Source organism: Roseomonas sp. GC11 (assembly GCF_024437745.1).
GTDB lineage: Bacteria > Pseudomonadota > Alphaproteobacteria > Acetobacterales > Acetobacteraceae > Pseudoroseomonas.
In genome coordinates this window covers 1-44,241 of the sequence record NZ_JANFNY010000039.1, presented here as the reverse complement: position 1 = coordinate 44,241, position 44,241 = coordinate 1, and the positions used below count along the sequence as shown (strand labels likewise).

Below are 44,241 nucleotides of genomic sequence, written 5' to 3'. Positions count from 1 at the left end.
GGGTGAGGCCGCGCGCCGCGGCCTCGGCGGCGGCGGGGTCGCGCGGGTCGGCCCCGGCATCCAGCACGCGGCGCCCGGTGGCGCGGTAGAGCAGCCCGGTATCCAGATAGGGCAGCCCGAGCGTGGCGGCGATGCGCCGCGCCAGGGTGCCCTTGCCCGCCGCCGCCGGCCCGTCGACCGCGATGACGACGCCGGCGAGGTCGCGCCGCGGCGCATCGGCCTGGGCGGCGGGCAGGGCGCTCATTCCGCCGGGGCCGTGTTCAGGCGGCGCAGCACGTCGCCCCCGGCCACGCGGTTGATGAGCTCCGCGAAGCCCGGGAAGGAGGTGTCGATGAAGCTGGAATCATCCACCGCCACCGGCTGCTCCGTCGCCAGGCCGAGGATCAGCGCGCTCATGGCGATGCGGTGGTCCATGTGGGTGACGACGGTGCCGCCGCCGGGCGGGCGGCCGCCGCAGCCCTGCACCAGCAGGTCATCGCCCTCGATCTCCACCTTCACCCCGTTGGCCTGGAGCAGGGCGGCGGTCGCGGCGACGCGGTCGCTCTCCTTCACCCGCAGCTCGGCGAGGCCGCGGAAGCGGCTGGTGCCGGTGGCGCAGGCGGCGGCCACGGCCAGGATGGGGTATTCATCGACCATCGAGGGCACGCGCCCGGCCGGCACATCCACCGCGCGCAGGGCGCCGAAGCGGGCCGTCAGGTCGCCCACCGGCTCGCCGCCCTCGGTGCGGGCATTCTCCACCGTGAGGTCCGCGCCCATCTCGCGCAGCGTGGTGAAGAGGCCGGTGCGCAGCGGGTTCAGCCCGACATGCTCCACCGTCAGCACCGAATCGGGCACCAGCAGCGCCGCCACCAGCGGGAAGGCGGCGGAGGAGGGGTCGCCCGGCACGGCCACCGGGGCGGCCACGAGTTCCGGCTGCCCGTCCAGTTCGATGACGCGGCGCGGGCCATCCTCGGCCACGCGCACCGTGGCGCCGAAATGGCGCAGCATGTTTTCCGTGTGGTCGCGCGTCGCCTCCGGCTCCACCACGCGGGTGGTGCCGCGGGCGCAGAGCCCGGCCAGCAGCACGGCGGACTTCACCTGCGCCGAGGCCATGGGCAGGGTGTAGTCCAGCGGCGCCGGCTCGGCCGCGCCCTGCACGGCCAGCGGCAGGCGCCCGCCGGCGCGGCTGGAGAAGCGCGCCCCGCTGGCGGAGAGCGGGTCCGTCACCCGCTTCATCGGCCGCTTGCGCAGCGAGCCGTCGCCGGTCAGCACCGCGAAGATCGGGTGGCCGGCGAGCAGCCCGCAGATCAGCCGCGCGGCGGTGCCGGAATTGCCCATGTCGAGCACATCCTCCGGCTCCACCAGGCCGCCGACGCCGCGGCCCGAGACCTGCCAGCGCCCTTCGCCCAGCCGCTCCACCGTGGCGCCCAGGGCGCGCATGGCGGCGGCGGTGCGCAGCACGTCCTCACCCTCCAGCAGCCCGGTGATGTCGGTGCGCCCGACCGCCAGCGCGCCGAACATCAGCGCGCGGTGGCTGATCGACTTGTCGCCGGCGACCGTCAGGCGGCCGGCGAGGCCCTGATGCGGCCTGACGGCGCGCAACGGCCTGCTCTTCATTCCGTGTCCCACGACGGGGGGTTTGACATGGGGGCGGGGTGCGTGGCAATGCGCCCGATGTTTCTCGGCCGGCCCGTGCCTGGCCCGCCTTTCCCGGGATATTCACGCTGATGGCCAAGCCCGAACTGGGTCTGAAACGCACTTGCGTCGCCTGCGGCGCCAAGTTCTATGACCTCACCCGCCAGCCTGCCGTCTGCCCGAAGTGTGGCACCGAGCAGCCGGCGGAACAGCCCCGCCTCCGCCGTGCCGCCGCGCCGGTTGAGGAGAAGCTGAAGAAGCGCGTCATCGCCCCCGAGGCCGACACGGATGATGTCGAACTGGAGGATGTCGATGCCGATGACGCGCTGGAAGACGCCGAGGACCTCGACGATGCCGAGGATGACCTCGACGCCGAGATCGAGGTCGAGACCGACCGCGAGGAAGAGAGCTAATCTTCCCGCTGCCGGTCAGCAGCAGCAAACCTGACAAAAAAAGCCCCGGAGCCATCCGGGGCTTTTTTTATGCCCGCACGGCGGAGAAAGCTGCTGCGGAGAAAGCTTGAGAGGGGCTTCACCCCTCTCAAACTCTCCCAACCAAAGGCCTGAGGCCTTTGGAAACCCATTCGTGGTTCCCCCTGATGGTGGGTGCAGGGGACCCTGTCCCCTGCTGGGGGAGTTTGAGGGGGCAAAGCCCCCTCAATGTCAGGCCGAGCGGATGATCCGCGCCAGGGCGCCGACATGCTCGGGCGGCGTCGGCGGCACGATGCCGTGGCCCAGGTTGAACACGAAGGGCCGCCCGCGCATCGCCGCCAGGATGGAGCGCGCCTCCGCTTCCAGCGCCGGGCCGCCGGCCACCAGCGCCTGCGGGTCCAGGTTGCCCTGGAGCGCCACCCCCGCCGGCACCTGGGCGGCCGCCCAGCGCGGATCCATGCCCGTGTCCATCGCCACCGTGTTCACCGCCGTGCGCTGCGCGTATTCGGTGATCAGCGGCCCCGCCAGCCTCGGGAAGCCAATGATGGGGATATCCGGCCGCGCCTTGCGGATGGCGCGCACGATCGCCTGTGTCGGCTCGATCGACCAGCGGCGGAACTGCGCGGGGGAGAGCAGCCCGGCCCAGCTGTCGAACAGCATCAGCGCCTCGGCCCCGGCATAGGCCTGGGCCAGCAGATAATCCACAGTACTATCCACAAGCAGGCGGATCAGCTTGCCGAAGAGCAGCGGGTCGGCATAGGCCATGCGCCGGGCATGGGCGAATTCCCCGCCACCGCGGCCCTCCACCATGTAGCAGGCCACGGTGAAGGGGCTGCCGGCGAAACCGATCAGCGCCGCCTTCGGCGCCTCCCGCGCCAGCCCCTCCCGTACGCGGGCCACGGTTTCCAGGATCGGGGCGATCCGGCCCGCCATTTCCTCGGGTTTCAGGGCCGCGAGGCCCGCCGCATCGCGGATCGGCTCCAGAAGAGGGCCTTCTCCCTCTGCATATCTCAGCCCCTGACCCATGGCCCAGGGCAACATCAGGATGTCGCTGAACAGGATGGCCCCATCCATCCCGTAGCGCCGCAGGGGCTGGAGCGTCACCTCGGACGCCAGCTCCGGCGTTGTGCACAGGCTTATGAAGTCGCCGGCTTGTGCCCGCAATTCCCGATATTCGGGGAGATACCGCCCGGCCTGGCGCATCAGCCAGAAGGGAGGAGGCCAGAGCGCTTCCCCCGACAGGGCGCGCAGCAAGGGCTTCGACGCGTTTTCCATGGCGCCCCTTTCTATGAAAAAGAGTCTTTAAGAAAGATGGGGGGCTTATTGGGCCTGTGGATAAGGTGGACGCAATCCCATCCCACGCTTTCCACAAAGTTCTCCACAGCCCCGAATCGGGCGCAAAGCCAGCTTAAAGGCCGCTTTGGTGAGTTTTCCACCGAGTCGTGCGAAGCGATGTGCCCAAGGCTCCCCAGGGCACCCAATTTGCGGATTCCATCCCCGATTCCCGCAGGGGGGGCTGGAGGTGGCCGATGTTTTCCCCAATCTCCACACCAATCCCCGCTATTCTCCACCGCCGAAACCGACCCTTTTTGACGCGCCGGAGCCGATGCCAAGCCGCACCCTCAACCTGCATCTCGTCTCCGACAGCACCGGCGAGACGCTGAACTCCATCGCCCGCGCCACCCTGGCGCGCTTTCCGGACCCGCATGTGGTGCATCACCGCTGGTCGCTGGTCCGTTCCCATCTCCAGCTCGAACAGGTGCTGGAGGGCATCAAGGCCGAGCCGGGGCCGGTGATGTTCACCCTGGTGGACCGCTCCCTGCGCCACGCGCTGGAGGAACTGTGCCAGCGCATCGGCGTGCCCTGCCTCTCGGTGCTGGACCCGGTGATGGACCTGCTGCAGAGCCAGATCGGCCAGCAGGCGCGGGAGAAGCGCGCCGCGCAATACGTGCTGGACGCCGATTATTTCCGCCGCATCGACGCCATGCACTACGTGCTGGCCCATGATGACGGCCAGGGCGTGGCCGGGATCGAGGAGGCGGATTGCGTCCTCGTCGGCGTCTCCCGCAGCAGCAAGACGCCCACCTGCTTCTACCTGGCCAACCGGGGCATCAAGGCGGCCAATGTGCCGATCGTCCCCACCTCGCCCCTGCCGCCGGAGCTGGAAAACCCGCCCTGCCCGGTGATCGGCCTGACCATCGACACCTCGGCGCTGATCGATATCCGCCGCCACCGCCTGAAGCTGATCGGCGCCGGCGGGGTGCGGCAGGACACCAACGACTATGTGGATTTCGACGCGGTGAAGACCGAGATCCAGGCCGCCCGCCGCCTCTGCACCAGCCGCGGCTGGCCGGTGATCGACGTCACCAAGCGCTCGATCGAGGAAACCGCGGCCACCGTGCTGCAACTGATGGAGGCCTGGCACGCCCGCCGCAGCCAGGGCGCCAGCCAGGGGCCGAAGCCGGGGCTGATCGGCGCATGACGTTGCCGCTGATCCTCGCCTCCTCCTCCGCCACGCGCGCGGCGCTGCTGCGCGGCGCCGGGCTGGCCTTCGAGGCGCGCCCGGCGGCGGTGGACGAGGCGGCGCTGAAGGAGGCCGCCCAGGCCGAGGCCATCCCCCCCGCCGAGACCGCCATCCTGCTCGCCGAGGCCAAGGCCCAGCGCATCGGCCGGCGCGAGACCCAGGCGGTGGTGATCGGCGCGGACCAGCTCCTGGTCTGCGAAGGCCGCTGGTATGACAAGCCGGAGGACCTCGCCGCCGCCCGCGCCCAGCTCCAGGCGCTGCGCGGGCGGACCCATACGCTCTACACCGCCATGGTGCTGTGGCGCGGCGGGCAGCGCATCTGGCACCACGTCGCCACCCCGCGCCTGACCATGCGCGACTTCTCCGAGACCTTCCTGGACCGCTACCTGGCGGCGGAGGGCGAGGCCGTCACCCACTCCGTCGGCGCCTACCGGCTGGAAGGGCTGGGGGTGCAGCTCTTCCGCGACGTGCAGGGGGAGCACAGTGCCATTCTCGGCCTGCCGCTCCTGCCGCTGCTCGGATTCCTGCGCCAGCACGGGGTTTTGCCGGAGTGATTCCTTTGGGGAGGCTCCGCCTCCCCAGACCCCTCCGCCGGGGTGGCAGGGCCACCCCGGACCCCGCCAACTGTTGGGAAGTGCAGAAACCTCAGGTTTCTGCTGGGGGTCCAGGGGGCAAAGCCCCCTGGCTCACCCGAGCAACTGCCCGATCACCCGCGCGGTATAGTCCACCACCGGGATGACGCGGCCATAATTGATCCGCGTCGGCCCGATCACCCCGATCGCGCCGACGATATGCTGCTGCCCGTCGCGGAAGGGCGCCACCACCATCGACAGCCCGGCGCTGCTGAACAGCCCGGACTCGGCGCCGATGAAAATCTGCACCCCCTGGCCGCGCTGTGCCAGTTCCAGCAGGCGCAGCATGGTCTCCTGCGCCTCCAGCCGCTCGAACAGCGCCTGGATTTCCTGCACGCGGGCGATCTGGTCCACATTCTCCAGCAGCTTCGACTGGCCGCGCAGGATCAGCGAGCCGCCCCCGCCGCCGGACCAGGTGGCCAGCCCCTGCTCCACCATCTGCTGCGTCAGCGTGTCCAGCGCGGTGCGGTTGGCCTGGATCTCCTCCGCCACCAGCCCGCGCGTCTCCTCCAGCGTGCGGCCGGACAGCCGCGCGTTCAGGAAGTTGCTGGCCTGGGAGAAGGCGCTGGGCGGCAGCCCCGCCGGCACCTCGATGACGCGGTTCTCCACCTGCCCATGCGCGTTCACCAGCACCACCAGCGCCCGGCCGGGGGAGAGCGCCACGAATTCGATATGCCGGACCGCGGCTTCCGTCTTCGGCGCCACCACCAGCCCGGCGGCGCCGGCGAGGCCGGAGAGCATCTGCCCCGCCTCGGACAGCGTCTCCTCCATGCTGCGCCCGGCGGCGGCGCAGCGCAGCGCGATGGATTCGCGGTCCTCCTCCGACAGGTCGCCGAATTCCAGCAGCCCGTCGACGAACAGCCGCAGCCCCTGCTCGGTGGGCAGCCGCCCGGCCGAGGTGTGCGGGGCATAGAGCAGCCCGGCCTCCTCCAGATCCGCCATCGCGTTGCGGATGGTGGCCGGGGAGAGCGAGAGCGGCAGCCGCCGCGACAGGGTGCGCGACCCCACCGGCTCCCCCGTCTCGACATACATCTCGACCACCTGGCGGAGGATGGCCGCGCCCCGGCTGTCCAGCCCGGGCAGGGCAGCACGTCCGGCCGGGCGGCCGAACAGGGGAGGCGGTCCCATGCCTTTGGCCAAGTCTCGCTGTTCCTTTCTGTCATTCCGCTTGGCACGCCGCTTGGCCTGCCGCGCCGCTTTTCCCCTGCTGTCTCAAGCAGGCGTGAAGGGCTGGCGGCAAGTCGGTCGGCAAGTCGGGCGCAATCTTGTCACGACTTGACACATCCTGGCCATGAACGCGTTGCACGACTGCTGGCATGGTGTGCCACAGGGCGCAGGAACGCGCGGAGGGGCTCATGCGAGAGAAATCCGGATCCCGGCTCTGGCCGCTGGCGCTGATGGGGTGGCTGGCCGCCTATCCGCCGGCCGACCAGGACAATGCCCTCTCCGCCATCCCGGCGGTGGAGGACCAGGATGGGGACCACCTCGTCACCCGCCTGGGGGAGGGGCAGCGCACCGCCTGGCTGCGCGCCGCCCGCGCCCGCTACGCCGCCCTGCCGGTGGAGGAACGCCGCCGCCTGCGCGCGGAGCGCCGCGCATGAGCCCGACCGTGCTCGGCTTCCTCACCGTGCTGATGATCTTCGCCCTGGGCGCCACGGCCGCCGGGCTGCTGCTGGACCGCGCCGCCCGCCGCCCCGGCGCCGCCGCCGGCATCCTGGTGGTCGCCGTGCTGTTCCTCTCCTGGGGCGGCGTCCTCCTCTGGGGCGAATGATTCTTTCAGGCTGCCGCCGTCTTTCTGCAAAGTGGGACGCCGCACTGCCAATGCGGGAGACCCTGAAAGGTTCCTTTGCCGGGCTTCCCCTGAAGGCGGGTGCAGGGGACCCTGTCCCCTGCTGGGGGTGAGGGGGCAAAGCCCCCTCAAACCGCCTCTCAGCGGTTGGCGCGGGCGAAGAGGATGCCGCAGCTCAGGTGGTAGAGGCTGCTGGCGGGGGCGGGCTCCTCGCTCAGGCGGCCATCGGCCAGGCGCCGCTCATGCCACAGGCCATCGGCGCGCAGATAGGGGGTGAGGGCGGCCAGCGCCTCCGGCCATTCCGCGCCGCGCAGCAGGGTGGCGGATTTCAGGCGCTCCGCCTGCGGCCAGAGCCGCGCCTCATGCGAGGTGGGCGCGCCATCCGGCGCCACGCCATCGCGCAGCGCGCCATTGGGCAGGCGGCCGAAGCGCGCCACGAAACCCGCCAGCCGCGCCGCCTCCGGCGGCACCGGGCCCCCGGTGAGGCGGGCATGCCAGTGCAGCAGCCAGATCCATTCGCAGTGATGCCCCGGCTCCACCGCGCCGGGCAGCGGGCGGAGATCGTCATCGAGGAATTCCACCAGCGTGCCGGTGCCGCGGTCCAGGAAGCGGGCGCGGAACAGCGCCAGCAGCCGGGTGGCCCCCTCCAGGAAGCGCGGCTCGCCAAAGGCCTCCGCCGCTGCGAGGCGCGCTTCCAGCAGGTGCATATGCGGGTTCTGCCGGCGGGGCAGGGCGGGGGGCAGGCTTTCCAGATAGCCGCCCGCCGCGTGGGCCATGCGCTGCTCGATGAAATCATCCAGCGCCAGGGCCATGGCGCGCAGCGGCGCCTGCGGCAGCACCGCCGTGGCGGCGGAGAGGGCGAGCAGCACGAAGGCGTGGTCGTAGAGATCGCGCCGGTTGTCCAGCACCCGGCCATCCAGCCCGAAGCGCCAGGCATAGCCGCCATCGGGCTGGCGGGCGCGGCGGCGGAGGAATTCGATGCCCAGCTCCACCGCTTCCCCCGCGCGCGGCACCCCGTGCCGGTGCGCCTCGGAGAAGCTGTAGATCTGCCGGGTGAGCACGCGCAGGCGGCGGAACTTCGCCGTGCAGCGGGCGCCTTCGAGCGTCAGGTGCTCGTGGAAGGCGCGGGCCTGCCAGTCGATGCCGTGGGCGAGCCAGAAGGGCCAGGCCCGCCCGCGCAGCCAGTCCCAGAGATCGTCGATATCCACGCCGGCTCTTTACCGGAAGCCCTGCCGGGCCGCCACCGGCGCCCGCCCCTGAAAGAAAAAGATGAGGGAGGTGCAGGAGGGAGAATTCCTTCTCCCTCCTGCTTTTTCTTTCTTTTCCTTTATCTTTCCTGACGCTCCCGTCAGCTTTCCAGCACCCCCTGGAGCGCGATATCCCCCCGCCGGCAGGCCGCGAGATGCCCCGGCGCGACTTCCCGCAGCGGCGGCACCTCCTGCGCGCAGGCGGCCTCGGCGAAGCGGCAGCGCGTGCGGAAGGCACAGCCCGAGGGCGGGTTGAGCGGGCTCGGGATATCCCCCTCCAGCAGGATGCGCCCGCGCCGCAGCGTCGGGTCCGGCACCGGGGCGGCGGAGAACAGCGCCTCGGTATAGGGATGGCGCGGGGTGCGGAACAGCGCCGCCGTCTCGGCGATCTCGACGATGCGGCCGAGATACATCACCGCGATGCGGTCCGAGATATGCCCCACCACCGCCAGGTCATGCGCGATGAACAGGATGGTGAGGCCGAGTTTTTCCTTCAGCTCCAGCAGCAGGTTGACGACCTGCGCCTGGATCGAGACATCCAGCGCCGAGACCGGCTCATCCGCCACCAGGAAGCTCGGGTTCATGATCAGCGCGCGGGCGATGCCGACGCGCTGGCGCTGCCCGCCCGAAAGCTCGTGCGGGTGGCGCTCCGCATGGTGCGGCTGCAGCCCGACGAGGCGCAGCATCTCCGCCACCCGCTCGCGCCGCTCCGCCCGGCTGAAACCGCCCTGGATGATCAGCGGCGTGGCCACGATGCGCTCCACCGTCATGCGCGGGTTCAGCGAGGCGAAGGGGTCCTGGAAGACCAGCTGCATCCGCCGCCGCATCGGCCGCAGCGCGCGGCGCGAGAGATGCGTGATGTCCTGGCCCTCGAAGCGGATGGCGCCGTCCGTGGGCTCCGTCAGGCGCAGCACGGTGCGGCCGAGCGTCGTCTTGCCGGAGCCGGATTCGCCGACCACGGAGAGGATCTCGCCGGGGCGGACACTGAAGGAGACGCCGTCCAGGGCCTTCACCTGGCGGCGGTTGCGGCCGAACAGGTTGCCGCCGACGGGGAACCATTTGCGGAGATTCTGGATATCGAGGATCGGGGTCATGCCAGGGGCTCCGCCCCTGGACCCCGCTGGGGAGGCAGGGCCTCCCCAGACCCCGCCATCAGCAGGGAATCCTGCCAGCGCAGGCAGCGGACTTCACGGCCATCGGGGGTTTTGTCCAGGGTGGGGGGCGTGGCGTCGCAGCGCGATGGTTGGAAAAAGTCGCAGCGGGGGTGGAAGGCACAGCCAGCGGGCGGGCGGCGGGGGTCGGGCACATTGCCGCGGATGGCCGGCAGGGGGCCGGCGCGCCGCCCGGCGAGGTCGAGGCGCGGGACGGAACGCAGCAGCCCCTGGGTGTAGGGCATCAGCGGCGTGCGGAAGAGCGGGACGACATCGGCCTGCTCCACCACCCGGCCGGAATACATCACCATCACCCGGTCCGCGATCTCCGCCACCACGCCGAGATTGTGGGTGATGAAGATCACCGCCATGCCGGTGCGCTGCTGGAGGTTGCGCAGCAGGTCGAGGATCTGCGCCTGGATCGTCACATCCAGCGCCGTCGTCGGCTCGTCGGCGATCAGCACGGAAGGCTCGCAGGACAGCGCCATGGCGATCATCGCGCGCTGGCGCATGCCGCCGGACAATTGGTGCGGATAGGCGGAAAGCCGCTGGCGCGGCGAGGGAATGCCCACCAGATCCAGCAGCCGCGCCGCCTCCTCCTCCGCCGCGCGCGGCGGCATGGGGCGGTGCAGGCGGATGGTCTCGGTGATCTGCGCGCCGATGGTCCTCACCGGGTTCAGCGAGGTCATCGGCTCCTGGAACACCATGGCGAGATTGTTGCCGCGCACGGTGCGCATCGCCTCCTCCGGCAGGTCCAGCACGTCGAGCAACGCGCCATCCTTGCCGCGCAGGCGGATGCGGCCGCTGACGTGGCAGCGCGGCGGCTTGGGCAGCAGGCGCATCAGCGCCAGCGAGGTGACGCTCTTGCCCGAGCCGGATTCGCCCACCACCGCCAGCGTCTCCCCGCGCTTCAGGCTGAAGGAGACATCGCTGACCGCGGCGGCCTCCCCCTGCGCCGTGCGGAAGCGGATGGCGAGATTCTCGACCTCCAGCAGCGTGTCCATCAGGGCTGATCCATGCGCGGGTCCAGCGCGTCGCGCAGGCCGTCGCCTAGGAAGTTGAAGCTGGTGACGGCGAGCGTGATGAACAGCCCGGGCATGACCGCCAGCCAGGGCGCGCTCGTCAGGTAGATCTGCGCGTTGTTCAGCATGTTGCCCCAGCTCGCCACCGGCGGCTGGATGCCGTAGCCGAGGAAGCTCACATAGCTCTCCAGCAGGATCGCCTTGGCGACATTCAGCGTCGCGCTGACGACGATGGGCGCGATGGCGTTCGGCACCAGCTCGCGGAAGACGATGTAGCGGTCGGAGGCGCCGAGCACCTCGGCCGCCACGGCGAAGTCGCGCTCGCGCAGGGCGCGGATCTGCCCCTCGACGATGCGGGCGACCTCCATCCAGGCGGTGGCGGCGATCAGCAGCGTGATGGAGCCGAGCCCCGGCTGCACCAGCGCCGCCAGCGCCAGCAGCAGGAAGATGGTGGGGAAGCACAGCACCGCATCGACGAGGCGCATCAGCGCCGCGCCCACCACCCCGCCATAATAGCCGGCGATGGCGCCGACGCTGATGCCGATCACCATGCTGATCGCCATGGCGGTGAAGGCGACGGCGAGCGAGATGCGCCCGCCCATCATCAGCCGCGCCAGCATGTCGCGGCCCAGCTCATCGGTGCCCAGCACATGCGGGCCGGCGAAGGGCGGGGCGAAGCGGTGCAGGATGTCGATATAGGTTTCGTCATAGGGAATGACGAAGGGGCCGAGCACGCTGCCCAGCACCAGCACCGCGATGACGGCGGCGCCGAGCATGGCCAGGCGGTGGCGGCGGAAGCGGCGCCAGGCGGTGTTGCGCGGCGGCGCGGCCTCTTCCGGGGTGAAGGGGAGGCTCTCGGTCGTGCTGCTCATGGCCCTGCCCTCAGCCCAGGCGGATGCGCGGGTCGGCCACCGCGTAGAGCATGTCGGCCAGGAGATTGCCGATCAGCACGAGGCTGGCCGAGAACATCAGGATGCCCATCACCACCGGGTAGTCGCGATACTCGATGGAATCGAGGAAGAGCCGCCCCATGCCCGGCCAGGTGAAGACCGTCTCCGTCACCAGCGCGCCGCCGAGCAGCGTCGGCAGCTGCAGCCCCGCCACGGTGATCATCGGCAGCAGCGCGTTGCGGAAGGCATGGCCGGAGAGCACGCGCCATTCCGGCAGGCCCTTCGCCCGCGCCGTGCGGATATAGTCCTGCCCCACCACGTCGAGCATGGAGGAGCGCATGAAGCGGCTCCAGATCGCCGTCTCCACCAGCGCCAGCACCAGGGCGGGCGCGATCAGGTGGTGGAGCAGGTCGGGCAGCGAGCCATCGCCGATCGTCTCCCGGTTGCCGGCCGGCAGCCAGCCGAGTTCCACCGAGAAGACGAAGATGGCGACAAGGCCGAACCAGAAGGTGGGCACCGAGAGCGCCACCATCGCGCCGATCGTCGCCAGATAGTCGAACACCGAGTAGCGCCGGATGGCACCCAGGATGCCGATCCAGCAGCCGAGCAGCATGGCCGCCAGCGTCGCCGTCAGCATCAGTTCCAGCGTGGCGCCGAGATGCGCGCCGATGATGTGCAGCACCGGCTGCCCGTCGCGGTAGGAGGTGCCCCAGTTGCCGCCGAGCATGCGCAGGAACCAGTCCGCGTATTGCACCGGCAGGGGCCGGTCGAGGCCGAGCTGGGCCGCGATGCGGTCCAGATCCTCCTGCGACATGTTGCCATGCATGGCGTATTGCGCCAGCGGCCCGCCCGGGGCGAGGTGCAGGATGGCGAAGCCGATCATCGACACCACCACCAGCAGCAGCGCCGCCTGCCCCAGGCGCCGCAGGAAGTAGGACCCCATCTCAGCCCCGGCTCACGCCCAATACCTCACGCCCAGGGCCTCATGCCCAGTACCATTCGCGCAGGTTCCAGCAATTGGACCAGGTGTTGCTGTTGGCGCGGAAGCCGTGCAGGTTGTCCTTCAGCCCCTCGACGATCACGGACTGGAAGATCGGCAGGATCGCCAGCTCCTCGCGGATGATCGTCTGGATGCGGGCATAGATCGCCTTGCGCTGCGCCTGGCTGAAGGCGGTGGCGCCGCGCAGCAGCAGCGTGTCCATCTCGGCATTCTGGAACTGCATGTTGTTCTGGCCGCGCCCGCCCTTGGCCGGGATCGCCTTGCTGTCGAAGCGCGGCGTCACATCGGGGTCGCTGCCCAGGCGGTAATTCACCGCCACCATCACCGACTGGAACTTCGACATCTGCCAGAACTCGCCCCAGATCACCGCGGCGGGCATGTTCTGGATGCGCAGGGCGGCGCCGATCGCCTTCCAGTCCTGCATCAGCAATTGCTGCGCCTGCTCGCGCACCGGGTTGCCGGAGGTGGTGGAATTGGCGAATTCCAGCCGCACCCCGTCCTTGGCGCGGATGCCATCCGCCCCGCGCTTCCACCCCGCCTCGTCCAGCAGCGCATTGGCCTTGGCCGGGTTGTAGTCCTGCGCCGGCAGGCTGGGGTTGTAGGCCCAGCTCTCGGAGGGCAGGAAGGACTCTGTGGCCTTCGGCAGGCCGTAATAGATGGCGTCCACCAGGGCCTTCTTGTTCATGCCCATGTAGAGCGCCTGGCGCACCGCCTTGTCCGCCAGCGGGCCATATTCCAGGTTGGGCGCGATGCTCTCCACCGAGCCGGTGGAACTGACGAACACCTTGCGCCCGCGCAGGCCCTGCGCCTCCCGCGCGAAGGGCGCGCTGATGCCGGAAATGCCGGTGTAATCCACCTGCCCGCTGCGGAACTGGGTGTAGAGCACCGTCATGTCCGGCACGTATTTGAAGACCACGCGCTCCAGATACGGCCCCTTGCCATGGTAGTTCGGGTTGGCGGCCAGCTGGATATTGTCGCCCGGCTGGCGGCTCACCCAGCGGAAGGGGCCGGTGCCCACGGGCGCGTTGTTGAACGGCGTCGCATTCGGGTCCGCCGCCCCCTCCAGCACATGCTTCGGCACGATGAAGGTCATCGAGAGGATGGAGAGATAGGGCGCATAGGCCGATTCCATCCGCCACTCGATCTCGGTGGGGGAGAGGACGCGGATATCCTTCACCAGGCCGTGGCCCACCCGGTTCCGCACGCGGAAATTCGGGTTGTTGATGAGGTCCAGCGTGAACTTCACATCCTCGGCGCTGAAGCGGCGGCCATCATGCCAGGAGACATCGCCGCGCAGCTTCACCCGCCAGGTGAGGCCATCCTCCGAGATGCCGCCATTCTCCTGCGTCGGCACCTCGGCCGCGAGGTCCGCCACCGGCGTGCCATCCGGCTCCAGGTACCAGAGCGCGCTGAACAGGTTCCACCAGACGCCCTGGTCCACCTCGATGCCCGGCATCAGCGGGTGGAACACCGTCGGCTCCTGCGACAGGCCCACCACCACCTGCCCGCGCGGCTTCTCCGGCGGGCGGGGCTGGGCGCGGGCCGGGCCGGCCGCCAGCGCCGCGGCCGCGCCGCCGCCAATCGCGAAAAGCCCGCGCCGGGTCGGCGCCAGAATATCGCGCCGGGTCGGCGCCAGGATATGCTGCCAACGCCCGGAGGTTGCGTCACCCGTCATGGAACCTGTCTCCCGCTCAGCCCGGCGCGCTGCGGGGGACAAAGCCCCACATCGCCCCAACCGCCGCACCGGCCATCCCTGCCCTGGCTTTTCACCAGGATCAAAATTCTTGGTGATATGTTCACGCTCGTGAAATGCTGCTGTCAACCGCCTTGTGCGTTGGACGGCAAGCTGACACAGCGGCGCACCGGTCCCATCTGGCCGGTGGCAGGAGAGGTGGCAGGAGAACAGGGATGACGGATCAGGCAGGCACCACGGCGGCACCCGGGCTTCCCGCGCTGGATGACAGCGCCAGCGACCGCCGCCTGGGCGAATGCGTGCGCCTGCTGCGCCAGCGCATGGGCCTGTCCATCCAGGAACTCGGCCGCCGCACCGGCCTGTCCATCGGCATGATCAGCCAGATGGAGCGCGGCCTGGCCACCCCCTCGCTGCGCACCCTCCGCCTGCTCGGCCTGGCGCTCCAGGTGCCCATCTCCGTCTTTTTCGAGGAAAGGCCGGAAGGCCCGCTGCCGCGCTACATCATCCGCCGCGCCCAGCGCCGCCTGCTGCGGCTGACGCCCTCCGGCGTGCTCAAGGAATCCCTCGCGCCCGATGCGCCGGGGCAGATGGAGATGTTCGAGCTGACCCTCAGCCCCGGCGGCTCCTCGGGCGCGGATTTCGTCCGGCACCAGGGGGAAAAGGCGGGCTACGTCCTCGCCGGCACGCTCCGCCTCTGGCTCGACCATGAGGCGCATCTGCTGGAGGAAGGCGACAGCTTCCGCTTCCCCAGCACCGTGCCGCATATGTTCGACAATCCGACGGATGCGCCCACGCGCATCGTCTGGATCACGGCGCCCAATGCCGGGGCAGAGCAGTAAAAATATAAAAAAAGGCCAGGGGAATGAATTCCCCTGGACCCCTTCTTTTTTCTGTCAGGCTGCCGCCCTCCTGTTCAGAGGCGGGCCGCTACCCTGGGCCGGAGTGACCCGGCGCAGGAGAGCGGCCGTCGTCTGAGCCATGACCGGCAGCTGGAAAAAACTACCCTGGGCCGGAGTGATCCGGCGCAGGAGAGCGGCCGCCGTCTGAGCCATGACCGGCAGCTGGAAAAAATCAGGCGGCTTCGGACTCGGCGCGGCGGGCGTGCTTCTTGCGCTCATGCGGGTCCAGGTAGCGCTTGCGCAGGCGCACGGCGGAAGGCGTCACCTCCACCAGCTCGTCATCCTCGATATAGGCAATGGCCTGCTCGAGCGACATCTTGCGGGGCGGGATCAGCAGCAGCGCGTCATCCTTGCCGGCGGCGCGGACGTTGGTCAGCTTCTTTTCCTTGATCGGGTTCACTTCCAGGTCGTTATCCCGGGAGTGCTCGCCAAGGATCATGCCGGTGTAGACCTTCACGCCCGGGTCCACGAACAGCGTGCCACGCTCCTGCAGGTAGAACAGCGCGTACTGCACCGCCTCGCCATCGGAGTTGGAGATCAGCGAACCGTTGCGGCGGCCCTCGATCGGCCCGGCCCAGGGCTGATAGCCCAGGAACAGGCGGTTCATCATGCCCGTGCCGCGCGTATCCGTCAGGAACTCGCCATGGTAGCCGATCAGGCCACGGCTCGGGATGTGGAAGGTCAGGCGCACCTTGCCACCGCCAGAGGGCCGCATGTCCTGCATCATGCCCTTGCGGATCGACATCTTCTCGACGACGACGCCGGAGAATTCCTCGTCCACATCGACCAGGGCTTCCTCGAACGGCTCCTCGCGCTCGCCCGTCTCCGGGTTCTCGCGGGTCAGCACGCGCGGGCGGCCGATGGTCAGCTCGAAGCCCTCGCGGCGCATCTGCTCGATCAGCACGCCAAGCTGAAGCTCGCCACGGCCGGCGACCTCGAAGCTGTCCGCCTCCTCGCTGTCACGGACGCGGATGGCGACATTGCCCTCCGTCTCCTTGAACAGGCGGTCGCGGATCTGGCGGGAGGTGACCTTCTTGCCCTCGCGGCCACCCAGCGGGCCGTCATTGATGCGGAAGGTCATCGACAGGGTCGGCGGATCGACCGGGATGGCCGGCAGCGGCTCGGCCACTTCCAGCGCGGCGATGGTGTCCGGGATGGTGGCGTTGGACAGGCCGGCAATGGCGATGATGTCGCCCGCCTGCACCTCATCCACCGGCACGCGGTCCAGGCCGGAGAAGGTCATCAGCTTGGTCAGGCGGCCGGTCTCGACCACCGTGCCATCCTGGCGCAGCACGCGCACCGGCATGTTGACCTTGGCCACGCCCTGCTCGACGCGCCCGGTCAGGATGCGGCCCAGGAAGTTGTCGCTCTCCAGGATCGTCGCGTTCATCGCGAAGGGCTTGTCGAGATCGACCTTCGGCGCCGGCACATGCGACAGGATCAGGTCGAACAGCGGCGCGAGGTCCTTGCGCGGCCCGTCCATCGACAGGTCGGCCCAGCCCTGGCGGCCCGAGGCGAACATGGTGTGGAAGTCGAGCTGCTCATCCGTCGCGCCCAGCGCGGCGAAGAGGTCGAACACCTCGTTATGGACCTCGTCGGCGCGGGCGTCCTGGCGGTCCACCTTGTTGATGACGACGATCGGCTTCAGCCCGCGGGCCAGCGCCTTGGTCAGCACGAACTTGGTCTGCGGCAGCGGGCCCTCGGCGGCGTCGCACAGCACGATGGCGCCATCGACCATCGACAGGATGCGCTCCACCTCGCCACCGAAATCGGCGTGGCCCGGCGTGTCGACGATGTTGATCTTGACGCCCTTCCACTCGACGGCGGTGGACTTGGCGAGGATGGTGATGCCACGCTCCCGCTCCAGGTCGTTGCGGTCGAGCGCGCGCTCGGCCACGGCCTGGTTGGCGCGGAAGGCACCCGCCTGCTTCAGCAGGTTGTCGACGAGCGTGGTCTTGCCGTGGTCGACGTGGGCGATGATGGCGACGTTGCGCAGTTCCATAAGGCGGGCAGTCCCGGGGCTGCGCCGCCTGCGAACACAGCCCGGCACCGCCGCCGCTGAGGCGCGGCGGGGTCGGGCAGGGCTGGCCTGGCGGCTTGTTGCGGCGCACAGATAGGATGATCTCGCGCAAAAAGCGAGCCTTTCCGCTGGCGACGCGGCGCAGGTCTGCCCCGCCGAATCGGAAGCGGAAGGAAAACCCCGCCGGCCCTGCCCTGCTGGACCTGTGCCGCCGGGGCGAGGCGGAAGAGGCGCGGCTAGAGCCGGTGGACGGCCCGCGCCGCGCCCCCCAGCGGCCGGCTGGGGGAGAAGCGGTCCACCACGCAGAGATGCAGGGCCTGGTGCATGGCGAAGGCCGGGGCGGGCGGGGCCGGGGCAGGGCTGGGCGTGGCCTTGCCCTCCACCGTCTGCTTGCCGGACACCGGCTGCCACCCCACCAGCCGGGGCATGGCGGAGCGGAAGAGCGGCGCGCTCTCCGCGCATCCAGGCGCATCGGCGAGGCCCTGGCTGAGGGCGACCCGGTGCAGGACCTGGCCGGAAACGGCCAGGGAAACGGGTGGGGAAACAGCCATGGGGGAGGCCGCGGGGTGCGCCAGGGCAAGCTGCGCCAGGGCAAACAGCCCCGGCGCCACCCCGGCAACGGCCGCGACCATGAGGGGGGTCAGGTATCGGCGCATGATGGTCCAACCTGGGAATGAACGTATCGTTGCCGACCCAGGTTATGATTGACTTAACAAGAAAGTTTTGAAGGCTCCGGGCGCGAAAGTTTTTCAGCAACCCCGGGCTGGCGCCGGCTCTTCGCCTTGCCGTAGCCTGGACCGAAAGGAGGACGGCCACCATGAGCGACACCCCGCGCGACGAGGATGAGGACAGCGAGCTGGACCTGGGCATCAGCCTGGAGGCCGTCGCCACCGTCGTGGACCATATCCGCGCCATCCAGGACGATGAGGCCAACGAGGCCATCGACGAGGAGGACGAGGATGAGGATGACGACAGCGATGAGGATTTCGACGAGGAAACCCTGGCCGCCTTCATCGAGGAAATGAACGAGGACGAGCAGGCCGCCCTCGTCGCCCTGGCCTGGGTCGGGCGGGGGGACTATGAGCCGGAAGAGTGGGAGGAAGCCCTGCGCCTGGCCCGCGAACGCGGCGCCGCCGGGGGAGATACCTCCACCTACCTGCTCGGCATGGAGATGGCCGGCGACCTGCTGGCCGAGGGGCTCGCCGCCTTCGGCATCGCCGTCGAGGAGGTGGAGCGGTAAGGGCGGAGAGGAAGAAATAAAAACGAAAAGAAAAAAGTTCTTTTTGGGAAAAAGAACCAAAAACCTTTTTTTTCAGTGGCGTCCCGCTCAAAGGCCGGGCGGGATCGCCAGGTCAGCCATACATCACCACGGGGCCGGAAAGGCCGGCGATCTCACGGATCAGCTTGCGCCGCACCGCCTGGCCAAAGGCCTCGAAATCCTGTGCCACCACCAGGAAGGCGCCCGGGCCGCCAATGACCGATTCCGCGTAATACTGGTCCAGGGTCAGGCTGCCACGCCGGCCGAAGCTGGGCTGGTCGTTCAGGATGGGCAGGCCGTTGATCACCACGCCCTCGGCCACCGCGCGGTCCCGCACCGGCTCCACCGGCGGGCCGGAATTGTTCACCCCATCGCCCGAGACATCGATCACCTTGCGCGTGCCCTCGAAGGGCGCATCGGCCATCACCTTCAGGCTGAAGTCGATGCCGCCGGAAATCGAGGTCCAGGAGAGCGAGGCGCGCGGCGCCTCCGCCAGGGCGGAAGACCAGGCCTCCGCCTCCACCTGGCTGCCGATGCGCATCCAGGGCAGCACCTGCCGCTGATACTCAATGCCCGCCCACTCGACATAGGTGACGCCAATGGCGCCCACCGAGCCACCCCGGATGGCCTCCACCACCCGCGGGTCGGACAGCGCGCCGCGATAGCCCTCCCGCTGGAGCTTCGCCTCATCCTCGTCGATGGAACGTGAGACATCGACGGCCAGGACGAGGAGGACATCCACCGCCTCCTCCGCCCGGAGCCGCCTGGGCCACATGGCGGCGCCCGCCGCCAGGGAACCCGCCGCCAGCAAGGAACGTCGCCGCATCGTTGCCTCCTGCCTGTCCGATGATCAGCAAAGCCGATCCGGGGCGGAGGCTGTCTTGTTTCCTTCACACAACGCTGTGCGCCGGGTGCTATGCCGGGCCTTGCGCTGGTGGTCCTCCGCGTCCAGGCCTGGAGCCTAGGCGGCGGAACGACACGAAAGCGTAAAGATGGCCGTTAGCTGTTCAAATGTTCATGCAGGATGGCGGTGCCGAGCAGGATGAGGGCGATGCCGCCCAGGGCCTCGGCGGCGCGCCCCAGCCGGGTGCCGAGCAGCCGCCCGGCCAGCATGCCGCCGGTGGCCATGCAGAAGGTGGCCGCGCCGGTGGCCAGGGCGATCACCCAGATCTCGGCATCGAGGAAGGCCAGCGAAACCCCCACCGCCATGGCGTCCAGGCTGGTGCCGAGGGCGGTGGCCAGCAGCATCCAGGCTGAGCGCGCGGGCGCCGGGGCTTCTGGCGCGCGGCGCAGCGCCTCGGCCAGCATGCGCCCGCCCACCAGCCCGAGCAGGCCGAAGGCGATCCAGTGATCCACCGCCTGCACCGCGCCGGCGGCCATGACCCCGGCGGCCCAGCCGAGGACGGGCGTCAGCGCCTCCACCACGCCAAAGACCAGCCCCGTGCGCAGGGCATCGCCCAGCCGCACGCGCCGGGCCCCGGCACCACGCCCCAGGGCCGCCGCGAAGGCATCCACCGACATGCCAAGGGCCAGCACGGCGATCGAGACAGGAGACATGGCGGCGCCCTTCCAAAACCGCCGCCGCGATACCCCGCGTGGCGCGTCGTCGTCAATTTCCCTTTTTAAATCAGATATTTGTAACCAATGCCCTGTCTTGTACCCCAGGCTACACCCTGCACGGAACGCGGGGTCCGGGGTGGCCGTGCCACCCCGGCGGAGGGGTTTGGGGAGGCGGAGCCTCCCCAAGGAACAGCAGCTTCGTTTGGGGAGGCGGCGCCTCCCCAAGGAACAGCAGCTTGGTTTGGGGAGGCGGCGCCTCCCCAAGGAACAGCAGCTTGGTTTGGGGAGGCGGAGCCTCCCCAGGCGTCACGGCAATTCCTGCAACCGCCGCTCGACCAGCCCGCGCCACGGCGCATCGGCGGGCGCATCGGCCAGCAGGCTTCTCCAGCTGGCCCGCGCCTCCTCGCTGCGCCCGCCCCGGGCCTGGACCAGCCCGCGCAGGTAGCGCAGGCGCGGCTCCGCCGGGTCGATCTCCATCGCCCGCCGGACGAGGTTTTCCGCATCTTCCAGCCGGCCGCGCTCGATCTGCATCTCCGCCAGTTCGGCGGCCAGAGGTCCCTCGAAGCGGGTATCGAGCGCGCGCTGCCAGGCCTCGGCCGCGCGCTCCAGATGGCCGCGGCCGCGCTCCGCATTGCCGAGCAGCACCCAGCCCTGGCGCGTCACCTCGCTGTCCTGCGGACCCTGCGAGAGGCGTTCGCGCAGGCGGGTGAGCAGCGCCTCGTCCCGCGCGGCGGCGGCGGCGCGCTCGGCATAGGGGGCGGCGGGGATGTCCGGCTCGCCATGCCACAGATACAGCCCCACGCCGAAGGCCGGCAGCAGGAAGAGCAGCGCCCCGAGCACCGCCGCCCCGCGCCCCGGCGGGCGCCCCGGAAGGGCGGCGGTGGCGCCCTCCGGCATGGCCAGCAGGCGGCGCTGCACCTCCAGCACGGCGGCGCGGTGGGCCTCCGGCTCCAGCCGCCCGGCCTCGCGCTCGCGCTCCAGCTCCGCCAGCTGGGCGCGGTAGAGGGCAAGATCAGCCTCGCGCCGCCCGGTCAGCCGGGGCGGGCGCAGCAGGGACCAGCCGAGCGGCGCCAGGGCCAGCACGGCAAGCGCCAGGAAAAGCAGCCAGATCATCGCGGAGCCTGTTCCTCCAGCGCGGCGAGGCGCGCCTGTTCCTCGGCCGAGAGCGGCGGCGGCGGTGGCGGCGCGCCGCGCCGGCGCAGCAGCAGGATGGCCAGCAGCCCGCCCCCCAGCGCCAGCACCGGCATGCCCCAGAGCAGCAGCGTGGCCGCGTTCAGCGGCGGCCGCAGCAGCACGAAATCGCCATAGCGGGCATGGACATAGTCGATGACCTGGGCGTCGTTTTCCCCGGCCGCCACGCGCTCGCGCACGATGCGGCGGAGGTCGCGCGCCAGATCCGCCTCGCTGTCCTCGATGGACTGGTTCTGGCAGACGAGGCAGCGCAATTCCCGCCCGATGGCGCGGGCGCGCTGCTCCTGCGCCGGGTCGGCCAGCAACTCGGAAGGCAGGCCGACGGCATGGGCCGTGGCCAGCAGCGGGGCGCCCAGCAGCAGGGCCAGAAGAAGCCGGCGCATCAGGCGTGGCGCTTCAGCAGGGGGCGGATATCCTGGTCCAGGACCTCCGGTGTCACCGGGCCGGGCCAGCGCCAGCGGATGATGCCGGCGCGGTCCAGCAGATAAGTCTCCGGCACGCCATAGACGCCCCAATCGATGGCCACACGCCCCGGCTCGTCCTGGCCCAGGCGCTGGAAGGGGTTGCCGTGGCGCGTCAGGAACTGCGCCGCATCCGCCGCCTTGTCCTTGTAGTTGATGCCGAGGATCGGCACCCCCTCGCGCGACAGGCGCATCAGCTGCGGGTGCTCGACAATGCAGGGCACGCACCAGCTCGCCCAGAAATTCACCAGCACCGGGCCGGGGAGGTTGCGCAGATCGGCATCGCCAAAGGCCGGGGCAGGGGCGCCCGGCAGGGCGGGCAGGGTGAAGGCCGGGGCCGGCTTGCCCACCAGCGCCGAAGGCACGCCGCGCGGGTCATAGCTGCCGCTGCCCAGGCCGCGCAGCATGGCATAGAAGCCGGCTCCCCCCGCCACCGCCACGCCCAGCGGGGCCAGCATCAGGGCGCGGCGCGTGGTCAGGGGCATGGTGGGAAACCTTTTTGCGAGACGTGAGGCAGGAGAAAAAATCTGAGAAAAAAGCCGAGAAAAATTCTGGGGGAATGAATTCCCCCAGACCCCCTTCTTCTTTCTGTCAGGCTGCCGCCGTCTCCCGGCACAGCGGGGCGCGGCCATGACCAGCAGCGGACAAGACAGTTAAGTGGGGCGGCTGACGTCTGGGCCATGGCCGGCAGCGGACAGGACAGAGCGCGGGGCAGGGGCGGCGACGCGGATGCGGCGGTCCGTCAGGGAAAGCGCACCGCCCAACGCCATCACCAGCGCGCCCAGCCAGATCCAGGGGGCGAGGATATTGTGGTGGACGCGCAGCACGGCGCGGTCCCCCTGCTCCTCGCCCAGGACAGCGTAGAGATCGCCCGTCAGGCTGGTGTGGATGGCGGCCTCGGTGGTGGTCATGCCGGCGGCCACGGGGAAGCTGCGGCGCTCCGGCGTCAGCACGGTCACCACGGCGCCATCGCGCAGCACGGTCACGGTGGCGCGGCGGGCGGTCCAGTTGGGGCCGGCCACGTCCTCCAGCCGCTCCAGGCGCCATTGATAGCCGGCGTGGTTCAGGGTGGCGCCGGGGCGCAGCGCGGCCAGGGTATCGGTGGCAAGGCCCATCCCGGCCATGCCGAGCAGCGAAAGGCCCAGCCCGCCATGCGCCAGCGCGGCGCCCCAGGCGGCGCGCGGCAGGCCACGGGCGCGGCTCCAGGCGGCGGCCGGGCGGCGGAACAGGGCGATGCGGTCCGTGAGGTCGGCCAGGGCGCCGCCGATCAGCCAGAGCGCGGCGGCGAAGCCCAGCGCCGGGCCGGTGCGCCAGCCGGCGAAGGCCAGCATCACCGCCACCGCCCCCGCGGCGAGCAGCGCCGCCCACCACAGGCGTTGCAGCACCGGCCAGAGGCGGGCGCGCTTCCACGGCAGCAGCGGCCCGGCCGCCATGGCCAGCAGCAGCGGCGCCACCAGCGGCAGGATGGCGGTGTTGAAGAAGGGCGGGCCGACGGAAATCTTCTGGTCCAGCAGCAGGTCGGCGAACATCGGCCAGAGCGTGCCGGCCAGCACCACCGCCGCCATGGCGCAGAGCAGCAGGTTGTTCAGCACCAGCGCCCCCTCCCGCGAGAGCGGGGCGAAGAGGCCGGTGGGCGCCATGGCCGGCGCCCGCCAGGCGAAGAGGGCGAGGCTGCCCGCCACATAGATGCCGAGCAGGGCGAGGATGAAGGTGCCGCGCGAGGGATCGCTGGCGAAGGCATGCACCGAGTTCAGCACGCCCGAGCGCACCAGGAAGGTGCCCAGCAGCGAGAAGCCGAAGGCCAGCAGCGCCAGCAGCAGGGTCCAGATCTTCAGCGCCTCGCGCTTCTCCACCACGATGGCGGAATGCAGCAGCGCGCTGCCAGCCAGCCAGGGGAGGAGGGAGGCATTCTCCACCGGGTCCCAGAACCAGTAGCCGCCCCAGCCGAGTTCATAATAGGCCCACCAGGAGCCGAGCGCGATGCCGAGGGTGAGGAAGGACCACGCCGCCAGCGCCCAGGGGCGCACCCAGCGGCCCCAGGCGGCATCCACCCGCCCCTCCAGCAGGGCCGCGACGGCGAAGGCGAAGGTGACGGCATAGCCGACATAGCCGAGGTAGAGCAGCGGCGGGTGAAAGGCGAGGCCAGGGTCCTGCAACACCGGGTTCAGCCCCTGGCCATCCGGCGCGGGGGGCCAGACCCGGCCAAAGGGGTTGGAGGTGGCCAGCACGAAGGCCAGGAAGCCCAGCGCCACCAGCCCGAGCACCGCCAGCACCCGCGCCCGCAGCACGCCCGGCAGATCCCGCCCGAAACCCGCCACCGCCCCGCCGCACAGCGCCAGGATGAGCACCCAGAGGAGCATCGAGCCCTCATGATTGCCCCAGGCGCCGGCGAATTTGTACAGCATCGGCTTGGCCGAGTGGCTGTTCTGCACGACGTTGATGACGCTGGTGTCGTTCACCGCGAAGGCGGTGAGCAGCGCGCCGAAGGCGGCGGCGCAGGCCAGCAGCTGCCCGAGGGCCAGGGGGGCGGCGGCGCCCATCAGCCGGGCATCGCCCCGCGCCACGCCCCAGAGCGGCAGCACCGTCTGGGCCAGCGCCAGGGCGAAGGCCAGCGCCAGGGCGAAATGCCCGAATTCCGCGATCATCCGCCCTGCTTCTCCGGCTTCGGCGCCAGGGTGTTCCAGGTGGCGGCCGGGGGCGGGGCGCCCTTGGCCGGGTCCCAGTGGCCGCTGCGCTTCAGGGCATCGGCCACCTCGGGGGGCATGTAGGTCTCGTCATGGCGGGCCAGCACCTCGCTGGCGCGGAACTGGCCATCGCGCCCGAGCTTGCCCAGCGCCACCACGCCCTGCCCCTCACGGAACAGGTCCGGCAGCACGCCGACATAGGTGACGGGGATGGTGACGGGGCCATCGGTGACGCGGAAGCGCGCCTCGGGCTTGCCCTCCGGCGTCTCGCCGCGCGCCAGGCTGCCGGATTCCACCAGCCCGCCGAGGCGGAAGGCGCGCTCCGGGCCGGGGTTCCTGCTGGCGATGTCGCTCGGCGCCAGGAAGAAGACGAGATTGTCCTGGAAGGCCGTGAGCGTCAGCGCCGTGGCGGTGCCGAGGCCGAGGCCGGCCAGCAGCACGATCCAGATGCGGCGCTGTTTGCGCGTCAGACTCACCCCTGCCTCCTCTCGCGGGGGCCGAGCAGGGCCATGCGCCGCTTTGCCGCCGCATGCCGCCGCGCGGCCATCCAGGCCATGCCGCCAAAGCCCAGCGCCGCCAGCGCCCAGGCGATGGCCACGTGCCACCAGTGTTGCGTCATGCCCCGCAGCCTCCTGCCACCGCCTTGATATGGCGCAATACGGGCTGGATGGAATTGCCGATCCGGCGTTTTCCTGTGCCCCCGCGCTCACGCCACCCCACGCCCCGCGCCGGGAGCCCCGCCCCAGAGCCCCACCTGGAACCCCTGGAGCGGCAGCCCGGAAAAGAGCCCCACCTGGAACCCCGGGAGCGGCAGCCCGAAAAAGAGTCCCGCCTGGAAACCCGGGAGCGGCAGCCCGAAAAAGAGTCCCGCCTGGAAACCCGGGAGCGGCAGCCCGAAAAAGAATCCCGACTGGAAGCCGGGGAGCGGCAGCCTGAAAAAGAATCAGGCATGGGGGCGGGTGTCGTGGCTGCGGGCCTGGGCGAGCTGGAGCTGGCGCAGGCGCTTTTCCATCACCGCGGCGCGGGTGCGCGCCACCACCAGGGCGGCGAAGGCCAGGGTGAAGCCGATGGCGCAGGTGAGCAGCGGGTAGAGGATGTCCACATGCATCCCCGGCGCCGCCGCGCGGGTGACGGAGGCGGATTGGTGCAGGGTGTTGAACCAGTCCACGCTCCACTTGATGACCGGCAGGTTCACCGCGCCGATCAGCGCCAGGATGGCGCCGGCGCGGGCGCCGCGCTCCTCATCGTCGAAGGCGCGGACGAGGGCGGCATGGCCGACCCAGAGGAAGAAGAGGATCAGCACGGAGGTCATCCGCGCATCCCAGGCCCACCAGGTGCCCCACATCGGCCGGCCCCAGAGGCTGCCAGTGGCGAGGCAGAGCGCGGTGACCATGGCGCCCACCGGGGAGAGTTCCCGCGCCGCGAGATCGGCCAGCGGGTGGCGCCAGATCAGCCCCATCAGCGAGGTGATGGCGAGGCCGGCATAGCCGCCCATGGCCAGCCAGGCCATCGGCACATGGACATACATGATTCGCACCGTCTCCCCCTGCTGCCAGTCGGGCGGGGAGAAGGCCAGCGCCCAGGCGGCGCCCGCGGCCAGGACGAGGCCGGCGAGGCCCCAGAGCCAGGGCAGCAGCCGCTCCGTCAGGCGCAGGAACTGGCCCGGATTGGCGAAGCGGTGGAGGCCGCCGGCGGCAGGGCGCGGCGTGCGGGGCGCGGGGGCAGGGCGGATCGGGGTGCTCACGCCGCGCAACCTAGGCGTTGATGGCGCCGGATTGAAGCCATCCCCGCACCCGGTTACGTCATGGCGGGAGCGGCGCCGCCCCGGCAGCCGACCAGGAGGGATTCCCCGATGCTGTTCGCCATTCTCTGCGAGGACAAGCCGGCCGCGCTGGAACTGCGCCTCGCCACCCGCCCGACCCATCTGGACTACCTGGACAGCAAGGTGGAGGCGCTGGTCCAGGCTGGCCCGATCCTGGATGCCGAGGGCAAGCCCTGCGGCAGCGTGCTGCTGGTGGATCTGCCGGACCAGGCGGCGGCCGAGGCCTTCGCGGCGGAGGACCCCTATGCCAAGGCCGGGCTCTTCGCCAAGGTGACGGTGCGGCCCTTCCGGCAGGTCTATGCCGGCGGCAAGCGGCTCGGCTGATGGCTTTCTGGCTGGTCAAGAGCGAGCCGGACGCCTTCTCCTGGCAGCAGCAGGTGGCGAATGGCGTCGAGCCCTGGACCGGTGTGCGCAACGCGCAGGCGGCGAAGAACCTGCGCGCCATGCGGCTGGGTGACCGCGCCTTCTTCTACCACTCCAACATCGGCAAGGAGATTGTCGGCGTGGTGGAGGTGGCGCGGGAGTCCTATCCCGACCCGACGGAGGAGAGTGGCCGCTGGGCCTGCGTGGATATGCGCGCCCTGGCCCCGATGCCGCGGCCGGTGACGCTGGCCGAGATCAAGGCCACGCCGGAGCTGTCGGAGATCGGGTTGATCCGCCAGTCCCGCCTCTCGGTGATGCCGGTTTCCGCGGAGCACTGGGCCTTGCTGTGCCGCATGGGCGGCCTGGCGGAATAGTCTTTTCCGGCGGCGTCCCGCCTGTGGCTCTGGGCGGGACGCCAAACCGGCAGAGTCTTTTTGCTTCTTTTTCTTCAGAAAAAGAAGATTCTCCGATTACCTTCTGTTCCGTTCCTTATCGCCGAACCAGGGCGTGTTGTTGCGCATCTGCGGTTCCGGCATGGGCGGTGGCGGGTTGGCGAGAAGCTGGCTGGGGTCGACGTAGAGTTGCACGCCGGGCGGCCGGTAAGGCGGCGGGTAGGGGTAGGGCTGGGCCTGCTGGCGCGGGTCGCGCGGGATATCCTCGCGCCCCAGATAGCGCCCTTCGGCATCGTAGCGGCGCAGGACGGTGCCGCTGCCGGAGCGTTCCGAGGAGCCCTGATAGCGCCCATAGGCATCGAAATGGCGCTGCATGTCGCCATTCTGCTCGGTGCGGCCCATGTAGCGGCCATAGGCGTCGTATTCCGGCATGACCTGCGCCCGCGCGGCGCCCGCCATCACCACCGCCACCCCGAGCATCATCAGGCCCGGCAGGGTTGCCCGAAGCCGCATCTGTGTTCTTCCTTCCCGCGGGCTGTTCGCTGGGCCCGTGTTCGCTGGGCCCGTGTTCGCTGGGCCCGTGTTCACCCCCCCATGCTGGCGCCAAGGGATGGTTAAAGCGTTAACCAGACACCAGCATCAGCGCCTGGGACGGTGCCGCCAGCAGGGCCAGGAGAAGGGGGCTTGCACGCCGCGTCTCCTTCAGGCGATGCCGGGTCCATCACAGATGCCACCACACAGGCGCCGCGCGGCGGAAGCGTGGCGGTGCCGGACAGGATCCTGCCGCATGAGCGATGAACGGCCGCTGTGCCACCGCGACGATATCCCCGACGGCCAGTCCCGCGGCTTCCCCGGCGTGCCGGGCAGCTTCATCGGCCTTTTCGCCGTCCGGCAAGGGGAGGCGGTGCAGGTCTATGTCAATTCCTGCCCCCATGTCGGCGTGCCGCTGGAGATCGTGCCGGACCGCTTTCTGGACGGACCGGGCCGGCACATCGTCTGCGCTGTCCATGGCGCGCGCTTCCGCATCGAAGATGGGTTCTGCCTCTCCGGCCCCTGCGCCGGGGATGCGCTGGAGGCTGTGCCGGCGCGCATCGATGCAGCGGGCATGGTCTGGGTTCCCGCCGATGCGGGTTCTTGAAATTTTATTTCAAGAAAGCCTTCTTTTCTGAAGAAAAGAAGCAAAAGACTTTTTTCCAGGCTGCCGCTGTCTCCCGGCATAGCGGGACGCCTGACTGAAAAAAGTTTTTTGGTTCTTTTTTCCAAAAAAGAACTCTCTCCCCCTCCCCGCGCCTGGATGACCGCAAAGAGAACCGCTTACCCCCTCGCAGCACTTGACGAGGATCAAGGCGAATTGTCCCAATAGGCGGGAAACACGCAAGCGCCGCCTCAACCGGCGGCTGCCATCGCGGGGAGGAATGAACGATGCCCGATGACGCGCTGATCGCGGTGAAGCCCGAACTGGCCCAGGGCGCCCGCGTGGATGCCGCACACCACCGCACCATGAGCGCCGAGGCGCTGCGCGACCCGGAAGCCTTCTGGCGCGACGAATCCCGCCGCATCGCCTGGATGACGTCGCCGACGAAAATCAAGAACACCAGCTTCTCCGGCGATGTCTCCATCAAGTGGTTCGAGGACGGGGTGCTGAACGCCTCCGTCTCCTGCCTGGACCGCCACCTGGCGGCGCGCGGCGACCAGACCGCCATCATCTGGGAAGGCGACGACCCGAACAGCGACGCCAAGGTCACCTATCGCGACCTCTATGAGCGCGTCTGCCGCATGGCCAACGCCATGAAGGCCCTGGGCGTGCGGAAGGGCGACCGCGTCAGCATCTACCTGCCGATGATCGTCGAGGCGGCGGTGGCCATGCTGGCCTGCGCCCGCATCGGCGCGGTGCATTCCATCGTCTTCGGCGGCTTCAGCCCGGACAGCCTGGCCAGCCGCGTGCAGGACTGCGACAGCACCCTGGTCATCACCGCCGATGAGGGCCGCCGCGGCGGCCGCAAGGTGCCGCTCAAGACCAATGCGGACGAGGCGCTGAAGACCTGCCCGACGGTGCGGAACGTCATCGTCGTGAAGAACACCGGCGGCGAGGTGCCGATGCAGCCGGGGCGCGACCACTGGTACCACGAGCTGGTCGCCGCCGCCGCGCCGGAATGCCCGCCGGAGCCGATGAACGCGGAGGACCCGCTCTTCATCCTCTACACCTCCGGCTCCACCGGCAAGCCGAAGGGCGTGCTGCACACCACCGGCGGCTACATGGTCTGGGCCAGCTTCACGCATGAGCTAGTCTTCGACTACCGCCCGGGCGAGATCTATTGGTGCACGGCGGATGTCGGCTGGGTCACCGGCCACACCTACATCGTCTATGGCCCGCTGGCGAACGGCGCCACCACGCTGATGTTCGAGGGCGTGCCCAACTGGCCGGGCGTGGACCGCTGCTGGCAGGTGGTGGACAAGCATCAGGTCAACATCTTCTACACCGCCCCCACCGCCATCCGCAGCCTGATGCGCGAGGGCGAGGCGCCGGTGAAGAAGTGGTCCCGCCAGTCGCTCCGCGTCCTCGGCAGTGTGGGCGAGCCGATCAACCCGGAAGCCTGGCTCTGGTACTACCGCGTGGTGGGGGATGAGCGCTGCCCCATCGTCGACACCTGGTGGCAGACGGAGACGGGCGGCATCCTCATCTCCCCCCTGCCGGGCGCGGTGGCGCAGAAGCCCGGTTCGGCCACCCTGCCGCTGCCGGGCGTGCAGCCCGCCCTGGTGGACAATGACGGCACCATCCTGGAGGGCGCGACGGAAGGCAACCTCGTCATCCTCGACAGCTGGCCGGGGCAGATGCGCACCGTCTTCCGCGACCATGAGCGCTTCATCCAGACCTATTTCTCGACCTTCCCGGGCAAGTACTTCTCCGGCGACGGCGCCCGGCGGGACGAGGATGGCTATTACTGGATCACCGGCCGCGTCGATGACGTGCTGAACGTCTCCGGCCACCGCATGGGCACGGCCGAGATCGAAAGCGCCCTGGTCGCCCACCCCAAGGTGGCGGAAGCCGCCGTGGTCGGCATGCCGCATGAGCTGAAGGGGCAGGGCATCTACTGCTACGTCACCCTCAAGACGGGCGAGGACCCCACCGACGCCCTGAAGAAGGAACTGGTGGCCTGGGTGCGCAAGGAAATCGGCCCGATCGCCAGCCCGGACGCCATCCAGTGGGCCCCCGGCCTGCCCAAGACCCGCTCCGGCAAGATCATGCGCCGCATCCTGCGCAAAATCGCCGCCAATGAAACGGATAGCCTGGGAGATACCTCGACCCTGGCCGACCCCACCGTGGTGCAGGAACTGATTGAAAATCGGGTGGGGTGAAAAAAACCTGGGGGAATGAATTCCCCCAGGCCCCCTTCTTTTTTCTGTCAGGCTGCCGCGCCCCGCCGGCACAGCGGGCCGCGGCACTTTGGGCGGCTTCCCCCGGTTCAGTCGGGCGGCCCGCTTTCACACAAGGGCGCGGCAGCCTGAAAAAAAGGGGGGTTGTGGTGCCGGGGGGGCGGCATGATATGATGCCCCCGGAAGGTCAGTGGCGGACAGGCGCCTTGCCAACCCGGTCAGGTCCGGAAGGAAGCAGCCGCAGCGAGTTCCCGTCTGGGTCGTTCCGCTGATCTTCCACCGATGTCCTGGCCCGCGCGGGCCGTGCCGGATCCGCCGCGAGCATGCCCAGCGATATCTTCCCCGATCCGCTCGACCAGCCGCCGCCGCCCGAAGGCCCCGGCCTCTTTGGCGATCCGCCACCCCCCGAGGGGCCCGGCCTCTTCGGCGAGGAGGCCGCGCCTGTGGCCGCCGCCCCGGCCCCGGTGCCAGCCCCGGACGCACCGGCCACGCCCTACCGCGTCCTCGCCCGCAAATACCGCCCGCAGAGCTTCGCCGACCTGATCGGCCAGGACGCGCTGGTGCGGACACTGAGAAACGCTTTCGCGCAGAACCGCGTGGCCCATGCCTTCATGCTCACCGGCGTGCGCGGCGTGGGCAAGACCACCACGGCCCGCATCATCGCCCGCGCGCTCAACTGCGTCGGGCCGGATGGCCAGGGCGGCCCCACCGCCGACCCCTGCGGCGTCTGCGCCGAATGCCAGGCCATCCTGGCCGACCGCCACCCGGATGTGCTGGAACTCGACGCCGCCTCGAACAACGGCGTGGACAATATCCGTGAACTGCGCGAGGCCGTGCGCTACCGCCCGGCGCGGGCGCGTTTCAAGGTCTATATCCTCGACGAAGTGCACATGCTCTCCACGGCGGCCTTCAACGCGCTGCTGAAGACGCTGGAAGAGCCGCCGCCGCAGGTGAAGTTCCTCTTCGCCACCACCGAGATCCGCCGGGTCCCGGCCACCATCCTCTCCCGCTGCCAGCGCTTCGACCTCAAGCGCGTGCCGCAGGAGGTGCTGCGCGCCCATTTCACCCGCATCGCGGAGCAGGAAGGCGTGGCCGCCTCCGAGGCCGCCCTGGCCATGATCGCCCGCGCGGCGGATGGCTCGGTGCGCGACGGGCTCTCCCTGCTCGATCAGGCCATCGCCCAGGCCGCCGGCAGCCCGGAGGGGGTGCAGGCCACCCTGGTGCGGGACATGCTCGGCCTCGCCGACCGCTCCCTGCTCTTCGACCTGCTGGAAGCCGCCTTCCGCGGCGATATCCCGGCGGTGCTGGCCGCCATGGATGCCGGGCATGAGCGCGGCGCGGACCCCGGCGTGGTGCTGGCGGACCTGCTGGAACTCACCCACACCCTGACGCGCCTGCGCGCCGTGCCCGCCCTGCGCCAGGACCCCTCCCTGCCGGAACAGGAGCGGGTGCGCGGCGTCGCCCTGGCGGAGAAGCTCAGCATCCCCGTGCTCGGCCGCGCCTGGCAGGTGCTGCTGAAGGGCATTTCCGAGGTGGCCGAGGCGCCGGACCGCCGCGCGGCGGCCGAGATGGTGCTGATCCGCCTCGCCCACCTGGCCGAGCTGCCGACGCCGGGCGACCTCGTGAAGCGCCTGACCGAGGGCGGCGCCAGCCTGCCCCAGCCCGCCGCGCCCGCTCCCCAGGGGGGGGGTGGTGGCGCGGGCGGCGGCGGCGCCGGCTTCCGCAGCGCCATGGGCGGCGGCGGCGCGGTGATGGCCGCGCCCGCCCCGGCCGCCCTGCCGCAGCCGCGCAGTTTCCGCGAGGTCGTGGCCCTGGCCTCCGGCCGCGCCCCCATGCTGCACGCGCATCTGCTGCACAGCGTGCATCTGGTGGCCTTCGCCCCCGGCCGCATCGAGTTCCGCCAGACGGCGCATGCGCCGCGCGACCTCGCCGGGCAGCTTTCCACCCTGCTGGCCGAGCAGACCGGCAGCCGCTGGACCATCAGCCTCTCCAATGCCGAGGGCGAGCCGACCCTGGCCCAGCAGCGCAGCCATATCGCCAGCGAGCGGCTGGAAATCGCCAGGGCCCACCCGATGGTGCAGGCCATCCTGCTCGCCTTCCCCGGCGCCCAGGTGGAGGCGCTGCGGGACGAGACGCTGGATGATTACGGCCTGCCCCCGGTGCCCGAGCCGGAAGACGGCTTCGACGGCCCCGAATTCGCCCCGCCCGATGCGGAGCCGGCGGATCTGGACGATTTCTGAGGCCGTGGCGCCCGCCGCGGTCCTCCCTGTTTCCATGAGCCTTTTGGGGGAGAACCCATGAAGAATCTCGGCGCGATGATGAAGCAGGCCCAGCAGATGCAGGCCAAGATGCAGGAGATGCAGGCCAAGCTGGACAGCCTGACCGTCGAGGGCGCCGCCGGCGCCGGCATGGTCAAGGTGACGCTCTCCGGCAAGGGCGACCTCAAGCGCCTCGCCATCGACCCCAGCCTGATGGCCGCCGATGAGCGCGAGGTCCTGGAGGACCTGATCATCGCCGCCCATGCCGACGCCAAGGCGAAGGTGGAGGCGATGATGGCCGAGGAGATGCAGAAGGCCACCTCCGGCCTGAACATCCCCGGCCTGGGCGGTGGCCTCGGCGGCTTCAAGCTGCCCTTCTGAGCCGATGAGCCTGCGCGGCCCGGACCAGGTGGAGCGCCTGGTGGCCCTTCTGGCGCGCCTGCCCGGCCTCGGCCGGCGCAGCGCCCGCCGGGCCGCGCTCAAGCTGTTGCAGGACCCGGGCGGGCTGATGCTGCCCCTCGCCCAGGCCCTGCACGAGACGGCCGAGGCCGTCCGCCCCTGCCGCCTCTGCGGCAATCTCGACACGCAGGACCCCTGCCGCCTCTGCACCGACCCTGCGCGGGATCAGGAGGTGGTCTGCGTGGTCGAGGGTGTGTCCGACCTCTGGGCGCTGGAGCGCGCCCATGTGCATCGCGGCCTCTACCATGTGCTGGGCGGTGTGCTCTCCGCCCTGGCCGGGGTGGGGCCGGAGGATCTGCGCGTCGCCGGGCTGCTGGAGCGGGTCGCCGCCGGGGAGATCCGCGAGGTGATCCTGGCCCTGCCCGCCACGGTCGATGGCGCCACCACGGCGCATTACCTGACGGACAGGCTGCGCCCCTCCGGCGTCACCGTCACCCGCCTCGCCCAGGGCGTGCCCATGGGCGGCGCGCTGGATGTGATGGATGACGGCACCCTGGCGGCGGCGCTCAAGGCACGCCGGCCTGTTTAAGGCATCGGAATAAAAAATTTTTATCAGATAGAAAATCTTCTTTTTCTGAAGAAAAAGAAGCAAAAAGACTTTTCCAGGCTGCCGCCGTCTCCCGGCACAGCGGGACGCTGATACCTCAGGCCACGGCGCTCTTGCCGCTACGGCCCGGCGGTCGGCCTCTGCCCCTTGGTGGCGGCGAAGGATGATCGGATTGAGTCGATGCGGTGGCCTGGGGAGTTTTTGCTTCCAGTTCTAGTACCCGGCGGATCAGATCGGACGGCAAGCCTTTGATCTCACCTGTCAAAACATAATCGCAAGTCACGGCGTAGTGCTGGCATATCCTTGCCAGTGCGACGCCCTTAATCTCTGATTGCCCAGTCTCCATGCGGCTGTAGGCGCTTGCTGTCATGCCGGCCGCTCTTGCCGCATCGACAGATTTCGGTGTCAGATATTCCCTGAGGATACGGAGCCGTCTGGCTTGCGCCAAGCGGAGGGCGTTATCCTCTGGCTGATCGTTGCTGCGTTTGGCCATGACAGGATCATGCCTCAGCTTGTGGCGCATGAACGGATAAAAGTTTTTTGGTTCTTTTTTTCAAAAAAGAACTCTTAAAAATTCCCCTTACGCCGCATGCCGCTCCCGCGCCTCCAGGATGCCATAAGCGGCGCGGACGGCGTCTTCGCCATACTGCCGTTCCAGCCGGCGGATGGTGAAATGCGCGCGGCCGACGCCCCGGAAATGCTCCAGGAAGGCGAGGTTGATGGCCGCCCCCGCCGCCGCGCCGATCAGCGGCGCCGCCTGGGCGCCCAGCTTCACCGTCAGCGGTGCCACGAAACGCGCGGCGATGGCGCTGATGAAGCCCGGCAGCAGCGAGGCCCCCATGGTCGGCAGCAGCTGCGCCAGGGCGAGGCGGGTGGCGAAATAGCCGGTTTCCGTCGCGTCATCCGCCGCCCCCGGGCCACCCAGGGCAAAGACCTTCAGGCACTCCGCCCCGGTTTCGGGCAGGCTGGTATCCTCCCCCTGGGCGGCGGCCTCGGCGGCGATCTGGCGCAGCAGCAGCGCGGTGGAGATGGGCAACTCCACCAGCGTCCCCGCCAGGCCGAAGGCGCCGCCCGCCGCGCCGCTCGCCGCCGCCAGCCCGCGATGCAGCCAGTGGGTGGAAATCCCCGGCAGGCTGCGCGCCGGCTCGCTGCGCATGGCGGCGTTGAGCGCGGCGGTCAGCGCCTTGCGCGTGGCGGCGTCGATCATGCCCTGGGCGGCGGCCGGCAGGCGGCGGCGCAGCGCCTCCACCGGCGTGCCCGCCATCGCCGCCAGCTTGGCCGCCAGCGAAGGGTCCTCCAGCACGCGCCGCGCCGCGGCCAGTTCGGCCTCCGCTTCGGCGGGCAAGGGAAGCAGCGCGGGGAGGGTGGCGGGCAGGGCCTCGGGCATGGCGGCGGGCTCCCTTACAGGATGAAGCGGCTGAGGTCGGTGCTGGCGGCCAGCGGGGCCACCTTCTCCTTCACATAGGCCGCATCGACCCGCACCGTTTCACCCTGCCGGTCGCTGGCGCTGAAAGAAACCTCCTCCAGCAGCTTTTCCAGCACGGTCGCCAGGCGGCGGGCGCCGATATTCTCGACCCGCGCATTGATATCCGCGGCGAGGTCGGCGATTGCCTCGATGGCGTCATCCGTCAGCTCCAGCGTCACCCCCTCGGTCGAGAGCAGGGCGACATACTGCTTCGCCAGGGAGTGCTCCGGCTCGGTCAGGATGCGGCGGAAATCATCCCGCGTCAGCGCGCCCAGCTCGACGCGGATCGGCAGGCGGCCCTGGAGTTCCGGCAGCAGGTCCGAGGGCTTGGCGATGTGGAAGGCGCCTGAGGCGATGAAGAGGATATGGTCCGTCTTCACCGGGCCATGCTTCGTCGCCACCGTCGTGCCCTCGATCAGCGGCAGCAGGTCGCGCTGCACGCCCTCGCGCGAGACATCGCCGCCCCGGAAGCCGCTTTCGCTGGAGCGGGCACAGACCTTGTCGATCTCATCGACGAAGACGATGCCGTTATTCTCCGCATGGGCGATGGCGTCGCGCGTCAGCTTCTCCTGGTCCAGCAGGCGGTCGGCCTCGTCCTGGGTGAGGGCGCGGCGGGCCTCGGCCACCGCCATCTTGCGCGACCGCTGCGGGCGGCCGAACATCTTGCCCATCATCTCCTGCAGGTTGGCCATCTGGCCGGGCGGCATGCCGGGCATGTCCATGCTGGCGCCGGGGGCGGGCCCCTGCTCCATCACCTGGACCTCGACTTCCTTCTGCTCCAGCTGGCCCTCGCGCAGCATGCGGCGGAACTTCATCCGCGTCTCGCCCGAGGCGCCCTCGCCCACCAGGGCGGTGACCAGCCTTTCCTCGGCGGCGAGTTCCGCCTTGGCCTGCACCGCCTTGCGCGCGGAGTCGCGCGTGCGGGTGATGGAGACCTCGATGAGGTCGCGCACGATGCTGTCCACGTCGCGGCCGACATAGCCGACCTCGGTGAACTTCGTCGCCTCGACCTTGATGAAGGGCGCATCCGCCAGCCTGGCGAGGCGGCGGGCGATCTCCGTCTTGCCGCAGCCGGTGGGGCCGATCATCAGGATGTTCTTGGGCACCACCTCCTCGCGCATCGCCTCGGGCAGCTGCTGGCGCCGCCAGCGGTTGCGCAGGGCGATGGCGACCGCGCGCTTCGCCTCATGCTGGCCGACGATGAAGCGGTCCAGCTCGGAGACGATCTCGCGCGGGGACAGGTTGACGGTCTCGGCGGTCACGCTGTCGGACATGGTTCAGAGCGTCTCCAGCACGAAGCGGCCATTGGTGTAGACACAGATGCCCGCCGCGATGGTCATGGATTTCTTGGCGATCTCCTCGGCGGAGAGGCCATCGATGTCGATCAGCGCGCGGGCCGAGGCCAGCGCGTAATTGCCGCCTGAGCCGATGCCGATGATCTGGTCCTCCGGCTCCAGCACGTCGCCATTGCCGGTGATGAGGAGGGAGCGGCTCTTGTCCGCGACGGCCAGCAGCGCCTCCAGGCGGCGGAGGTAGCGGTCGGTCCGCCAGTCCTTGGCGAGTTCGACGGCGGCGCGCTCCAGCTGGTCCGGGAAGCGCTCAAGCTTGGCCTCCAGCCGCTCCAGCAGCGTGAAGGCATCCGCCGTGGCGCCGGCGAAGCCGGCCAGCACACGGCCATTGGCGATGCGCCGCACCTTGCGCGCATTGCCCTTCACCACGGTCTGCCCGAGGCTGACCTGGCCATCGCCGGCCATGGCCACCTGCCCATCCTTGCGGACGCAGAGGATGGTGGTGCCGTGCCAGCCGATCGGATCATGAGACGAAGCGTTCATGGCCCAGCAGATGGCACCGCGCTCGCGCCGCAACAAGCGGGGGCGTCAGCGAGGGGCGGTGAGAGGAAAAAAGTTCTTTTTTGAAAAAAAGAACCAAAAAACTTTTATCCGTTCAGCGCCCCGCTGTGCCGGGAGACGGCGGCAGCCTGAAAAAAAGCAGCCTGAGAAAAAAATTAGCTGCTGGCTCCCTGCTGGGAGGGGGCGGGCGTCTCCTCGCTGGTGGGCGCGCCGGGGTTGATGGCGAAGGCCGGGATGGTGCGGCGCGGGCCACGGCGGCGGTTGGGCATCTCGGCCTCCTCCGGCGGCGGGGCGGTCAGGCGCTCCAGTGTCAGCACCTGGGCATTGTTCAGGTCGCGGAAGCGCACACGCAGCGTCCCGCCGCCGGAATGCACCGTCTCCGCCTGCACCGTGCCGAGCATGCCGCATTCAATGGTCAGGATGCTGCCCTTGCGCAGGTGGAGGCCCTCCACGACCAGGGCGGCGCCACCCAGGGAGACGTTGGTGATGCGCGCCGTCGTGTCGGGGTCGATGTGGTGGCCTTCGAGCTTGACGGGCATGTCCACCTGGACGCGGCGCGTCTGCCGGCCATTGTCGGTGCGCTCGCGCCGGCGGTTGCGCCAGATCAGCACCACCACCGCCAGGACGGCGGCGCCCTTGGCGATCCAGAAGCCGTAATGCAGCGCCTCTTCGGACTTGGCTTCCTTCTTTTCCTGGCGCTGCTGCTTCTCGCCCAGCTCGCGCTTGCCGATGGTCTCGGAGGTCTCGCCGCTGGCCGGGCCGGTGGACTTGCCGGCGGTGGCGATGCTGACCTCGGCCTGGTTGCCATCCGTCCGCGTGGGCGGCGGCGGCGCGGCGAGCGGCGAGGGCAGCGGGCGATAGCCGGAAATCGCCTGGGCCAGCTGGCGCAGCGCCTCCGTGCGGCGCACCACGGCCTCGTCCCATTCCACCGTGCTGGGCGCCACCCCGCCCCGTGCCGCGCCGTCGATGCGGCTGCGCATGGCGGTGACGGTCTGCTGCGCGGCCTGCACCAGCTGCAGCCGGGCGGAAAGGCCCTCCGGCACGCCGGCCGGGTGGGCGGCGGCCTCCGCCTGCACGGCGCCGAGCAGGGCGGAAAGCGCCGCATCCGCCTCGGCGCGGCGCTGCGACAGGGCCAAGCGGCTGCCCTCCGTCATCGCGGCGGCGCTGGGGAGAATGCCCAGCGTCGCATCGCTTTCCAGCCGCAGGGCCGATTCCGCCTCCATCAGCAGCAGGCGCGTGGTGTCGGAAGCCATCCAGGTGGTGGGCCGGGGGCGGGCGGTGGCCGCGCCCGGGGGCGGAACCGTGCCCTGCGGCGTGGCCTGGGCCAGGGCCTGCCCCATGCCGGCCAGCAGCAGCGACAGCACCAGAACCAGCCTGGGGGCCTTCCCGGAACCCCGGGCACGACGCGAAGCCCGGCAAAGGGCAGGAGAGGTCTGGGGCATGTCGTCTCGCGGCGGGGCCGGCATCGCAGCGTTCCAGGTTGCTGGGTCGCGCTACCCTGGCAGCACGATTCTTGACGCGAGGTAAAAGGGTGGGGCGGGGGCCGGGGCTCGCGCTCCCGCGCCCCTCATCTCCGCGTCCATCTCCGCCCCTCTCTCCCCCCCTATCGCCCCTGGGCAAGGCCCTGAGACCGGTCTAGGTAAGCCGCATGGACGCCCAGCCCCGCATCGCCGAGATCGCCCGCACCACCAGCGAGACCGATATCCGCCTCCGGATTGACCTTGACGGCCAGGGGGAGAGCCATGTCGAGACCGGCATCGGCTTCCTCGACCACATGCTGACGGCGCTGGCGCGCCACGGCATGCTGGACCTGCGCGTGGTGGCCAAGGGCGACCTGCATATCGATTTCCACCACACCACCGAGGATGTGGGCATCGTGCTCGGCCAGGCGGTGAAGCGCGCGCTGGGCGAGAAGCGCGGCATCCGCCGCTATGGCCACGCCGTGGTGCCGATGGACGAGGCCCTGGCGGAAGCCGCCATCGATATTTCCGGCCGCCCCTTCCTCGCCTGGAGCGTCACCTTCCCGCGCGACAAGGTGGGGGAGATGGACACCGAGCTCTTCGAGGAATTCTTCCGCGCCTTCGCCATGAATGCCGGGCTGACGCTGCACATCATCCAGCGCGCCGGCACCAACGCCCACCACATCGCGGAGGGTGTGTTCAAGGCCGTGGCCCGCGCCCTGCGCGCGGCGGTGGAGCCCGACCCGCGCGCCCAGGGCCGCATCCCCTCGACCAAGGGCGTGCTGGAGGCGTGATGCGCGCCTTCACCCTCCATCTGCCCGCTGCCCCGCCCGCCGTGGGCGCGCGCCGCGCCGGCCTTGCGGTGGTGCCGGAGGGCTTTTCCCCCGCCGCCGCGCTGCTGCCCGGGCTGTGGCTGCTCTGGCACCGGCAGTGGCTGGCGCTGGTGCTCTATCTGGCGCTGGCCGTGCTGGCGGCGCTGCTGCTGCCGGCCCCGGCGCTGGGCTGGGCCTTCGCGGCGGCGCATCTGCTGCTCGGCCTCCAGGCGCAGGATCTGCGGCGCTGGACGCTGGCGCGGCAGGGCCGGCCTGTCGCCGCCGTCATCCTGGCGCGCGATGCCGAGGCGGCGCTGCGCCGCGCGCTGGAAGCCCGGCCCGGCTGGGCCGCGCTCGAATTCCCCCCCGCCCATCCCCCCTCTGCTCATCCCCTGGGAGCCCCGGCATGAAGGTCAGCGTCGTCGATCCCGGTTCGGGCAACCTGGCCTCCGTGCTGCGCGCCCTGCACCGGGCGGCGCAGGATGCCGGCCTCTCCGCCGAGATCGTGGTGGAGACCGAGGCCGAGGCCGTGGCGCGCGCCGACCGCATCGTGATGCCCGGCCAGGGGGCCTTTGCCGCCTGCCGCCGCGGCCTCGACGCCATGCCCGGCATGGTCGAGGCGGTGTGCGAGGCGGTGGAGCGCCGCGGCATCCCCTTCCTTGGCATCTGCGTCGGCATGCAGCTGATGGCCGGGCGCGGGCTGGAGCATGGCATCACCCCCGGCCTGGGCTGGATCGAGGGCGATATCGCGCCGATGGACCCGCGCGATGCCGCCGGCGAGGCCCTGCCCCTGCCGCAGATGGGGTGGAACGCGCTCGACTTCCGCCCGGGCGCGCACCCGCTGCTGGAGGGCATCCAGCCCGGCGACCACGCCTATTTCGTGCATTCCTACGCCCTGGCCGGCGGCCGGCCGGAGCAGATCCTGGCCACCACCGAGTATGGCGGCCCGGTCGTCGCCATCATCGGGCGGGACAACCGGGTGGGCACCCAGTTCCACGTCGAGAAAAGCCAGTTCACCGGGCTGCGGATGCTGGCCAACTTCCTCTCCTGGCGCCCCTGACATGCCGACCACTGAACACGCCCTGCTGGTCGAGCGGGCGGAAAGCCTGAACGAGGCCGAACTGGCCGAACTCTGCGAGGCCACGGACGCCGCCATCATCGAGGGCGGCGGCTTCGGCTGGCTGGAGCCGCAGGGGCGGGAGGCGCTGACGCGCCATTTCCGCGGTGTCCTCCTCGTGCCGGCCTGCGAGCTGTTCGTGGCGCGGCTGGATGGCGTCCCGGTCGGCTCCGCCCAGCTCATCCGCCCGCCGCGCAACAACGAGGCCCAGGCCTTCGCCGCCCAGCTCACCCATGCCTATATCGCGCCCTATGCGCGCGGGCATGGGCTGGCGCGCCTGCTGGTCCGCCGCGTCGAGGAGCGCGCCGCCGCCCTCGGCCACCGCGTGCTGAACCTCGATGTGCGCGAGACGCAGAGCACCGCCATCGCCCTGTTCGAGAGCCTCGGCTACACGCGCTGGGGCACCCACCCGGCCTATGCCCGCGTGAAGGGCAGGACCACCGCCGGGCATTACTATTACAAGCTGCTGGAACCGCCGCATGGGCGGACGCTCGACATGCGGGCCGGGGCTTAAACACCGAAAGAAATGTTCTTTTTTGAAAAAAAGAACCAAAAAACTTTTTCCAGTCTGGCGTCCCGCTGTGCCGGGAGACGGCGGCAGCCTGAAAGAAAGTATTTTTGCTTCTTTTTCTTCAGAAAAAGAAGAATCTTGAAAACCTTTCTCGGAACATCTCATGGTCTTCACGCTCTATCCGGCCATTGACCTCAAGGGCGGCAAGGTTGTCCGGCTCCGGCGCGGGGACATGGATCAGGCCACCACCTATGCCGAGGACCCCGGCGCCCAGGCCGCGGCCTTCGACGCCGCCGGCTTTGCGTGGCTGCATGTGGTGGACCTGGACGGCGCCTTCGCTGGCAAGCCCGCCAATGCCGAGGCCGTCACCGCCATCCTGGCCGGCACGCGCCGCCCGGTGCAGCTTGGCGGCGGCATCCGCGACATGGCGACGGTGGAGGCCTGGCTCTCGCGCGGGGTGGCGCGGGTCATCCTCGGCTCGGCGGCGGTGAAGAACCCGGATTTCGCCCGTGCCGCCTGCCGCGCCTTCCCCGGCCGCGTCGCCGTGGGCATCGATGCCAAGGACGGCATGGTGGCCACCGAGGGCTGGGCGGAGGTCAGCACCGTCTCGGCGCTCGATCTCGCCCTCTCCTTCGAGGATGCGGGGGCGGCGGCCATCATCCACACGGATATCGACCGCGATGGCATGCTGGGCGGGGTGAATGTGGAGGCCACGGCGGAGCTGGCGCGGCGGCTTTCCACGCCGGTCATCGCCTCCGGCGGGGTGGCCGGGGTGGCGGATATCGTGGCGCTGAAGGCCACTGGCAGCGTGGCCGGCACCATCATCGGCCGCGCGCTCTATGACGGGCGCCTGACGGCCGAGGAGGCGCTGCGCGCCGCGGAGTAACGCGGCGCGCCGGGCGGGGCCACCCTCAGGCGAGGGTGGCGGCCTCCTCGAAGGACAGGCGCGGCAGGCGGCCGAACAGGCCGGAGGCATCGCCATAGCCCAGGTTGATCAGCAGGTTGGACTTCCACTTGCCATCCGGGAAGAAGGCGGCGTCCAGCTTGGCGGCGTCGTAGCCGCTCATCGGGCCGGTATCGAGGCCGAGGGCGCGCGCCGCCAGGATCAGATAGGCCGCCTGCAGCGAGGAGTTGCGGAAGGCGGTGGCCTCGGCGAAGGCGGCGGAGCCGGTGAACCAGTCCTTCGCGCCCGGGGCGTGCGGGAAGAGTTCCGGCAGCTTCTCGTAGAAGGCGACATCCCAGGCGACGATCACCGTCACCGGCGCCGTCATGGTCTTGTCGAGGTTGCCGGCGGAGAGGGCGGGGCGCAGCTTCTCCTTGCCCTCGGCGGTGCGGACGAAGACGAAGCGCGCCGGGCTGGCATTGGCCGAGGTGGGCGCCATCTTCACCAGGTCATACAGCTCGCGCAGCGTCTCGTCGGAGACCGGGCGGTCCTGCCACTTGTTGTGGGTGCGGGCCTCGCGGAACAGGGTGTCGAGGGCGGCGCTGTCGATCGGGTCGGCCATGGGGATTCGCTCCTGGCGATAAGGTTGCCGCCACTCTGCCGCAACCGTGGGCGATGCCAATCCCCTTGGCGCCATGTTCGCCATTCATGGCGTGAATGATAGAAAACGAAGAGTGTTCTTTTGGAAGAGTGTTCTTTTTTGGAAAAAAGAACCAAAAAACTTTTTTCAGTTTGGTGTCCCGCTTCAGGCCTGAGGCGGGACGCCAACTGAAAAAGTCTTTTTGCTTCTTTTTCTTCAGAAAAAGAAGATATTTAATTCAGTATTTTATGCATCCACCTGTTCGACGGCCATCACTTCCGGCACGTAGTGGCGCAGCATGTTCTCGACGCCGTGCTTGAGCGTGGCGCGGGAGGAGGGGCAGCCGGAGCAGGCGCCCTGCAGGTGCAGCTTGACGATGCCATCGCGGAAGCCGCGGAAGACGATGTCGCCGCCATCGCCGGCCACGGCGGGGCGGACGCGGGTGTCGAGCAGTTCCTTGATCTGCGCGACGATCTCGGCATCGGCCGGGTCGCTGTCCTCCAGGGCGGCGTCGCCCTCGGCCTCCAGCACCACGGGGTGGCCGGCCATGGCGTGCTCCATGATGGCGCCGAGCACCTGGGGTTTCAGGGCCTGCCAGTCGCTGCCATCCGCCTTGGTGACGGTGACGAAGTCATGGCCGAGGAAGACGCGGGCCACGCCGTCGAGGGCGAAGAGGCGCTCGGCCAGCGGGCTGCGGGCGGCGCTGGCGGCGCTGGTGAAGTCGGCGGTGCCACGCGCGCCCATCACGTCCTGGCCGGGCAGGAACTTCAGGGTGGCGGGGTTGGGCGTCGCTTCCGTCTCGATGAACATGGGTTTTCGGCTTTTCGTCTTCGGCGTTGGGTCGGGGCCGCGTCCTCCGCCGGGACGGGTCATCGGGGCGGAATCGGTGGTGTGGCCCGTGGCTGGCCCGTTGCGCGGGCGTCTGCACCGGATGTGGGCCATGCCGGCCCGCTGTGCAAGCGCCCGCGCGGCCCGCATCCATGGCCCGCGTCAGGTGACGCGGTCGAGTTCCTTATCGTCGAGGTTGCCGGGCACGATGGTGAGCGGCACGCGCAGGCGCGGGGCGTAGCGGCCGGTGAGGGCGGTGATCAGCGGCCCCGGCCCGCTGCCATTGCTGGCGGTGGCCAGGATCAGGATGGAGAGGCGCGGGTCCTCCTCCAGCAGGGTGAGCAGGGCGTCGCGCGGGTTGCCCTCGCGGATCAGCAGGATGGGCAGGCCGCCGGTGATCTCCTGCACCTCGGCGGCGAGGGCGGAGAGCAGCTTTTCCGCATCCTCCCGCCGTTCCTGCTGGAGCAGGGCGCCGACGCCGGCCCATTCCACCGTGCCCTCGGATTCGATGACGCGCAGCAGGGCGACGCGGCCGCCGCCATTGCGGGCGCGCAGGCAGGCATAGCGCAGCGCGATGCGGCGCTCCGGGCTGTCATCGACCACCACCAGGAAGACGCGGTCGCGGCGGGCGGCTTCGGGCATTCATCCCCTCCGGAACAGCACGCTGCCGAGCCACCCGGCGAAGGCGGCGAGCAGGATGCAGACGGCGCCGTATATCACCGGCTGTTCGTGGGCGATATCGGCGATGCTGGCAGCGGTCCCCACGCGCTCGACGCGGAAGCCTAGTTCCTGGCGGGCGACGACGCGGCCCTCGCGCACCAGCATCACCTCCACCCGGTAATCCCCGGTGCCGACGGTGGCGGGCAGCGGCAGGCGGGCGCGGAAGAGGCGGGCGCCGGCGATGTGCAGGGGCTCGTCCTCCTCGTGCCAGAGGCCGGCCTGCTGCTTGAGCCGCATCAGGGCGGCGCGGAATTCCGGCTCCTGGTCGCCGGTGGAGGCGAGGGGCAGGTATTCCAGCCCCAGCCGCTTGGCGCGCCGCTCCTCAAGGTCGAGCATTTCGCGCAGCGGGCGCGTGCCGGTGACGAGGTAGAAGCCCGGCACCTGGCGGAAGCGGGCCGAGGCGCCGTTGATCCAGAAGCCGAGGACGCGGACCTTGCGGCGCACCACCATGGGCTCGGGCACGGCGTTCTGCGCCACCACCAGCACATCGTCGCCGCCATCCTCGCCCAGCAGGCGCTCGGTGGCGCCGAAGACCAGCACCTCCGTGCCGCTGAAGCCGGTGGTGATGGCGACGCGGCTTTGCGACAGCTCGGCGACCAGGGGCGGGCGGGCCTGGGCGGCGGGGGCGGGCGGCGGGGGCGGGGGTGGCGGCAGGGGGGGCGCGGCGCGGCGC

The 44,241-nt window shown here is 70.1% G+C and carries 51 protein-coding genes and 1 other RNA gene; 21 read left to right on the top strand and 31 right to left on the bottom strand.

Features of this window, described 5'->3' with window-relative positions; translation table 11 throughout:
- Positions 1–244: (d)CMP kinase (locus tag NON00_RS13605; protein ID WP_256021957.1), on the bottom strand; the 244-nt coding region annotated here is incomplete at its 3' end.
- Positions 241–1,596, bottom strand: a complete 1,356-nt coding sequence (gene aroA / locus NON00_RS13600; RefSeq protein ID WP_256021955.1) for a 3-phosphoshikimate 1-carboxyvinyltransferase — start codon at positions 1,594–1,596, stop codon at positions 241–243. The genes aroA and NON00_RS13605, both read right to left, overlap by 4 nt.
- 110 nt (positions 1,597–1,706) lie before the next feature.
- On the opposite strand from aroA, the gene NON00_RS13595 reads away from it, so the two are divergent.
- Positions 1,707–2,027, top strand: coding sequence for a TIGR02300 family protein (locus tag NON00_RS13595; RefSeq protein WP_256021952.1), 321 nt, complete (start codon positions 1,707–1,709; stop codon positions 2,025–2,027).
- 249 nt (positions 2,028–2,276) lie between these two features.
- Here NON00_RS13595 and hemE read toward each other — a convergent pair whose 3' ends face one another.
- Positions 2,277–3,320, bottom strand: a complete 1,044-nt coding sequence (gene hemE / locus NON00_RS13590; RefSeq protein WP_256021950.1) for a uroporphyrinogen decarboxylase — start codon at positions 3,318–3,320, stop codon at positions 2,277–2,279.
- Positions 3,321–3,651: 331 nt separating this feature from the next.
- Here hemE and NON00_RS13585 point away from each other — a divergent pair, with 331 nt between their 5' ends.
- On the top strand, positions 3,652–4,527 hold the full coding sequence (locus NON00_RS13585) for a pyruvate, water dikinase regulatory protein (protein WP_256021947.1): 876 nt from the start codon (positions 3,652–3,654) through the stop codon (positions 4,525–4,527).
- Positions 4,524–5,123 carry a nucleoside triphosphate pyrophosphatase gene (locus NON00_RS13580; protein ID WP_256021944.1) on the top strand — a complete coding sequence of 200 codons (600 nt, stop codon included), beginning with the start codon at positions 4,524–4,526 and terminating at the stop codon, positions 5,121–5,123. Before NON00_RS13585 ends, NON00_RS13580 begins: the two co-directional genes overlap by 4 nt.
- Positions 5,124–5,255: 132 nt before the next feature.
- Here the strand turns inward: NON00_RS13580 and hrcA are convergent, their stop codons facing one another.
- A complete protein-coding gene (gene hrcA, locus NON00_RS13575) occupies positions 5,256–6,329 on the bottom strand; it encodes a heat-inducible transcriptional repressor HrcA (RefSeq protein WP_256021941.1) in 1,074 nt (357 codons plus the stop codon).
- Between the two features lie 227 nt (positions 6,330–6,556).
- Between hrcA and NON00_RS13570 the strand changes: the two genes are divergently transcribed.
- Together NON00_RS13570 and NON00_RS13565 are read left to right on the top strand one after the other, a co-directional pair.
- Positions 6,557–6,802 carry a hypothetical protein gene (locus tag NON00_RS13570; RefSeq protein WP_256021939.1) on the top strand — a complete coding sequence of 82 codons (246 nt, stop codon included), beginning with the start codon at positions 6,557–6,559 and terminating at the stop codon, positions 6,800–6,802.
- Positions 6,799–6,972: a hypothetical protein gene (locus NON00_RS13565; protein ID WP_256021936.1), complete on the top strand. Its 174-nt coding sequence runs from the start codon at positions 6,799–6,801 to the stop codon at positions 6,970–6,972. Before NON00_RS13570 ends, NON00_RS13565 begins: the two co-directional genes overlap by 4 nt.
- A 158-nt stretch (positions 6,973–7,130) precedes the next feature.
- On the opposite strand, the gene NON00_RS13560 is transcribed toward NON00_RS13565, so the two are convergent.
- The 6 genes from NON00_RS13560 to NON00_RS13535 all read right to left on the bottom strand — a co-directional run bounded on the left by NON00_RS13560 (position 7,131) and on the right by NON00_RS13535 (position 13,975).
- Positions 7,131–8,198, bottom strand: a complete 1,068-nt coding sequence (locus NON00_RS13560) for an AGE family epimerase/isomerase (protein WP_256021934.1) — start codon at positions 8,196–8,198, stop codon at positions 7,131–7,133.
- A gap of 140 nt (positions 8,199–8,338) precedes the next feature.
- Positions 8,339–9,331: an ABC transporter ATP-binding protein gene (locus NON00_RS13555; protein ID WP_256021931.1), complete on the bottom strand. Its 993-nt coding sequence runs from the start codon at positions 9,329–9,331 to the stop codon at positions 8,339–8,341.
- Entirely contained in the window at positions 9,328–10,392 is a 1,065-nt protein-coding gene (locus tag NON00_RS13550) for an ABC transporter ATP-binding protein (RefSeq protein ID WP_256021928.1), read from the bottom strand. The genes NON00_RS13555 and NON00_RS13550 overlap by 4 nt, the downstream gene beginning before the upstream one ends.
- On the bottom strand, positions 10,392–11,282 hold the full coding sequence (locus NON00_RS13545) for an ABC transporter permease (protein WP_256021926.1): 891 nt from the start codon (positions 11,280–11,282) through the stop codon (positions 10,392–10,394). The genes NON00_RS13550 and NON00_RS13545 overlap by 1 nt, the downstream gene beginning before the upstream one ends.
- A gap of 10 nt (positions 11,283–11,292) precedes the next feature.
- Positions 11,293–12,243: an ABC transporter permease gene (locus tag NON00_RS13540; protein WP_256021924.1), complete on the bottom strand. Its 951-nt coding sequence runs from the start codon at positions 12,241–12,243 to the stop codon at positions 11,293–11,295.
- Positions 12,244–12,283: 40 nt separating this feature from the next.
- Positions 12,284–13,975 (bottom strand): peptide ABC transporter substrate-binding protein, encoded by a 1,692-nt coding sequence (locus NON00_RS13535; RefSeq protein WP_256021922.1) that lies wholly within the window; start codon positions 13,973–13,975, stop codon positions 12,284–12,286.
- A gap of 233 nt (positions 13,976–14,208) precedes the next feature.
- Between NON00_RS13535 and NON00_RS13530 the strand changes: the two genes are divergently transcribed.
- Complete coding sequence (locus NON00_RS13530; protein WP_256021918.1) at positions 14,209–14,832, top strand: cupin domain-containing protein; 624 nt, start codon at positions 14,209–14,211, stop codon at positions 14,830–14,832.
- Between the two features lie 232 nt (positions 14,833–15,064).
- On the opposite strand, the gene typA is transcribed toward NON00_RS13530, so the two are convergent.
- Together typA and NON00_RS13520 are read right to left on the bottom strand one after the other, a co-directional pair.
- A complete protein-coding gene (gene typA / locus NON00_RS13525; RefSeq protein WP_256021916.1) occupies positions 15,065–16,894 on the bottom strand; it encodes a translational GTPase TypA in 1,830 nt (609 codons plus the stop codon).
- 254 nt (positions 16,895–17,148) lie between these two features.
- Complete coding sequence (locus NON00_RS13520; protein ID WP_256021913.1) at positions 17,149–17,568, bottom strand: hypothetical protein; 420 nt, start codon at positions 17,566–17,568, stop codon at positions 17,149–17,151.
- 161 nt (positions 17,569–17,729) lie between these two features.
- Here NON00_RS13520 and NON00_RS13515 point away from each other — a divergent pair, with 161 nt between their 5' ends.
- Positions 17,730–18,152 carry a DUF3775 domain-containing protein gene (locus tag NON00_RS13515; protein WP_256021911.1) on the top strand — a complete coding sequence of 141 codons (423 nt, stop codon included), beginning with the start codon at positions 17,730–17,732 and terminating at the stop codon, positions 18,150–18,152.
- A gap of 112 nt (positions 18,153–18,264) precedes the next feature.
- Here the strand turns inward: NON00_RS13515 and NON00_RS13510 are convergent, their stop codons facing one another.
- The 9 genes from NON00_RS13510 to NON00_RS13470 all read right to left on the bottom strand — a co-directional run bounded on the left by NON00_RS13510 (position 18,265) and on the right by NON00_RS13470 (position 25,798).
- On the bottom strand, positions 18,265–18,996 hold the full coding sequence (locus NON00_RS13510) for a DUF1194 domain-containing protein (RefSeq protein ID WP_256021909.1): 732 nt from the start codon (positions 18,994–18,996) through the stop codon (positions 18,265–18,267).
- Between the two features lie 173 nt (positions 18,997–19,169).
- Entirely contained in the window at positions 19,170–19,727 is a 558-nt protein-coding gene (locus NON00_RS13505) for a manganese efflux pump MntP family protein (protein WP_256021907.1), read from the bottom strand.
- A 309-nt stretch (positions 19,728–20,036) separates the two neighbouring features.
- Positions 20,037–20,843 carry a c-type cytochrome biogenesis protein CcmI gene (ccmI, locus tag NON00_RS13500; protein WP_256021903.1) on the bottom strand — a complete coding sequence of 269 codons (807 nt, stop codon included), beginning with the start codon at positions 20,841–20,843 and terminating at the stop codon, positions 20,037–20,039.
- Positions 20,840–21,304, bottom strand: coding sequence for a cytochrome c-type biogenesis protein (locus NON00_RS13495; RefSeq protein ID WP_256021901.1), 465 nt, complete (start codon positions 21,302–21,304; stop codon positions 20,840–20,842). Before NON00_RS13495 ends, ccmI begins: the two co-directional genes overlap by 4 nt.
- Positions 21,304–21,867: a DsbE family thiol:disulfide interchange protein gene (locus tag NON00_RS13490; RefSeq protein WP_256021897.1), complete on the bottom strand. Its 564-nt coding sequence runs from the start codon at positions 21,865–21,867 to the stop codon at positions 21,304–21,306. The genes NON00_RS13495 and NON00_RS13490 overlap by 1 nt, the downstream gene beginning before the upstream one ends.
- A gap of 168 nt (positions 21,868–22,035) precedes the next feature.
- Positions 22,036–24,027: a heme lyase CcmF/NrfE family subunit gene (locus NON00_RS13485; protein ID WP_256021894.1), complete on the bottom strand. Its 1,992-nt coding sequence runs from the start codon at positions 24,025–24,027 to the stop codon at positions 22,036–22,038.
- Positions 24,024–24,536, bottom strand: a complete 513-nt coding sequence (gene ccmE / locus NON00_RS13480; protein WP_256021963.1) for a cytochrome c maturation protein CcmE — start codon at positions 24,534–24,536, stop codon at positions 24,024–24,026. The genes NON00_RS13485 and ccmE overlap by 4 nt, the downstream gene beginning before the upstream one ends.
- A gap of 2 nt (positions 24,537–24,538) precedes the next feature.
- Positions 24,539–24,685, bottom strand: coding sequence for a hypothetical protein (locus NON00_RS13475; RefSeq protein WP_256021891.1), 147 nt, complete (start codon positions 24,683–24,685; stop codon positions 24,539–24,541).
- 324 nt (positions 24,686–25,009) lie between these two features.
- On the bottom strand, positions 25,010–25,798 hold the full coding sequence (locus NON00_RS13470; RefSeq protein ID WP_256021960.1) for a heme ABC transporter permease: 789 nt from the start codon (positions 25,796–25,798) through the stop codon (positions 25,010–25,012).
- A gap of 120 nt (positions 25,799–25,918) precedes the next feature.
- Between NON00_RS13470 and NON00_RS13465 the strand changes: the two genes are divergently transcribed.
- Both NON00_RS13465 and NON00_RS13460 read left to right on the top strand, forming a co-directional pair.
- On the top strand, positions 25,919–26,212 hold the full coding sequence (locus NON00_RS13465) for a YciI family protein (RefSeq protein ID WP_256021888.1): 294 nt from the start codon (positions 25,919–25,921) through the stop codon (positions 26,210–26,212).
- A complete protein-coding gene (locus tag NON00_RS13460; protein ID WP_256021885.1) occupies positions 26,212–26,625 on the top strand; it encodes an EVE domain-containing protein in 414 nt (137 codons plus the stop codon). Before NON00_RS13465 ends, NON00_RS13460 begins: the two co-directional genes overlap by 1 nt.
- A 96-nt stretch (positions 26,626–26,721) precedes the next feature.
- Here the strand turns inward: NON00_RS13460 and NON00_RS13455 are convergent, their stop codons facing one another.
- The gene (locus NON00_RS13455; RefSeq protein ID WP_256021881.1) at positions 26,722–27,156 is read right to left on the bottom strand and encodes a hypothetical protein; all 435 of its coding nucleotides are present in this window, start codon (positions 27,154–27,156) and stop codon (positions 26,722–26,724) included.
- A 274-nt stretch (positions 27,157–27,430) separates the two neighbouring features.
- On the opposite strand from NON00_RS13455, the gene NON00_RS13450 reads away from it, so the two are divergent.
- The 6 genes from NON00_RS13450 to recR all read left to right on the top strand — a co-directional run bounded on the left by NON00_RS13450 (position 27,431) and on the right by recR (position 33,264).
- Complete coding sequence (locus NON00_RS13450; protein WP_256021877.1) at positions 27,431–27,781, top strand: Rieske 2Fe-2S domain-containing protein; 351 nt, start codon at positions 27,431–27,433, stop codon at positions 27,779–27,781.
- Between the two features lie 284 nt (positions 27,782–28,065).
- Positions 28,066–30,000, top strand: coding sequence for an acetate--CoA ligase (gene acs / locus NON00_RS13445; protein ID WP_256021874.1), 1,935 nt, complete (start codon positions 28,066–28,068; stop codon positions 29,998–30,000).
- Between the two features lie 203 nt (positions 30,001–30,203).
- Positions 30,204–30,295, top strand: an RNA gene (gene ffs / locus NON00_RS13440) — signal recognition particle sRNA small type.
- A gap of 46 nt (positions 30,296–30,341) precedes the next feature.
- Positions 30,342–32,258, top strand: coding sequence for a DNA polymerase III subunit gamma/tau (locus tag NON00_RS13435; protein ID WP_256021871.1), 1,917 nt, complete (start codon positions 30,342–30,344; stop codon positions 32,256–32,258).
- Between the two features lie 57 nt (positions 32,259–32,315).
- Positions 32,316–32,657 carry a YbaB/EbfC family nucleoid-associated protein gene (locus NON00_RS13430; protein ID WP_256021866.1) on the top strand — a complete coding sequence of 114 codons (342 nt, stop codon included), beginning with the start codon at positions 32,316–32,318 and terminating at the stop codon, positions 32,655–32,657.
- 4 nt (positions 32,658–32,661) lie between these two features.
- On the top strand, positions 32,662–33,264 hold the full coding sequence (recR, locus tag NON00_RS13425; protein ID WP_256021862.1) for a recombination mediator RecR: 603 nt from the start codon (positions 32,662–32,664) through the stop codon (positions 33,262–33,264).
- Between the two features lie 115 nt (positions 33,265–33,379).
- Here recR and NON00_RS13420 read toward each other — a convergent pair whose 3' ends face one another.
- The 5 genes from NON00_RS13420 to NON00_RS13400 all read right to left on the bottom strand — a co-directional run bounded on the left by NON00_RS13420 (position 33,380) and on the right by NON00_RS13400 (position 37,961).
- Entirely contained in the window at positions 33,380–33,775 is a 396-nt protein-coding gene (locus tag NON00_RS13420; protein WP_256021859.1) for a helix-turn-helix domain-containing protein, read from the bottom strand.
- Between the two features lie 87 nt (positions 33,776–33,862).
- On the bottom strand, positions 33,863–34,669 hold the full coding sequence (locus NON00_RS13415) for an EcsC family protein (protein WP_256021856.1): 807 nt from the start codon (positions 34,667–34,669) through the stop codon (positions 33,863–33,865).
- A gap of 14 nt (positions 34,670–34,683) precedes the next feature.
- Positions 34,684–36,021, bottom strand: a complete 1,338-nt coding sequence (gene hslU / locus NON00_RS13410; protein WP_256021852.1) for an ATP-dependent protease ATPase subunit HslU — start codon at positions 36,019–36,021, stop codon at positions 34,684–34,686.
- Positions 36,022–36,024: 3 nt separating this feature from the next.
- The gene (hslV, locus tag NON00_RS13405) at positions 36,025–36,579 is read right to left on the bottom strand and encodes an ATP-dependent protease subunit HslV (protein WP_256021850.1); all 555 of its coding nucleotides are present in this window, start codon (positions 36,577–36,579) and stop codon (positions 36,025–36,027) included.
- A 173-nt stretch (positions 36,580–36,752) separates the two neighbouring features.
- Positions 36,753–37,961, bottom strand: coding sequence for a PilZ domain-containing protein (locus NON00_RS13400; RefSeq protein ID WP_256021847.1), 1,209 nt, complete (start codon positions 37,959–37,961; stop codon positions 36,753–36,755).
- 284 nt (positions 37,962–38,245) lie between these two features.
- Here NON00_RS13400 and hisB point away from each other — a divergent pair, with 284 nt between their 5' ends.
- Genes hisB through hisA form a run of 6 tightly spaced genes read left to right on the top strand, consistent with a single transcriptional unit; the run spans position 38,246 to position 41,383 of the window.
- Entirely contained in the window at positions 38,246–38,851 is a 606-nt protein-coding gene (gene hisB, locus NON00_RS13395) for an imidazoleglycerol-phosphate dehydratase HisB (RefSeq protein ID WP_256021844.1), read from the top strand.
- Positions 38,851–39,279 carry a DUF2628 domain-containing protein gene (locus NON00_RS13390; protein ID WP_256021841.1) on the top strand — a complete coding sequence of 143 codons (429 nt, stop codon included), beginning with the start codon at positions 38,851–38,853 and terminating at the stop codon, positions 39,277–39,279. Before hisB ends, NON00_RS13390 begins: the two co-directional genes overlap by 1 nt.
- Positions 39,276–39,929 carry an imidazole glycerol phosphate synthase subunit HisH gene (gene hisH / locus NON00_RS13385; protein WP_256021838.1) on the top strand — a complete coding sequence of 218 codons (654 nt, stop codon included), beginning with the start codon at positions 39,276–39,278 and terminating at the stop codon, positions 39,927–39,929. The genes NON00_RS13390 and hisH overlap by 4 nt, the downstream gene beginning before the upstream one ends.
- A 1-nt stretch (position 39,930) precedes the next feature.
- Entirely contained in the window at positions 39,931–40,500 is a 570-nt protein-coding gene (locus NON00_RS13380; RefSeq protein WP_256021835.1) for a GNAT family N-acetyltransferase, read from the top strand.
- The gene (locus tag NON00_RS13375) at positions 40,466–40,639 is read left to right on the top strand and encodes a hypothetical protein (RefSeq protein ID WP_256021832.1); all 174 of its coding nucleotides are present in this window, start codon (positions 40,466–40,468) and stop codon (positions 40,637–40,639) included. The genes NON00_RS13380 and NON00_RS13375 overlap by 35 nt, the downstream gene beginning before the upstream one ends.
- A 21-nt stretch (positions 40,640–40,660) precedes the next feature.
- A complete protein-coding gene (gene hisA / locus NON00_RS13370; protein WP_256021830.1) occupies positions 40,661–41,383 on the top strand; it encodes a 1-(5-phosphoribosyl)-5-[(5-phosphoribosylamino)methylideneamino]imidazole-4-carboxamide isomerase in 723 nt (240 codons plus the stop codon).
- A 25-nt stretch (positions 41,384–41,408) separates the two neighbouring features.
- Here the strand turns inward: hisA and NON00_RS13365 are convergent, their stop codons facing one another.
- The 4 genes from NON00_RS13365 to NON00_RS13350 all read right to left on the bottom strand — a co-directional run.
- A complete protein-coding gene (locus NON00_RS13365; RefSeq protein ID WP_256021828.1) occupies positions 41,409–42,002 on the bottom strand; it encodes a malonic semialdehyde reductase in 594 nt (197 codons plus the stop codon).
- 264 nt (positions 42,003–42,266) lie between these two features.
- Entirely contained in the window at positions 42,267–42,830 is a 564-nt protein-coding gene (locus NON00_RS13360; RefSeq protein ID WP_256021827.1) for a NifU family protein, read from the bottom strand.
- Positions 42,831–43,010: 180 nt separating this feature from the next.
- Positions 43,011–43,490 (bottom strand): universal stress protein, encoded by a 480-nt coding sequence (locus NON00_RS13355; RefSeq protein ID WP_256021825.1) that lies wholly within the window; start codon positions 43,488–43,490, stop codon positions 43,011–43,013.
- On the bottom strand, positions 43,491–44,241 hold a 751-nt coding region (locus tag NON00_RS13350; RefSeq protein ID WP_256021822.1), incomplete at its 5' end, for a TIGR02186 family protein.

Excerpts from the sequence above, each read along its gene's own strand:
- ccmI (WP_256021903.1), bottom strand. The coding sequence starts at position 20,843 with ATGATCTGGCTGCTTTTCCTGGCGCTTGCCGTGCTGGCCCTGGCGCCG.
- NON00_RS13355 (WP_256021825.1), bottom strand. The coding sequence starts at position 43,490 with ATGCCCGAAGCCGCCCGCCGCGACCGCGTCTTCCTGGTGGTGGTCGAT.
- aroA (WP_256021955.1), bottom strand. The coding sequence starts at position 1,596 with ATGAAGAGCAGGCCGTTGCGCGCCGTCAGGCCGCATCAGGGCCTCGCC.
- NON00_RS13510 (WP_256021909.1), bottom strand. The coding sequence starts at position 18,996 with ATGCGGCGACGTTCCTTGCTGGCGGCGGGTTCCCTGGCGGCGGGCGCC.
- NON00_RS13555 (WP_256021931.1), bottom strand. The coding sequence starts at position 9,331 with ATGACCCCGATCCTCGATATCCAGAATCTCCGCAAATGGTTCCCCGTC.
- NON00_RS13360 (WP_256021827.1), bottom strand. The coding sequence starts at position 42,830 with ATGTTCATCGAGACGGAAGCGACGCCCAACCCCGCCACCCTGAAGTTC.
- hslV (WP_256021850.1), bottom strand. The coding sequence starts at position 36,579 with ATGAACGCTTCGTCTCATGATCCGATCGGCTGGCACGGCACCACCATC.
- hemE (WP_256021950.1), bottom strand. The coding sequence starts at position 3,320 with ATGGAAAACGCGTCGAAGCCCTTGCTGCGCGCCCTGTCGGGGGAAGCG.
- NON00_RS13365 (WP_256021828.1), bottom strand. The coding sequence starts at position 42,002 with ATGGCCGACCCGATCGACAGCGCCGCCCTCGACACCCTGTTCCGCGAG.
- NON00_RS13545 (WP_256021926.1), bottom strand. The coding sequence starts at position 11,282 with ATGAGCAGCACGACCGAGAGCCTCCCCTTCACCCCGGAAGAGGCCGCG.
- NON00_RS13415 (WP_256021856.1), bottom strand. The coding sequence starts at position 34,669 with ATGCCCGAGGCCCTGCCCGCCACCCTCCCCGCGCTGCTTCCCTTGCCC.
- NON00_RS13540 (WP_256021924.1), bottom strand. The coding sequence starts at position 12,243 with ATGGGGTCCTACTTCCTGCGGCGCCTGGGGCAGGCGGCGCTGCTGCTG.
- NON00_RS13390 (WP_256021841.1), top strand. The coding sequence starts at position 38,851 with ATGCGCGCCTTCACCCTCCATCTGCCCGCTGCCCCGCCCGCCGTGGGC.
- NON00_RS13455 (WP_256021881.1), bottom strand. The coding sequence starts at position 27,156 with ATGCGGCTTCGGGCAACCCTGCCGGGCCTGATGATGCTCGGGGTGGCG.
- hrcA (WP_256021941.1), bottom strand. The coding sequence starts at position 6,329 with ATGGGACCGCCTCCCCTGTTCGGCCGCCCGGCCGGACGTGCTGCCCTG.
- NON00_RS13490 (WP_256021897.1), bottom strand. The coding sequence starts at position 21,867 with ATGCCCCTGACCACGCGCCGCGCCCTGATGCTGGCCCCGCTGGGCGTG.
- NON00_RS13495 (WP_256021901.1), bottom strand. The coding sequence starts at position 21,304 with ATGCGCCGGCTTCTTCTGGCCCTGCTGCTGGGCGCCCCGCTGCTGGCC.
- NON00_RS13420 (WP_256021859.1), bottom strand. The coding sequence starts at position 33,775 with ATGGCCAAACGCAGCAACGATCAGCCAGAGGATAACGCCCTCCGCTTG.
- NON00_RS13485 (WP_256021894.1), bottom strand. The coding sequence starts at position 24,027 with ATGATCGCGGAATTCGGGCATTTCGCCCTGGCGCTGGCCTTCGCCCTG.
- hisH (WP_256021838.1), top strand. The coding sequence starts at position 39,276 with ATGAAGGTCAGCGTCGTCGATCCCGGTTCGGGCAACCTGGCCTCCGTG.
- acs (WP_256021874.1), top strand. The coding sequence starts at position 28,066 with ATGCCCGATGACGCGCTGATCGCGGTGAAGCCCGAACTGGCCCAGGGC.
- NON00_RS13565 (WP_256021936.1), top strand. The coding sequence starts at position 6,799 with ATGAGCCCGACCGTGCTCGGCTTCCTCACCGTGCTGATGATCTTCGCC.
- recR (WP_256021862.1), top strand. The coding sequence starts at position 32,662 with ATGAGCCTGCGCGGCCCGGACCAGGTGGAGCGCCTGGTGGCCCTTCTG.
- NON00_RS13380 (WP_256021835.1), top strand. The coding sequence starts at position 39,931 with ATGCCGACCACTGAACACGCCCTGCTGGTCGAGCGGGCGGAAAGCCTG.
- NON00_RS13520 (WP_256021913.1), bottom strand. The coding sequence starts at position 17,568 with ATGCGCCGATACCTGACCCCCCTCATGGTCGCGGCCGTTGCCGGGGTG.
- NON00_RS13375 (WP_256021832.1), top strand. The coding sequence starts at position 40,466 with ATGGGCGGACGCTCGACATGCGGGCCGGGGCTTAAACACCGAAAGAAA.
- NON00_RS13550 (WP_256021928.1), bottom strand. The coding sequence starts at position 10,392 with ATGGACACGCTGCTGGAGGTCGAGAATCTCGCCATCCGCTTCCGCACG.
- NON00_RS13530 (WP_256021918.1), top strand. The coding sequence starts at position 14,209 with ATGACGGATCAGGCAGGCACCACGGCGGCACCCGGGCTTCCCGCGCTG.
- NON00_RS13435 (WP_256021871.1), top strand. The coding sequence starts at position 30,342 with ATGCCCAGCGATATCTTCCCCGATCCGCTCGACCAGCCGCCGCCGCCC.
- NON00_RS13515 (WP_256021911.1), top strand. The coding sequence starts at position 17,730 with ATGAGCGACACCCCGCGCGACGAGGATGAGGACAGCGAGCTGGACCTG.
- NON00_RS13460 (WP_256021885.1), top strand. The coding sequence starts at position 26,212 with ATGGCTTTCTGGCTGGTCAAGAGCGAGCCGGACGCCTTCTCCTGGCAG.
- NON00_RS13585 (WP_256021947.1), top strand. The coding sequence starts at position 3,652 with ATGCCAAGCCGCACCCTCAACCTGCATCTCGTCTCCGACAGCACCGGC.
- NON00_RS13580 (WP_256021944.1), top strand. The coding sequence starts at position 4,524 with ATGACGTTGCCGCTGATCCTCGCCTCCTCCTCCGCCACGCGCGCGGCG.
- hisA (WP_256021830.1), top strand. The coding sequence starts at position 40,661 with ATGGTCTTCACGCTCTATCCGGCCATTGACCTCAAGGGCGGCAAGGTT.
- NON00_RS13475 (WP_256021891.1), bottom strand. The coding sequence starts at position 24,685 with ATGACGCAACACTGGTGGCACGTGGCCATCGCCTGGGCGCTGGCGGCG.
- NON00_RS13450 (WP_256021877.1), top strand. The coding sequence starts at position 27,431 with ATGAGCGATGAACGGCCGCTGTGCCACCGCGACGATATCCCCGACGGC.
- NON00_RS13570 (WP_256021939.1), top strand. The coding sequence starts at position 6,557 with ATGCGAGAGAAATCCGGATCCCGGCTCTGGCCGCTGGCGCTGATGGGG.
- NON00_RS13465 (WP_256021888.1), top strand. The coding sequence starts at position 25,919 with ATGCTGTTCGCCATTCTCTGCGAGGACAAGCCGGCCGCGCTGGAACTG.
- hisB (WP_256021844.1), top strand. The coding sequence starts at position 38,246 with ATGGACGCCCAGCCCCGCATCGCCGAGATCGCCCGCACCACCAGCGAG.
- NON00_RS13535 (WP_256021922.1), bottom strand. The coding sequence starts at position 13,975 with ATGACGGGTGACGCAACCTCCGGGCGTTGGCAGCATATCCTGGCGCCG.
- typA (WP_256021916.1), bottom strand. The coding sequence starts at position 16,894 with ATGGAACTGCGCAACGTCGCCATCATCGCCCACGTCGACCACGGCAAG.
- NON00_RS13595 (WP_256021952.1), top strand. The coding sequence starts at position 1,707 with ATGGCCAAGCCCGAACTGGGTCTGAAACGCACTTGCGTCGCCTGCGGC.
- hslU (WP_256021852.1), bottom strand. The coding sequence starts at position 36,021 with ATGTCCGACAGCGTGACCGCCGAGACCGTCAACCTGTCCCCGCGCGAG.
- NON00_RS13430 (WP_256021866.1), top strand. The coding sequence starts at position 32,316 with ATGAAGAATCTCGGCGCGATGATGAAGCAGGCCCAGCAGATGCAGGCC.
- NON00_RS13505 (WP_256021907.1), bottom strand. The coding sequence starts at position 19,727 with ATGTCTCCTGTCTCGATCGCCGTGCTGGCCCTTGGCATGTCGGTGGAT.